Source organism: Lysinibacillus sp. IITD104, assembly GCF_036698265.2.
Lineage (GTDB): Bacteria > Bacillota > Bacilli > Bacillales_A > Planococcaceae > Lysinibacillus > Lysinibacillus boronitolerans.
Genome location: NZ_JBAHYH020000001.1, coordinates 348,981 through 406,651 on the forward strand (window position 1 = coordinate 348,981; position 57,671 = coordinate 406,651).

Here is a 57,671-nt window from a genome sequence, read left to right on the forward strand (position 1 = left end):
CTTCATATTGTAGGATTACGTCTTGTATCAAGGAGGTTTTTCCTGTTAGATCAGCAATTTTAAATAACGTAGATTGCCAATTCTCACCAGGGTGTGAGAGATGGCAGATGGGGGCTACCTCATTTAAATGCGGAAAGGATTCCCAACGCTCTACACCAGAATCTAGCATAATTAAAGTTGGCTTATAGTAAAGGAGTCGATCCATTTCTCTATTTTGTACATCGATATCTGGCACTTCCTGTAGACCTAAATAGTCTTGTTTTCCCCATTTTGAATGACTGAATTGAGCAATTGGCGTAATCCCAAGGGCAACAAAGAAATCTTCTAAGAATGGTGCAAATACACGTAGATGGCTGCTTTGACTTCTTCGATATTGTCCTGGCGAAATGCCGACATGTTCTTTAAAACGACGATTGAAATAATACTCATTATTAAATCCGACAGACTGGCTAATTTCATATACTCGATCATTTGTTGTTATTAATAATTGCTTAGCTGTTTCAATACGAATGTTATTTAAATAGTGAAGAGGAATTTGTCCCGTAATATCTTTAAAAATGCGCGTATAATTCCATCTTGGGACGTCAGCTAACTGTGCTAGCTGCTCAACCGTCCACTCTTTTTCAAAATGTTTTTGTAATTGGTTAATGGACTGCTCAACAGATTGGCGATCATTTTTTTGCATCTGCCTGGGTATAATTTGATGCAAGAGCAATAACATCAGCTCTTGAAAGTGCACATGCTGCTCAAAAATCGTGTGTTCATCCTCCGCTAACCGGTTTTGATAGATGACTTCTAGCAGTAGATGACATTGTGAAAAGGGGAGAAGATGTTGTACTCTGATACTTGTAAAATGACTATAGGAATTCTGACTATTGCTAAGATTGACAATGTTGAATTGTAATTGATAAAAATAAAGGTGCTCACTTTGAATGTGAATACTAACCGTGTTATTTGGCGGTATCAATATGCACTTTTCCTCACTAAAATGAATGGTTTCATGATCTATTTCTAGCTTTCCGCTACCATTCATTACGATGAAAAGTGTATAGAAACCACTACTAATCAACAACTTGTTTGATGATTGAATTGCATAAGAGATATTTTGTAACGTATAAACATGTGTTAAGTTACCCATTGATAGTTCACCCCTTTTTGTTGAGTTGGAAGAACAACACAAAGAAAGCCCTCATTAAGAGCTTTCTTTCATGTTGTTGAAAAAAGATCATGTGACTAGCAGAAAAAGCCCTTTTAGCAAGGCGAGGGGGTTGATTTCCGCTCCGCCAGCGTCCTTTCCAGGGGGCGTCTGATGAGCCGCTTCACTCACTTGCGTTCGCTCCAGGGTCTCACCTGTGACGCTAAATCCCCTAGGAGTGACGCTGGCTCCACTCCAATCAACCATGCTGCTAACGTGTCTTTTCTTCTTTCGTACTAGCTGTAGGAAACAAAAAAGTCTATTAAAGAGAGGATAGGCACTTATTTCAATGTGAAGAAGTGATGAGTGACAATATCATCCATTTTCCCCTTCACAAAAGTGCTATTAAATTATTTTGTATTTTAACATTAAGCCAAAGAAAGCCCTCATTAAGAGCTTTCTTTTGTAAATTATTTGACGAACCATTTCTCTAGATCATCATACTTTAGCAAGTTGGCTGTGATTGCGCCAGATTGCCAATATGTGCGATCAGCAATATAGACATGCCCATTTTTTACAGCAGGGAGTGTTTTCCATAGTGTACTATCTAACCATTTAATGGCTTCTTGGTTCTCTTTAGACTCCCATGTACCGTTTGAAGGGAAAAGGATGATATGATCCGCATCTAATTCCGTGATAGCCTCTTCCGATAAAACCTCGTGGAACTCTGTCATATCACGGGCTAATGGATGAGGTGTTAAGCCTGTCTCTGTGTAAATATAGCCAGAGTAGCGATTTTTAATGCCAAATAACGCTAATGTATTATCTGCTACATTTAGTCGTACAACAGCAACTGTTTCGTCTTCGATTGATTCATCTAGTTTTGCTTTTAAATCGGAAACACGTTGCTCATATTGATCAACCATTTCTTTTGCTTTATCGGAAATATTTAAAACATCAGCTATTGTTTTCGCAATTTCACGTGGATCTTGTAGAATATCTTCTTTCAAGCGGTAAGTAGGCGCTACCTTTGAGTATTCATCATACTTTGCCTTGTCCGCGGCACCATCTACAATGATTAAATCAGGCTTGGCTTGTAATAATGTTTCCATGCTACCAGTAATGTCGAACTCAGGAACATCTAATCCTAAATAGTCCTGTTTTCCCCAAGATGGGTGATACCATTGCACAACGGGTTTTACATCCAAAGCAGTTAAATAGTCTTCCAAATAGATAGCAGCTACACGCTGTGGATTTGTAGGAATTTCTACTTTTCCAAACTCGTCTTCTACAATTCTTGTATCTTTAGATGATTGTTCTTCTGTAGCTGTATCCTCTTTTACTTCATTTGAGCCACAGGCACCTAATACGAATATAAGTGCAAAGAAAACTACAAATGAAAAATATCGACCTCTACGCATTTTATTCACTCCTATAGATTTACTAAAACAGTAAGGGTATTCCCTTAAATTAGAATGATAATCATTCTCGTTTGGTTCAAGTAAATTATAGGATACTACATATCAACAAACAATACACATTCTCTACTACTTTTTTATACAAAATGAAATTCAGAGAGTTATTGTTTTTTGTTATCGAAAAGTAACCATAAAAGTGTAACAATTGCAGCTAGCATAACCATCAGGAATCCGTATATAGGCGTATGCGCCAACGATTGGTGGCGAATAATAAAGCCTCCGATATATGAGCCTAAAAATATGCCAATATTGAAAGCAGAAATATTCAATGCTGAGGCCATTGAAATTGCTGATGGTATATATTTTTCAGATAGTAGAACAGCATATAGCTGCAATCCTGGGACATTCATAAACATGAACAATCCCATTGTCAGCACCATTATTAATCCCATAATAGGTGATTCAAGAGTAAAGCCAATGCCAAGCAATGCCAATGCAAGTCCAACAAAAATAATAAAGATGGAACGTAGCGGATTATGATTAGCAAAATGACCTCCAAGAGTATTACCGATAGCTACACAAATACCATAGACAACTAGAATAATGACGACTGTATGTGGGGAATACCCCATATATTGCTCTAAAATAGGTGAAACATATGTGTAGACAACAAAAGCACCGCCGTATCCAATTGCGGTAATGAATAGTATTAAGATCATTCGAATATTGCCTAATACTTTGCCAATATCACGGATAGAGATGGGGTTGCCTTTCGATAATTGGCTAGGTACTAAAAATGCATTACTAATTAAACCGACAATTCCAATGACAACAATAAAAATGAATGACATACGCCAATCTGTTACTTGTCCAATAAATGTACCGAGTGGGATACCTGTTACAGTAGCTAATGTTAAGCCAGTAAACATAAAGGCGATAGCACTTGCTCGTTTATTTGGTTCCACTACATCTGCTGCTATAACAGAAGCGATGGACATAAACACACCATGTGCTAATGCTGAAATAATACGTCCGATTAATAGTAATGCGAAATTAGGAGCTAAAGCGACTGCTAGGTTACCCACTATAAAAATGGACATGACAAGCAATAATACGGTTTTTCGACTAAGGCGGGATGTTAAAGCTGTTAGTAAGGGAGCCCCAACAGTTACCCCTAGTGCATATATAGAAACGGTTAAGCCAGCTGTGCTAAGAGAAATACCAAAGTCATCTGTAATTAATGGTAAAAGTCCGACACTGATAAATTCAGTGGACCCTATACCAAATGCACTGATAGCAAGTGCTAGTAAGGTAAGTTTAGCATTTGGCTTTTTTGATTTTGACATTTTACTACTATCTCCTTTGATTTTTTTTATTATGTGTAGTAATATTCATACATACCAAAAAGATATGTAGAGTACTTTTAGTTACTTTTGGATATTACAGGAGGTTTACGATGCAAAAAGTTTATAATATTGGTGTTGAAGCTACACTAGAAGTTATTGGTGGTAAATGGAAACCAGTTATTCTTTGTCATTTAAACCACCATGGTAAAATTCGAACAAACGAATTTCGACGATTGATCCCAGGTATTTCACAAAAAATGCTCACAAACCAATTAAGGGAACTGGAGCAGGCTGGGTTAATCAATCGAAAGGTCTTCAATCAAGTACCACCAAAAGTTGAATATTCATTAACAGCCTATGGACAAGGAATGGAACCAATTCTGAACATGCTTTGTACGTGGGGTGAAAAACATGTTGAATTATTACAGGATAAAGGTGAAGATGTACTGTTAAAACAACGTGATGATGATATTGCCATGCAGCAAACATCATAATGAGGGGAGAAAGAGGCTGGGACATAACTCGATTATATTGAAAAACAATAAAAATGGATATTAACTTTTCCACTTCAAGCAGTTAAATATGCCTTTCTAAATCAAAAAAATGTTAGACCAATTACATCTTGGTCTAACATTTTTTCTTTTTGTCCCAGCCTCTTTCCTCTTTTTAATGTTTATAGAGCAAAGTCAAATTCATCTGGATTTGGTCCAACACGTTGTTCACGATTCATCTCATTGATTAATGCCATTTCTTCGTCTGTTAAAGTAAAGTCAAAGATATCAGCGTTTTGCATCATACGCTCTCTACGTACTGATTTTGGAATTGTAATCACTCCATTTTGTACATCCCAGCGTAAAATAACCTGAGCATTTGATTTTCCATATTTTGTTGCGATTTTTGAAATTGTTTCATCTTCAAGAAGTCCACCTTGCATTAAAGGTGCCCATGCTTCAAGTTGAATTTGGTGCTTGTCACAGAATGAACGAAGCTCCACTTGTTGTAAGCGTGGGTGGAATTCCACTTGGTTCACAACAGGTTTAATATGAGCAAATGATAATAAGTTATCCAAGTGTGCCACAGTAAAGTTACATACACCGATTGCTTTGATCTTGCCTTGTTCATATAAGTCTTCAAGTGCTTTCCACGATTCAGCATATTTATCTTTACCAGGCCAATGAATTAGATAAAGGTCTAAATAATCTAATCCTAATTTTTTTAGGCTCTCTTCATATGCTGCAATTGTTTCATCATAGCTTAAACCATCGTTCCATACTTTAGATGTGATAAATAAATCTTCACGACGTAAGCCAGTAGATGCTCGAGCTTGTTTAATACCTTCTCCTACACCTGCTTCATTGCCATAAATAGCAGCAGTATCGATGCTTCGATAGCCAACCTCGATAGCATTTTTAACCATTTCTGCAGTAGCGTCATTTTCTACTTGAAAAACCCCTAAACCCATACCAGGCATTTGTAGGCCATTATTTAAAGTGATTGTATCTTGTAAATGAGTAATCATTTTTAGTCCTCCATGTTTTGTGATTATTGGATTGCTTACTCATTATGCTGCTAATAAACTCTCAAAAAAAGTACGTACTTTTTTGTGTCATAGAAACGTAGAGGTAACTTTTGTGAGCTGGCAATGATTAGAGGAATAAAAATATTTATTGATGATGAACGATTAAATAAAAATGTCACACCTGATTGGTCTTAACTACTAGTAAAAAATATCGAGTAGTCTACAAAAGGCTTTGGAGACAATTAAACAAATATTTTTCTTGCGGTAATAAAAGGAAATATACGTTCGGTAGAGAATTAAAGTAGTAATACTTTAAAAAGGGGATTTTGAAGATGAATCGTTTAAATTTAATTACATTAGGTGTTAAAGATATGGTGGAATCTCTAAATTTTTATCGAGAGGGACTGGGTTTTGAAGTGGTGGTATACGGAGAGGAGACGAATCCCGATGTCATGTTCTTTAATAATGGAGGAACAAAAATATCGTTATTTCCAATTGAACGTTTAGTCAAAGATATTAATGAATCCAATCCACCAGAAATTAGCCAAGGCTTTGGTGGAATCACGCTTGCCTATAATGGTAAATCAAAAGAAGAAGTAGATCGAGTCTTTGCATTAGCAAAAAAGGCGGGTGCAGAAATTATTAAGGAGCCCGTAACTGTATTTTGGGGTGGCTATAGTGGATATTTTCAAGATCCAAATGGCTACTATTGGGAAGTTGCCTATGGCGACATGTGGCAGTTTGATGAGAATGATATGCTGATTATTCAATAACTGTTCAAAAAGAGAGCAAACTAACGTTTCTAATTTGTTCTCTTTTTTATTAATCGTTAACAATAATACTTCCTCATTAAATCCACAAAGTTTTGAGCGGCTTTAGATAAATAATGATTCTTCAGCCATACGAGTCCTACTGAGGTGGATAATTCTGCTGATGGAATTTTGTATGTATGAAGTGGTAAATCTCCATATTGCTTTAAAATAGTTTCAGGTACGATAGAGGAGCTAAAGCCAGCAGCAATCAAGTTCATTAACAGTGCCGTATCTGAGCATTCTCCAACAATGTGGGACTGCAACTGGAAGCGAGAAAATGCTTCTAATATCGAATAATGTACGCCTAAGCCTTCAGTGCTTGGTAAAAGGATTGGCCAATTTTGTATGTCAACTAAAGATACATCGTGTTCTAAGAAGTCGAATTTTTTGGATTGTATAAAGTAAAATGGTTCAGTGTACATATGAAGAACAGAGAAATCATCTAATTCTAAAGGTAAGCGAATGATGGCAAGTTCTACAATACGGTCTCTTACTAATTTACATAGATAAGAAGATTCGTTTTGTTGAATTTTATAAGTCACCTTTGGATAATATTGTTGAAATTGTTGTAGTAATTGAGGTAGCTCAATTACTGAAAATGTATTAATGCCCAATGTCAATCGACCATGAAGGCCTAATCCAATATCCTTAACCTCTGCTTCTGCCTCTTCCATTAATTGTGCAACCTGCAACGCATATTTGTATAATGTCTTTCCCGCTTCAGTTACTTCAAAATACTTGCCGCTCCTTTCTACCAACTTTGAACCGAGTTCTTCCTCCATCGTTTTTAAATGCTGACTTAACGGTGGTTGAGAAATATGTAACCTTTCAGCCGCAGCAGAAATCTTTTTTTCCTCCACAATTGCTATAAAATAGCGTAGTTGTCTTATATCCAAACATAAACACCCCTCTATTATAGGTAAAACCTAAGTAAATTATATTTCTCTAATATTTTTAATATAGTTAGGGCCATGTTAGCATATTTATCAAAGAAAAAAGAAGTAAAGTTTCTTTTTTCAAGCACCTAAATGTGAAGCGAGCAACGTCGATGAAAAAATAATTCAACTTAGGAGTATATGATTCTTGCATGCTTTGGGGCTTGCCTTGTAATACCGATTCCCTACACCTTTCTAAATGAATTTGAAGCAGTTGATAAAGTAGCAACGTATACTATTAAAAGAGCAACTTTTATTAGTTGCTTTTTTCAATAAATCAACGTTTTTGAATTTCCTAAGAAAATAAATAACAGTTCCCCTATAATAACCATGTATGGAAATTATAAATTTCTAATTTTAGTTAAATGTATCAAGGAGGATGAACATTGATTCGTATATTGTACATAGAAGATGAAAAAGAAATCGGACAATGGGTAAGCAAGGAATTAACTGAACGAGGTTATGACGTGACATGGCTGGAATCAGGGGAGGGGCTTGAGCAACATATTAACTCAAAAGATATTGCTATATTGGATGTGATGCTACCTGGATTGGACGGTTTCTCCATAGGTAAAAGAATTAAACGGGAAAATAAAGACCTACCAATTCTAATGTTATCAGCACGAACAGCTGTTGAAGATAAAATTGAAGGGCTGCATTTTGCTGATGATTACCTAACAAAGCCATTTCACCCTGATGAGCTCGTAGCAAGACTGGAAGTATTATTAAGAAGATATCAAAAAAGTGATGATGTACTGACAGTGCAGCACCTTAAAATTTATACGAAAGATATGCAAATAATCAATACGATTGATGAAGAAGAAATTCTTTTGACAGGAAAACAATTTTATTTATTACAGTATTTTATTCGTCATTTAAATCAAATTTTAACGAAGGAACAACTCTATGAGGGTGTTTGGGGTGAGAGCTATATAGAAGGTGATAAAACACTCATGGTGCATATTCGTTACTTAAGAGAAAAAATAGAAATCAATCCTGCAAAGCCTATGATTATTGAAACAATCAGAGGCATTGGCTATAGGGTGAAACAATGAAATTTTTTCGATCATTATTAGCGAAATATATGCTCATTATTATATTAGCCATATCTATTGTGCAAATCTCCTATCTGGGTGTTGCTATTTTCGTATTAGGCATTACAAAGACAGGGACAGGAGATTTTTCAAGTGGAGTACTTGTAGAAAGTGATATTGAAGAGCAATGGCATGCACAGGCTAAAAATATGACCAATGCAACAGATGATGCGATTACGCAGTTATTTCAAAAGTGGCAAGAGCAATTTCCTACGGCTTCTATGTTTTGGGTAAGTGAAGAGGGGAACTTACTGACTACTTGGAATGTGAAGGATCAGTTACCAGCAAAGTGGACACCAGCCTATACAACTCAATTTATAAAAGAACGTTATGGAGATGATCCATTTACTGTTATTGCCTTCTTAGGTGATGATATATCAAATGGCTTTATTGTATTAGAGATTCCAAGGGTAGCATTTAATCCTCCACTTATAAAGGTCTATGATAACTATGGTAACTTTTTATTTTTTGGTGTTATTGCAGTTATTTTATTTTTTATTGTAGTTTCGCTTCTATTTTTCAAGGGAATTCGAAAAAGACTATTACATCTGCAAGAGGCTATGGAAATACGTGATGTAGATGGTCTACCTATTGAAATTCAGGTGAAAAAACGAGATGAGATTGGGCAATTGGAGCATAGTTTTAACAGAATGGTTTGTGAACTGCGAGACAGTAAACAACGTCAACAGAAGGAAGAACAGCTAAGACGTGAACTGATTGCTAATTTATCACATGATTTACGGACACCTTTAACGAAGGTAAGAGCTCAATCCTATACAATTAGCAAAGAAGCGTTATCTGAGGAAGGGAAGCAGGCATTAAAGGCTATGGACACATCCATAGTGAATATTGATGCTTTAATTGAAAATTTGATGTCCTACACATTGCTTATGGCAAGTAAATATAAATTTGAACCGAAAGACATCAATGTTATCCGATTTGTAAGGGAACATCTAACGACATGGTATCCAGTTTTCGAGCGAGAAGGTTTTACAATCGATATTGAGCTACAGTCATTTGAACCTGTTGAATGGCGTGTTGATCCATTATGGTTAGGGAGAGTATTTGATAATATTTTCCAAAACGTACTGCGCCACGCGAATAGTGGTAAATATATAAGTGTGAAAACCGAATCGACGGCGTGTTATACAGCATTTATTGTTGAGGATCATGGTCAAGGGATGAAAAATGAGTCGAATGCAAAGGGAGCCGGAATCGGCTTGTCAATTGTTGATGTCATGATAAAGGGCATGCATCTTGAATGGGATATCCATTCCGATCACTCTGGTACTAAAATTATCATAAAAAAATCTGCGAAGCTTGAGAAATAAATGCTTCGCAGATTTTTTTTATGATAGAAATGATTTTTTAAACAAAATTTAAACTTAGCCCATACCTTTTTTTAAACTTCCCTTTTTAAGATAGTTAAAGAGGTGAGGACATTGGAATATATCGTACAAACACAAAACTTATCAAAAAGCTTTGGAAAAGAGCAAGCTGTATCAAATTTGAACTTGCAAATACGCAAAGGTGAAATATATGGATTTTTAGGTCCGAATGGGGCAGGTAAAACGACTACAATTCGAATGCTTCTAGGTTTAATGAAGCCATCTTCTGGAACAATTAAAGTCTTTGAAAAGAACATTACGAAGGAACGTATCCAAATTTTAGCTAAGATTGGTTCGTTGGTGGAAAACCCTTCTTATTATCCACATTTAACAGCATATGAGAATCTAGAGGCACTAAGAAAAATACTAGGTGTACCGAAAACTCGAATCGATGAAGTTTTGGAAATTGTCCGTTTGAAGGAAGCTGCCCATAAAAAGGTCAAAGGTTTCTCTTTAGGAATGAAGCAACGTCTTGGTATTGCTGCTTCTTTACTACATAGTCCTGAATTACTTATTTTAGATGAACCAACGAATGGCCTAGATCCTTCAGGCATTATAGAGATTCGTAATTTAATTAAAAGATTACCAGAGGAATATGGCATGACCATTATAATCTCCAGCCATTTATTATCAGAGATTGATCAAATGGCAACACAAGTTGGGATTGTTTCGAAAGGGAAATTAATTTTCCAAGATTCTATTGAGGCTATGCGTCGATTTGCCCAACCAAAGGTTACCTTTAAAGTAAACAATGGTGAAAAAGGAAGGCGCTTCTTATTAGCAAATGGTATTAAGGCAGATTATCAGGGTGGTGTGATTTTCTTAGAAGAGTGCTCGGATGAAAAGGTTGCTCATATTGTCCAAGTTCTTGTTCAGGAGGGTATATCGGTATTCCGAGTCGAGGAAGAGAAACGTTCATTGGAGGATATATTCCTCCAAATGACGATGGGAGAACAGGGGATATGATGGGAAAGCTATTAACTGCTGACTTCTTAAAAATCAAACGTAAAGGATTATGGCTTCTAACGCTTATTGGCCCTTTAGGGGTGGTTGCTCTGCAAATGGTCAATTATGGAGTAAGAAAGGATTATCTCTTACAGCAAAGTGAGGATGATTGGGGCTATTTCTTATTAAATGTGCATTCATTTACACCGCTTGCCATAGTCTTGGGTATTGCCATTCTTACGTCATTCATAGCAAGCATTGAAAATGAGACCAATGCTTGGAAGCAGCTCATTGCATTACCTGTTTCGAAATTAACCGTGTATTTGTCTAAATTTACGTTGTTAGCTATCTTACTATTCTTCGCCTCAACGTTATTAATGTTTTTTACGCTGAGCTACGGGCTGTTTTTAGAATTAGGTGACACGGTACCTTACATGGAGCTAGCCAAATATAGTTATTTCCCTGCTTTTGCAGCATTACCTATCTTGGCACTTCAATTGTGGATAGCGAGTGTAAGTCATAATCAAGGGATTCCTATAACTGTAGGCATTTTTGGGGTGATTTTTGCCTATTCTTCCTATGTTCTTCCAGATTGGATGATATGGAAATGGCCATCATTGATGAACCAATGGAATGAGCCGATGATCAATGTCTTATTAGGCGTAGGAATTGGTATCTTACTCTATATTATCGGCATGATTGATTTTGCAAGAAGGGACGTGAAATAATGATTGCTTTACTTCAAGCTGAGTGGTTTAAGTTACGTAAATCAAAAATGGTACCAATTATTTTAGCAGGACCCATGATTGGACTTTTTATAGGACTATCCGCTAATTTAGAGGACAACATGCAGGGGATTGAAATCAATGAGTGGTATATATCGTTATTTTCGATGAATTTAACATATGCTCTATTATTTTTACCTCTTATTTCTGGTGTTTTTACCAGTCTTATTTGTAGGTATGAACATCAGTCTGGTGGATGGAAGCAACTTTTAGCATTACCAGTAACAAGAGGGAAAGTATTTGTAGCTAAATACATATTGATTATGCTGCTTGTTTTAGCAATGCAGATATTGTATTTAGGCTCGGTCTTTGCTGTTGGGATGGTAAAAGGCTATACAGATTCTTTTCCTATGGAGATTGTTTGGAAAAGCATAGTAGGAGGCTGGGTAGCGACACTGCCATTAGTAGCCTTGCAATTGTGGATGTCCATTATGTTTAAAAGCTTTGCTGCTCCATTTGCTGTTAATGTCATATTTACTTTACCATCAATTTTAGCAGTGAATTCTGAAAGAATTGGTCCGTATTATCCTTGGGCACAACCCTTTTCGATGATGTATATAGGGGGCAATACAGACGATGTATTCTTTGTACCGTGGGAGCAATTGTTAACCGTAGTAGGTGGCGGATTCATCGTATTTTTCCTCGGAGGATATTACTATTTCCAGCGAAAATCTATTTAAGCTAAAAGGAGAATGAGAATGCTGAAACGTAGCTTACGTTTTTTAACTGCATCGATGCTATTAGTAGCTTTAGTAGGATGTGGACAGAGAGAGGCAGTAAAAGATGCCGCACAATATACGAATGAAATTAAAGATATCAACATTCCTGATGATGTAAAAATTATTGGTTTTGGGGAAGCAACACATGGCAATATCGAATTTCAAACATTAAAAAAAGATGTATTTGAAGCGATGATAAAAAATGAAAATGTCCATGTTTTCGTTTTAGAAGGAGATTTTGGTGGGGCCCAACAGATAAATCAATTTATCGAAAACGGTGTCGGAACGGCGGAGGAAGCTATAAAAGCGTTAGACTATGGCATCTACAAAACTGAACAAATGGTAGAGTTTGTGCAGTGGATGCATGACTATAATCAGACAGTTGATGATCAAGAGAAAATTTATTTTTATGGAAATGATATGCAACGCTATGATTACAGCAAAAAGGGGTTACTTGATTTTTACGCCAAGGTACATGCTGACAATGCACGAAAATTCACGACTAAGCTAGAGCATGTTTCCAACAAAACGATGAGAGATTTATCGGATAGTCAGCTACTTGAGCTTGATAAAACGATTGATACAATAATCAACGATTTACAATCAAACAAAGCGATGTATGAGAAAAAATCTTCAAAGGATGAATTCGCATTTGCTGTTCAATATGCGCAAATTATGAAGCAGCGTACGCAATTATTTTTAAATGATGGTAATTATATGAATTTACGGGACGAATATTTAGCTGAAAATTTACAATGGATTGTTGAATATGAAGCAACACAAGGTCATGATAAAGTATTAATGTCTGCTCATAATGGTCATATTGAGAAAACTTCTGCTACGATGGCAGGCTATCAATCGATGGGGCATTATTTAAGTGAGATATATAAAGATCAATATTTTGCGATTGGCACAGACTTTGTGAAAAATACATTCCAGGCACAAAATGGGTCTGGAGCACGAAAGGAATATACGATTAAGCATCACAATGCTTTAGTGGATGCCTTTAGTGACATTGATAATAACATCTTTTATGTGGATTTTGAAGCTGCCAAACAATCGAAGGAGCTGGCGAATATTCTTTCCAAAAAGCAAAGAATGGGCAATATCGGCGATGATTTTCGTCCGTGGTATAAGCTGACACAAATGCTGTACACCATTAAAATGACACCTAAGGAAGCTTATGATGGTCTCATCGTTGTGCAAGAAGCAACACCAACAAAAATAATTGATTAAGCTAAATTTAGCAACCTCCATCAAAAAATCTGTTTCCTTCTCCATTATGATAAAGATGAGGTGAGTAACATGGAGTATAGTCAAGCGACACAAAGAACTATTGCCTATATCGAGGAGCAATTGATGGAGGAAATTTCTTTTGAATGTCTTCCTAATACTGCTGGCTATTCGAAGTACCATCTAAGCCGAATTTTTAAGCAAGAAACGGGAATTACGATTGGTGAATATATTCGTATACGTCGGCTAGCTATGGCAGCGAGTTATTTGATGTACTCTAATGTATCGATATTAACGATTGCTGTTACACTTCAGTTTCAATCACAAGAGGCTTTTACAAGAGCCTTTAAAGAAGTTTATGCTTTACCACCAGGGAAGTATCGAAAAGTAATGCAATCATTAAATATGATGGAGGAGGAACATTACATGGAAACAGTTGAACAGGTTAAAGGTTGGGTGTTGAGTGGTGCTAATCCAGAATTGTATAAGTTTCATACAGATGACAAGGTATTTCATTCAGGGAAGCGTTCAGGAGTATTGTATTCCACAACTGCCTCAGCAAATCATGGTCAATTTGCTACAATGATGCAGGGTTTTCAGGCAGCTGACTATAAAGGGAAACGCTTGAAAATGTCATGCTACTTAAAGACGGCAGATGCAACAAAGTGTGGTGCATGGATGCGTATTGACAATGGTACAGGAGATACGATTCAATTTGATAATATGGATCAACGCCCTGTGACAGGTTCTACTGAATGGAATCATTATTCTATTGTCTTAGACGTACCTGAAGAAGGTAATTCCATTTATTTTGGTGTGTTACTAATTGGTTCGGGTAAAGTCTGGGCAGATGGCTTCCGTTTTGAAGAAGTTGACAACAAGGTACCCCCAACAAATATGCTTACGCAGGAACATTTATCAAATCATCCTACTAATCTAGACTTCAGTATGGAGTGAATCAGACAGCACTGACAAAAGTGCGAGATGACTTTTTTGAATAACGTATTGATTACCTCTAATTTGTTAAAGATAACAAGGAGGAGGTGTGAGACGATGGCACAAGAAATTCTTTGTGAAGTCAATAACTGCACATTTTGGGATTCTGGTAACAAATGCACAGCTGAAAAAATTTATGTTGTCAGCCAAAAGGGACAACATGCTTCCAACAGTGAGGAAACAGACTGTAAAACATTCGAACCTGAAACGCATTAATGCCAAAAGGGTAGCCATGTATATGGTTACCCTTTTTCCCTGTCTTTATTAATAAATATCTACCTTTTCTTTGTTAAATAAAAGAGCATGGGCATTTTTTACTTTTTCTTCTACATAATCCAGTGAGTATTTACCAACAGAATCTGTTAAATCCCCAATTGCCCGCGACAAGTTATCAATAATCGGAATTAATTTGTGCATCTCTGTGCGATGCTTTTCTTTGTGCATCTCATCCATAATTTCATATGCAAGACGTTGAATCTTCCTTAGTCGCAATTTCTCAGATTGCATTGAATCCTCCTTATTGAACCAATTTATGATGTCTAATTATATGAGCTACAATAAGGTTTCATGAATAATGTGCTTTAGAAATAATTGCTCATGTTATGAAGGGCTAGCGCAATTTCCCTTATGCCAACATCAATCTTGGATTCGTCTATATTCGATACATTTAGTTTGATAATACGTTCCCGATAAAATGCATCTAAATAATTGCGTTTAATAGGATCTAACAAAATATTTTGTTGTGCCAAATGATCAATAATCTTAGAAGTATTCACCTGTCTCGGTAGAATGATATGGCTATGCATACAGATTTCCTTAGAGGATTGATAGTCTGCCAGATGAGTTGCTATAGATTGTTGAAGTTGATTTGCTCGGCTTGCATAAGCTTCACTGACTTTCTTCTGATAACGTTCAAACATACCACTTTTCAAGTAGAGCTCTAATGCAGCTTGGGAGATCATGGAGCTATCAATATCAGTGGTATTTTTATACTGTTGAAAGGTATTAATCAAAACATTTGGTAATACGGCAAGTCCGATACGTAAGCCAGGAAACATAATTTTAGAAAAGCTTTTTAAATAAATAACCCGATCCTGTGTATCCTCCGTAAATAGGGGATCTATTTTTGTATTTTGCTCAAAATCCGCTAAATAATCATCTTCAACTATATACACATTATATTTATAGGCAAGTTTTCGTATTGAATCCTTTTCTTTTTTACTATAGGAAGTTCCTAGAGGGTTGTGCAGACGTGGCATCGTATAAAAAAACTTTATGTCGTGTTTACTAAAAATGTTTTCTAGTTCATCTAAATCAATGCCATCCGTTGTTCTTTTGATGCCCATTGCCGGAAGTTCATAGGTTTTTAAATAATCCATATACAAATGATAGCTAGGTTGTTCCACTAAGATCGTTGAGCGACCATTTGGAAAGGGCATTATACTTAGCAAGGATAGAGATTGTTGGACACCTGAAGTAATGAAAATATTTTCTTCCTTTGTAAACAGTTGATAGCTTGTTAATAGTTTTTTTGCTTCCGCTATTAATGACGGTAGGCCTTTTGGTGTCCCATATCTAAATAAATCTGCTTGGTATGTGTCGATGGCCTTATTAATACAATGCTGAAAATCTTGATAAGGGAATGCATGCCAATTGGGCGAAGATGTAGCAAAATCTATGTAATTTTTCATTTTTGGTTGGATGGGCAGTTGATGATCAACAACATAGTAGCCACTTTTAAGCATTGAATAGATAAGATGCTGATCCTCCAGTTTTTTTAAAGATGCTAAAATCGTACTCTTACTACAGGAAAATTGCTGTGATAACTGGCGAATCGAGGGGAGTTTTGCCCCTGCTTGAAGTGAGCCTGTTTGGATCTGAGTCAGGAGCTGAGAATAAATCCATTCGTATTTAAGCATACATAACCTCCAGCACATCTGTATCGGTACAGATGTGTTTTTTTTATATCGTCAATAAGTTCTCTATTTTATACGATAACTATACCGGCCGGAATGTTTAAAGAAGGAGTACGATCCTATGTCAGAAAATAGAAATGCCTATATAGCAGCAATAATTTATGCATTTGTCATTGGGCTCTCATTTATGTTTGTGAAAGTTACGTTGACTGTAGCAAGTCCTATTGATATACTTGCACATCGTTTTACTTTTGCATTCATCGGTATTGTTATAATCATGGTAATGACAAAAAATAAGCTAATAATGAACATGCAGGACCTACTAAAAATATTACCGTTAGCCATCTTGTATCCAATTGCTTTTTTTACGTTTCAAGTGCTTGGACTTGCTAAAATTTCCTCATCAGAGGCGGGAATTATTCAAGCGACAATTCCTATTTTTACATTAGCATTGGCAGGTTTATTGTTAAAGGAAAAAGCTACTCGGGGTCAACTTGTATCTGTAAGTTTGTCCGTACTTGGTGTCATCTATCTGTTAATGATGAATGGAGCAAATACTACTACAGGAAATGTCATAGGAAGTGGATTTATTTTACTATCAGCGATTGCGACATCACTTTATAATATTTTTGCTAGAGGGCTTACCAAGAAATATTCTTTACTAGCATTAACATATGTCATGACATTGTGTGGATTTGTTATTTTTAATGGAATGGCTCTTGGAAGTCATATGATGAATGGAACACTCAATGAATTTTTTAAGCCATTAACACATGCTCATTTTGTCTTCGCTATTTTATATTTAGGTATACTATCTTCACTTGGTACATCCTATTTATCTAATTATGCTTTATCTAAATTGGAAGCATCTAAAATGAGTGTCTTTAGCAATTTTGCAACACTTATTACTATTTTGACAGGGGTCTTATTTTTACAGGAAGATTTCCATCTATATCATCTTATTGGTGGCATCATGATTATTATTGGTGTGATAGGGACGAATTATTTTGGGCGGAAAAATGTAGAACAAGTGAGATAATGAATAGGAACATTTAAATCGGAGCTATTTAGTAAACGGGGTATAATAATCGTTTATAAATGACTTTCTATATTAGGAGGTTTTTATGGGGAAGATATATGTTATTAGACATTGTCTAGCACAAGGACAATCACTAGATGCACCCTTAACTCAGAAGGGAATTGAGCAAGCAGAAAGTTTAGCTGATTTTTTCAAGGGCATAAAAATTAATCGAATTCTATCTAGCCCTTTTTTACGGGCAATACAATCAATTGAACCTTTAAGTATTAGAGAAAGTATGACGATTGAAATTGATGAACGTCTTTCGGAGCGCCGTTTAAGTACTAGAGATCTTCCAGATTGGTATGAAAAATTACAGGCGACATTTGTTGATATGGATTTAAAATATGAAGGTGGAGAATCCAGTAATGAGGCAATGAATCGAATTGTAGACGTTGTAAAAGACGCATTTGCTAGGGATGTTGATAATACATTAATCGTGAGTCATGGCAATATCATCTCATTACTGTTGAAGTATTATGATATGACTTTTGATTTTCACTGTTGGAAGAATTTAAGCAACCCAGATGTTTATCTATTAAGTCCTAAGCATAACGAAGTAATGATAGAAAGAATATGGAGTTCTCAGCATAAGTGAATAATAAGGTGGTATGGAGGGAGTGGCTGCTTACCATACCTTTTCTAATAAGGAGAGTACAATGGAGACTATTTTAAAAGACATCTTAAATTGGGTGATGAAGGCGGATAAAAGGATTGTGATTGGCATTTCTGGTCATGGAGCTGCTGGAAAAACAACGTTTGCTAAGCACACTTATTTCTTCAAAAAAGAAAATTACAATAGTAGAAGGGATGTGCGTAGCATTTATCAATCCTAATCTATTTGATTTGAAACTTTATTTTTATACAGATGGTAAAACAGAATTTATAAGAAGATCGGGTCGAGATGTGATTGAGAGAGGAATAGATATCAATTATTTGAAGCAGTCACATGATGAGCGACGTATTCAATATGAATTATTTATGCATCCACATTGCCAGCATTTTGATATGGTTATTAAAACACAGGATGATGAAATCCTTATTGAAAAAAATACACTTGTAAAATAAACGAGGGCCTTCTGCATTTTGACTAGCAGAAGGCTCTTAACTTTAGTATTGAAATTTTACACGAACAGTAGCATCAATAGCAATTTGTCCCTGTTCTATAGGCGTAATTCCCGAGGATACAGTCATAGAGCGATAAAGGATCGGTGTGTTAGCCTGTTCTTCCACAATCTCTACAGGGAGTGGCTGCAAAGGCAGGTGCATAGTTTCTGCAATGGTTTTCGCCTTCAATTGAGCATTCTGTAGTGCTAAACTTAATGCTTGCTGATAGTAAGCATCGGTATGGTCCATTTTTAACTGAATATTGGTTATTCGATTTGCCCCATTTTCTACAGCGGTATCAATGATTAAGCCCAAATCATTGGTATCCGAAACGTTGACGGAAATGGCGTTGACTACTTCATAGCCATTAAAAATTTGTTTACCATCTTCGAAATTATATTGTGGTGTGATTGTATAATTAGCAGTTTGAATTTGTTCTCTTGGAATACCAAGTGCAATAAGTGATTGCATAACTTCATTCATGATTGCCGCATTTTCCTGTTGAGGACCTTGTACATGGTGCCCTGTGTTTGGACTTCAATTTGTAATTGTACAGAGCTAGGTGTAGCCATTATCTGTCCATTGCCGATTACAATCATAGTACGTGACGGATGATGTGTTAGTTGATTGACCTGTGCATAGTACATCTAATACCACCTTTCATAGGTTATATAATCATGCTATGCAAAAATATTTATGATTTGTTTATTCTTTTTAAAAATTTGTCATGGAGCTTTGTGAATAGAAGTAAAGTTAAAATAGCTCCCAGTAAGGCTAAAAACATGTCCCATTGTGCATCCCATCGATCTCCCTGCATGCCTAAGAAATCCTTTGCTCCTTTACTACCCTTCGAGATTCTTGTACTTAACCATTCAATGATTTCATAAAAAGCAGCGATTGCGAGCAAAATACTGATTGTAATACCTGTAAGCCAAGCTCCTTTTGCAAGTGGTGTTTTCCTGATTAGTATTTCCCTTATTACGATGGCTAATAAACCTTTTAAAAAATGACCAAAGCGATCATAGTGATTACGTTGTAAATGAAATTCTTCTTTTATCCAATTAAAAAGAGGGACTTCCGAATAGGTATAATGTCCACCTATAAATGTCAGAATCGACAATAGAGCGATGATAAAATAAGAAAATGTGGTGAAGCGGAATTTATGATAAATGCAAACAACGACTGTTATTGCCACAATTCCAGGACTAACCTCAGCTAGCCAATCTAAATAGGAGGAAGGCTTTATAACGGACCAGATGAAAACAATTAAAACAATAATAAGTAAGGTGGCGTGTATTTTAACATGTTGCCTACTATTCATATTAACAACTCCCTTTGTCCCACAGTATGGGAAATGGGGAAATTGCTTATTCAAATTAGGTTAGCAAACAAAAAAGAAAAGCGTCTAGTTGACGCTTTTTTTAGCCAATTAGATCATTTTTAAAAGCGCCTCTACACCCGTCATTCCTTCAGTAATACCAAGCTGTTCTGCTTCATATGTTACGGATTCTAATGGAGCTGTTAATAGCTCATCAATCGTTTTCACGCCTACTGCACGACCAGCAATAATTTTTCGATCAACTAAGCGACTATTTAATAGACCAACATCTAAAGCACCACACATAATGTAGCCTGTATCATTAGAAATGGTCAGTAATGTTGTTTTAGGTAATTGAACAACTACTGAGGTGAAGAAATGCCCTTTAATCATAATAGGCTCAATTGTCACCATTGAAATCACTCCTTTTCTCTATATACATATGGTGATGACTAGCAAGGTGTTCGACATTCATGAAAAAATTCATAAACAATTTAACTAAACCTGTTGCTAGATGTATAAAGTGAATAGGAGGATTAGTAAAAGCATGGGAAGCACTTTATTTAACCAAAAAGGAATCTACTCTGATGAATAGATTCCTTTTATTCTTTATCTTGTATAAGAAAGCAAAGCTGTTTGCTTAAATTTGTTTAATGCAATTGTTGCCTCATTTTTAGAACTATACTCAAACATGCGATAAGTGTTTTCTTCAAATACTGTAATAACCCACATATATGTGATCCCCTTTGTTGTGTTACATAACATTTAAATATTATTTAAACTGTTATATATCAATGATGATTTTATTTTACATCAATAATGAAAAAAATAAAGTGCAATTCAATTTTTTTCACATATTGTTCAAAATTATAAATAACGTTTAAAATTTTTTTGAAATAATGAAAAGGAGAAAACAGTCAATCCTTCTCAAGTATATTTCATGGCAATTCGTAAATAGTAAGTTGACGGAGTTCTGTGATTTCGGACTTGGGAGGTGATGCTATGACACGTAATTACGTATTCATTTTTATGGTTTTCTTTTTAATCATCTCGGGATTTTTAGTGCAGGAAGGCTACGCAGATAGAGGTCGTCCTTATTATGAGGAGACAGGTGAAGTTGTTTGGGATATCAAAACAGAGGATAAAATTGTTGCACTCACCTTTGATGATGGTCCACATCCTAAATACACAGCTGATGTGCTAGATTTATTAGCAAAATATGATGCAAAAGCCACCTTTTTTATTATTGGAAAAAATGCAGAAAAATATCCAGAGCTTGTTTTACGTTCTTATACAGAAGGCCATGAATTAGCAAATCATACGTATACACATCCATTTAAAGTTTCCATCAAAAAATTGCAAGAGGAGCTTCAACAGACAAATGACACGATTTATAGTATTACTGGTTTTTCCCCAGTTTTATTCCGTCCCGTTGGTGGAAATTACACGGATGCTATGATTAATGCTGCTGTTAAGGACGGCTATAAGGTAGTAATGTGGTCCTGGCATCAGGATACGCAAGACTGGAAAGAGCCTGGTGTAAGGAAAATTGTGCAAAAGGTAATGAAGGGAACAAAGCCTGGAGATGTTATTTTATTTCATGATGGTGGCGGGAACCGTACACAAACAATTCAAGCACTAGAAGAAATACTACCTGCATTAAAAAAGCAAGGCTACACATTTGTTACAATATCCGAGCTGATTGAAAGCAAACAGCAACATGAGCAAGTTCAATAATGAAAAGAAGTCATCTCAACAAAGTTTGAAATGGCTTCTTTTTCATTTAAATAAAAGGATTGAATTAGAAGAAAATAATTGGAGCTAGCGCAATACCTAAAATTGTTCCTAAAGCAATTCCATAGCCAAAACCTTCTCTTCTATAGCCTCCAAATCCCCAAAATCCTAAACCATAACCACTATATCTTCTATCAGGTAGAATCCATACCTGTCTTCTATCTACCCTTGTGATTTCTCCTACATGTACTTTACCAGATGAATCCGAGATTCGAACACGTTTACCATGATATTTACAGCAAAGACTATAAGCATCAGCTGGATTCACACATTTCCCTCCTTTCAATGTCATTACAAGCTAATATATGCGATTTGATGCATTTATCACTAGCCGATTGTCTATTCAAGACATATGCTGTGAAGAGGTGATAATATGGCTGTTGTGTCAACAGATAAGTGGTTAAATGAATTTGTAAATGCTAGAAAGTTCACTAGAAAGGATGAGCTAACAAGCTTACAATGCTCGATTCTTTGCAATCGATTAGTCAAACTATTTCGAGATGGGCTTCCAGAAGAAATTCACTATACATTACAGCAACAAGGTCTTTTTTTACCACATGAGGAAGTCGATGTTGAAAAATTAAAGAAGCAAAAAGTATGGGATTGTGTACAGCAGGAGTTCCTATACTTACAGCGGAAATGGAATGGACCCTCAATACCAATATATATTTTCCCGATTACTCAGCAGCAAACGATAACCAATAAAAATGGTGTCGCTTATCCTCATTCGCTTTTTTTATTTGTGGGCGATTTACAAAAGCAGGAGCTCCAAGCGTTATTTGCTCATGAATATAACCATGTTTGTCGTATACACATCTTAAAAAAAACTTTAGATGAGATGACTTTATTGGATTCTCTCATTTTAGAAGGCTTAGCAGAAGATGCAGTGAAAGATTTATACGGGGAAAAATGGATTGCTCCTTGGTTACAATCCTACTCAGATAAAGAGCTTTTAGCTTTATGGGGGCATCATTTTTTACCACAGTTACAACTTCAAGGAATCGAACAGCATCATCCATTTCTATATGGGGGGGACCTTCCGCAATGGATAGGCTATTGTATAGGCTACAAAATTGTACAGTCGTATAAAATGAACAATTCATGCCAACATCCCTTGTTCATTTCAAGCCAAGATTTACTTGCTGGTTCGAATTTTCCGCTACAATAGAGAAAAGGAGTGATTGTTGTGTCCAATGAATTAAAAAATATATTATTACCAATTGTAGACTCAGCAACAAAGGTGCTCATTGTTGGATCAATGCCAGGAAGACAATCGTTAGAGAAGCAGCAATACTATGGCAATCCACGCAATCACTTTTGGCCCATTATTGGTGAGTTGTTAGAGATAGCGATTCCAAATGAATATACAGAGAGAATAGCCTTATTAAAAAACAATGCAATCGGTCTTTGGGACACGATTGCAACTTGTGAACGCGAAGGAAGTTTAGATGCAGCGATACGCAATGAAAAGCCCAATGATTTTCAAACCCTTTTTGAACAATACCCTAATATCCAATTAGTGCTTTTTAATGGAGCGAAAGCATTTGAGGTTTTTAAAAAGCATATTGGCTTAGAGCTTCTTGATGGACGAGCCTATAAAAAAATGCCATCAACAAGTCCAATACCAGGGAAAAATATCAAAACGTTCACTGAAAAGCTAAAGGACTGGCGGATTATCCAATCCTATTTATCCTAATCAACAGAGCGAGATTAGCGTGATGAAGTAGCTGTCTTGGAGTGAATAGTATTCCTTGTACTTTTAAACCATTGATAAAAGAGAATATACACAAGAAGGATTTCAATAGCATCACCACCGTAGTACATGATCTTAGCACCTAGTTCGGCCTCTGTGGCTGGTACATGATGAGGCGGATTTGCATAAATAAATTTTGCTAATATTGCATGAGCTGCTAATGCTGCTACTAATGTAAGAGATCGAAAGACATAAGAATATGAGTGTGGAGTAGGATCAAAATAAATAAAGGCAATAGTAAATAGATAACCCGCTAGAAAAATGTGAAGATGAATGAATACATACAGTAGTATATGTTCATGCATCAAATTGAAAAGTGAGGTTGTATAGAGTAACCATAGGCCGCCTACATTTAGAATAGAAGCAATAATTGGATGACGAATAAAACGAACATATGGATTTTTCAATAGCCGAGAAAGAACACGAGCTTTGTTTACTGGTAAGGTTCTTAACAGTAGTGTCATGGGAGCTGCTAATGCCATAAGTAATGGGGCAAGCATGCCAAGTAATAAATGCCCTATCATATGTGCGTCAAAATGGATATGACTAAGAGTAGCCAATGGGCCGATTAATGTGATGAGAGCACAGGCACTCCCAATTATCCAACAGATAGTACGAAAATGAGGCCATTGTTTTTTATGTTGATTCGAAATAATAACAGCGAGGATATACAATATAAGAGCTATAAAAAATGGCAAAGCCAGAAGTAGCTGAACCATGATGGGAAGGTTTTGAGCATGAGCTTCATGAGAATGCAAGATGCGCCACCTCCTATCGTCCTTTTTGATTTGTTTGGAGCAGTAAGACCATACCGATAATAATTAATAGCGCCGCAAATATGTTCCAAACGATATCATAGGGGAGTATTTCAACGTTGTAACGAATTTGGTGAAGTTTCATGAATTTATGCTGTATGATTCCATCGTAAAGCTGGAATGTGCCTGCTCCCAGAAAAATACCGCCTAGCCATCTTTTTAGCCAAAACCCATGTTTTCTATGTAGGTCAGCCAATAAAAAAGCAGATCCAATCGTAGCAAAAAAGCTGAATGCATGAAATAATCCATCTGAAACTAGTCCAACAGCAGCTGTAGACTTATCATAGAAATGATGCCAGTGTAATAATTGGTGAAAAATTACCTCATCTATAAATGCCACAACCCCAAGCCCAAATAAGATCCCAGTCCACATGTTCTGCTTCTTATATTGAAAGCGGTTTTCGTGCTTAGGTTTTTGCTTTTCATACGTATTTGTCATATCCAATCCTATCACCTCAAGCTGATTTTCCTTTAGTCTACCCCTGAGAAGAGCTCTTAAACAAACATCCTCCAAAACAGTCGTTTGTTAGGGGGAGGTAAGGATTATTGCCAGCTATTATAGTAAGAGCCAGCAGGGCTATAAAAGAATTTGAAATGATACTTCTCCGCTAAAGCACGGCTTTTTAATTCTTCTTCAAAACCAATTGCCATCACCTGTGTACCAAATTTATTGCGTATGTGGACAAGCTTTTGCATCATATCGAGTGACCATTCATCTTTTCCTACCACAGGATAAGAAAAATCCTCCCACATAATAAAGTCAACATATGGCGCTGTATAATCAGCAAGTGTTTGAAATCCCCAATTTTGAGCAACAGATAAATCGGGATGACGTTTTTTAATTTGTTGGATAAAAGATAACATGGCTTCATTTTGCCTTTTTTGTTCATCTTCAGGTAAATAAGAATTGATATTACCGACCGTATCTAAAAACACGCCATCTAAGCCTTTCTGAACTATTTGCTTCTCTATTTCTGCTAGCAAAATGTCTTGATAGTGCGTAGAAGTCAAATTCATTAAAAAAGAATCCCATTCGGCAAAATACATTCTTTCACCCTGTTTATCTCGATAAAAATCTTCTTGTTTCAATTGATGATAGAGTGCTGTATTCCATTTGTCTGCCTCCATCGCATTAATATAGCCGTACACTAAAGTACCGCTTTTTTGAGCATTGACGATATACTTTTGCTGCATTTCAATAGGTTCTACAATCACTAAATCTAATTTCGTCATGCTCTTACCAATGGCATCATTGCCTTTATCTAAGTAGTATGTGTAATCTTTCACATCAGCAAGCTTTGTTTGGATATTTATGGAAGAATAGACTGAATTTTTATCAAGCAGCATCCACATACTACCTGCGATAAGCAGGGCTAATAAGAGTATCAATAATTTTTTCATAAGTACTCCTTTTTGAACGATTTTCCTTCCATTATACAATAATAGGAACTAGGTTACCTTTGGTAAATGGGCAATGGCTCAACGGTGAATCGCCCTTTTACATATATTGAATAATGTAAAAGGAGGGTTTGTGTGTCTAATAATCCATTTAGAGAAGATAATTTTAGAAGACCTGGTTGGGGAGATTATAATGATTTTGAAACAACGCCATTTGGGCCAACTCCTTTCGGATCCACTCCAGCAGGACAAATGCCAATGAGCACACCACCAGGTTTTTCGCCACCGATTACCGCTTGGCGAGTAGGATCAAGTGGTATACGTTCCTGTTTGTTTAGAAATACGTATATTTGGCTGAATAGTGGTAGAAGTTTTTGGTTTTTCCCTACAGCTATAGGAAGGGAAATCATTGCTGGTTTCCGATGGAGCCGAAGATATGGCTGGTATTTCCGTACCATTTCAAGAAATCAAATTCGCTCTTACGAATGTTTTAGATAGACGCTCAAGGTAGGGAGTTTTATTTTCAAAAAAATGATGCTACAATGGCGATAACGATAAATGAAGGGAAGATGGGTGGCTAATGAATAACTAATCTTAATTTTTGTAAAAGAAATTTTATATTTCACGAACAACAAAAATAGGATTAGTCTGCCCATTTTTCATAATAAATGCTTTATATTCGCAAACAGCTGCTGATATTTAGCTACTCCAAAGATTGTTTTCATAATAATCTTGGAGCTTATTTGTGTATGATATTGTAGCGACTAATCCTTCCAAATGAATTGGAGGGATTTTTTTGTCCCTCCAACTGGAGAGGATGGATAGGATGAAGGAACTTTTAAAATTACAGGATGTACGTTATGAAATAAAGGACACATTGCTATTTGAGCATGTGACAGGCACAGTAAAACAAGGCGAAGTCATCGGCATCATAGGGAGGAATGGGGCTGGGAAATCGACATTATTACAATTGATTCAAGGTACATTATCACCAACTATGGGAGCAATTCAGGGAGCACAGGCTTTAAAAATTACATTTGTTGAACAGGAGCTAGCTCATTTTGACAAACAAGAGGTATCCGCAAGAGAAGCTGATCTGCTGGCTAAGTGGCAGGTACCAAATGTGTCATTTGCAGCGTTAAGTGGGGGCGAAAAGCTGAAAATGCGTCTTGCAGAAGGTTTTTCCCAGAATGCTCAAATTTTATTACTTGATGAACCAACGAATCATTTAGATGAACAAAGTACCGCATTTCTTATCAGACAAGTACACAACTATGAGGGAACGATCATCGTGGTGTCGCATGATCGCTATTTTTTAGATAAGGTGGCCACAAAAATCTGGTCTATTGAGGATAAGAGTCTTATTGAACATGATGGCAATTATACAAGCTATATGGCTGATAGGGAGCACCGAAGATTAACACAACAACGAGCCTATGAGAAGCAACAAAAAAATATTGAACGGATTGAGGCTCAAATGTCGGAACTGACGTCTTGGTCACAAAAAGGCCACGCTCAATCAACAAAACTGGAAGGCTTTAAGGAGTACCATCGTGTGAAAGCAAAGCGCTTAGACTCGCAGGTAAAATCTAAGAAAAAGCGATTAGAAGCTGAACTTTCGAAGGCAAGCGTGGAAGCGGTGAAGCCAGAAGCAGAGATTCGTTTTTCTTTAGGCACGAATCAACGAGTTGGCAAGCGCTTACTTGAAATCAAGCATTTATCTTTAAAATTTGATAAACGCACATTATTTAACGATGTTAATATTACAGCTCAATTTGGAGATAAGATAGCTATTACAGGGAAGAATGGTAGTGGGAAAACAAGCTTTTTGAAAATACTTTTAGGCAAGCTAGAAGCTGAGGGTGAAGTATGGCTATCACCTGCTGCAAACATTGGTTATTTGACACAGGAAGTATTTGATTTACCACTTGATCAAACACCAGAGCAATACTTTTATCAGGAGACATTTGAAGAACGTGGTAAAGTTCGCAACTTGATGAAGAATTTAGGGTTTACACTGACACATTGGACATCTCCCATAGGCAAAATGAGTATGGGAGAACGCGTAAAGTGTAAGCTGATGGCTTATATTTTAGAGGATAAAAATGTACTAATTTTAGATGAGCCGACAAATCATCTTGACTTACCCTCTCGTGAGCAGTTAGAGCACACTCTTTCCCAATATAATGGAACATTGCTTGTCGTCTCACATGATCGATATTTTCTAGAAAAAGTCACGAATAGTGTTTGGGAGCTTCACGATCAGCACATCAAAAAAAAGTGGACAGAAGTCGCACCGAATAAAGTGGATGATACAGCGGCTATCCGTTTAAAGCTTGAAACGGAAAGGCAAGAGATCTTAGGCAAATTGAGCTTTCTAACAGCAAAAGATAAGGACTACGCAATGCTTGACCAGAAGTTTAATGAACTGACGAAGCGCATCAATGAGCTTCGATAGCGGAAACGTTTAAGTTAACCTTTTCAAGGGGAAAATATGGAGAGAGGGCATTTCTTACATGGGGGTTTACATGATGAAAAAGGTAGTATATCTCTTTTTATTGTTAAGCATTTGTAGCATAAGTGCTTGTGCTGAACGGGATAAGAATGTACCAGAGCATGACAATAAAATTAATACATCTGTAACACAATCAAATAATGATAAAAGTGATACAGTTCAAGCACAAACTGAAGCTCTTCAACAAATAAAGGAGCAGATTCATTTTGATGTTCCATTAAAAATGCCATCAACGTTACCTATTGGAGAGGGTTCATTTTTAACAGCTACAACAAGGACACAGGGCGACCAGGTTGAAGTTATCTTTTATGAGAGCAAAGAGAACATGTCAATTAATGATATTCGTTTAAAAAAATCAGGGACTGTTATTGGAAGATTGCTGGTCAAGAAATATAAAAGTGCGGAAGGTGCAAGCACACAGATAGCGTTTGATAATTTTAATCAAAATGGTGGGCAAGAGGTTGATCTTGGTTACAATATAAAAGGTTATCAAGATGCAGGTGCCGGATCATTATGGACTGGTTGGAATGAAGGGCGATGGGCAATTGCCACTCATACACGAACTGATAATCCTGATGCAGGTGTTAAACTGGCTAAGCAGGCAGTAACGTATTTAGAAAACCACATGCTGCCTATCCCAAGGCAATATGGCATGGCTCAGCTAGATGTCTATCAATCAGGTAATTTAATTGTGTGGCAGGATGAAAAGCTTGTTTACACACTCGATTCAATCAAAGATCCTTTAAAAGCACTAGCAATAGCCACAGCTTTTTATTAATTTTAGAAATCCTAGAGTAATAATGCTCTAGGATTTTTTGTCTTATTTTATTTCACAGTACTTAGCATTTTTTTGTATTCACTGAATCGTTGCTGCCATTCATCCATGGGGAAATGTTGATGTTCTACGCCATTTAGTAAATCTGTTAACATATCAAGGCAAATATGCCATCCTGCTAAATCCTTCGGTGTATGCTCTGTCAGCTCTTGAAGTGTCTCCACTAATACCAATAAAGAACCCTTGTTAGTAGAAGATAGTTCAAATCTCACCGTATCCGTTCCCCAATCAAATGCCAGTACTTCTTTCTCGGCATAATCTGTAATGGTTATTTCCTCAAAATTACCTGTTCCATCATTCATATTAAAATGTATTTTCCCGTTCTTACGTAGCTCAATGATTTCTAAATTACTCATCCATTTTTGTAGGTTTTCATTGTTAGTCATGGCGGCCCAAACGGCATTTTTTAAATGTGGTAATGGTCGTTTGAATGTAGCAATATGGTGATTGGATTGTTTTTCAATAGTAGCTAGCATAGACATCCTCCGTCTTTATAGTTTTGACTTCATTATAGATGTTCTTCAGTAGCTGTCCAAGCAGAAGGTCATGCAACAATTATCATTTCTAAGAAGTCAATTTTAGGATAAAATTGTTAAAAAAGGAGGGGTAAAGATGACACATCAACAAGCATTGGTACATTATATTCAAGCAACAAATACCCATGATTTTAATCAAGTAAAGGGTATTTTGCATCCACAAGCAATTTATTGGTTCTCTGATAAAACATGCACAACGACAGAGGAGATTGAGGCTTATTTCAAGCATGCATGGAATGTTATTAAAGAAGAGGTTTATTCAGCCACTGATGTAAAATGGTTAACCGTTGATGAAAAGACGGCTACCTGTCTCTATACATATCATTATGAAGGCTATCATAACGGAAAGTTTGTATCAGGTAGCGGTAGAGCGACTAATATTTTTACACTAATTAATGGTGAATGGAAGATAATTCATGAGCACTTGAGTAGTGGTCTTTAAATTATTTTCCATATAATTTGAACAAGCAACAATGTAATAATCAATGTTAGCAGTATTTTGGCTAACCTTAATGGAATGTACGGAAGCACTATGAGACCTAATTGGGAGCCTATAATAGAGCCAAGTGCCAAAGCAATCGCATAGTGCCATTGAATAAAGCCAGAATGATTAAACACAACAAATGCCCCTGTACAGCTACCAAAGAGGAGTACTCGAGTGAGCTGTACAGACTTTATGTAAGGGTGATGAGAACGTAGATAATGTAAGATGCTAAATGTCGAAGAGCCAGGGCCGAAACCACCATCATACATGGCGATGAAAAACGGTTGCCAAAAATGAGGTGCTTGATGTTCTAGCGAATCAGGAACTTCCGTCCACGCCTTATTTTTTAAAGTTACTACTAAAGCCAAAAGAAGTAGTACACAGGCCATATAGTTCATAGTTTGCTCAGACAGCGAAACCGCTAAAAGTGAGCCGCAAATCCCCCCAACAATAGCAAGAGCTATATATTTGATGATAGATGTGAGATGTAGCTCCTTCTGATAGAGTAGATAAAAAATACTGGATAAAGACGAAATGCCTGTCGAAAATTTGTTTGTGGCAATACTTGTTTGAATAGGGATACCGACAAGCATCATGGCAGGAAGTGTAATTAGTCCACCACCTCCCGCAAGTGTACCAATAAAAGCAGCTACCATTCCGATACATATGAGTGTTAAAGAAATGTTTGTATAGAAAAGTCCAACTAAGCTAAGTAGTACAAATAATAACAGCATGATCATTTTATTCATAAACTTCTCCCTTTCTTTTATTAGCTTTAGGGTAAATGGTGTTAATGTATAAATCTAATATATAATTTTTAGTGATTTATAAATTTAATTTATATTAATGGAGGCTGACAGAATGAGGTTGCTTCAATCGGAGGAAGAGCTGAAGAACTTAATTGCATCTGATGACTGGATGATGCACATTTTATCCACAGTAGAAACCTTGCAACTACAAGACTGCTGGGTATGTGCAGGAGTTATTCGCTCAAAGGTATGGGATTACCTTCATAATAAGGAGGAAAGAACACCAATTGCTGATATTGATGTGATATATTTTGATAAAGAAAATTTAGCAGAAGAAGTAGAGAAGCAGTATGAGCGAGAACTGAGAAAGTTATCTCCAAACGAGCCTTGGTCCGTGAAAAATCAAGCACGAATGCATGTCCTAAATGGTAGTAAACCATATCAGTCTGCTGTTGATGGAATCTCTCATTTCCCAGAAATCCCAACGGCAATTGGAGTAAAATTATCAGATGGGGTACTAGAGATTGCAGCACCGTACGGTATTCATCTTTTAGGAGCAGGCATAGTAGAGCCAACATCGTTTTACCTAGAAAATAAGTATGCCTATGCGATTTATCGTCAAAGAATTCAGCAAAAACAATGGCATTTATGTTGGCCAGAATTGAAAATTCATATTCAATAAAAAAAGAAAGAGGGGGAACAATTGCAACAAGATATAACCTATGTCATTAAACACTATATAAAATCTTTAGATTGGATAGATAATTTACGAGGGTTATCTGAGGCACAATGGCGTATGCCCATTGAACCTGGGAAATGGTCGGTTGCAGAGGTAATTGGGCATCTTCCTCCATGGGACAAGTTTGTGCAAAATTACCGAATTCCTTTTCTCTTTACAGATGAGCGTCTGCCGAAAGGGCCAGATGTAGCACATTTGAATACGATGGCAGCTAAGAAAAGCCGTGAACAAACAATGGAGGAAACATTGAATGATTTTATTTCCACAAGGCGTCAATTATTACAGACCATTCAGCAGTGGACTAATGAGCAATGGCAACACTCATTTAAAATTGGGCAGTCAGAGATGACTATAATCGATTATTTTGTAGGATTAATCAATCATGATTTACATCATTTTTCTCAGATTCAGAATGTAATACATGTATAGGAGTTTGCATATGGATATCAAATATTTAATTGATTACTTTGCACATGCTTCTGTAAAATTTACAGATGTTTTTACTAAAAAAATGGAGCCAAGTGAAGTAGATGCTGGTAGAACAACAGCTCCAGAAAAGTGTGGTTTAGTAGTGCCACTTGCAGGGAGTGCGATCTTTAGCTTTAATGGAACCCCCTATATGATGGAGCCGGGAATGATTGCCCATGCTGGCCCCCAGATGCCGATAGAAGTGAGAGCGACTGGCCATAAAGGTTGGGAGTATGCAGTTGTTCATTACAGCCTACCTACAGAAGAAATAAATCTATATCCACTAGCCGAGCAACATTTTCTAATCAATACAGGCTTTAACACACAAATTATTAGCCATGTTCAGCAATTAGTAGAAAGCTATTCCTTTCCTGGTAATATGGCTGTATTCAAGTCTAAGACATTATTTATGAATTTGTTGGAAGATATCCTTGTAGCGGCAAAAATGCAGGTTTTAGATAGTGCCAGCGAATTAATGGAACAGGCATTACAGTATATACATGAAAATTATGCACAGCAAATCTCAGTATCAAATATCTCGATGGAATTGGGCATTGAGCGTCGTCGTTTTGCTTATTTATTTGAGCAGCATACAGGTATGAATCCAAGTACATATATAACAGAATACCGTATACGACGTGCGAAAGACTTACTAGAATATGGTGGAATACCTGTAGCTGAAATTGCAGAATGTGTTGGATATGTAGATTGTTTTTATTTTAGCAGAGTATTTAAAAAGTGTACGGGTTTATCTCCCTCAGCCTATCGCAAGTTAAAAATAGAGGAAGCCAGATATGTATAATTGACTGTTTCTTATAAAAAAGAAGCAGTTTTTTTATTGCTTAAATCGGCAAAAATCCATGTCATTTTCGAAATCGTCCATTCACAATCTTTTTTCACTTTGTTAGGATAGTATCCGTAAATGATAATGAGTATCAATTATATATTGACTTATATATGAAAACGATTATCATTATCAATATGAGCTCGTTAGGGGAGAATATCTATGAATAAATATTTTAAAATGTGTGCACCAGCACTATTAGCATTATCACTGGCCGCATGTGGAACAGACAAAGCAGAGGAATCAACATCAACAGCTAATACAGCAGAGACAAGTGCAACAGAATCACAGACAGAGCAAGCTAAATCAACGCAGACCATCACGTACTTAGGCGAGCAATATGAGCTACCAGCCGAAGTAAAGAACATTGTCGCTGCCAGTCTTGAATCAATGGAAGATGCGGCAATGCTTGGTATTAAGCCAGTAGGTGTTCTAGAAGTAGGTGGAAAAGTTCCTGCCTATCTAGCAACAGATTTTGAAGGAGCTACACTTGTAGGAAATAAAATGGAGCCAAATGCAGAAGCCATTCTTAATCTGGATCCTGATGTAATTGTGGGTACTTCGAAATTCCCTGAAGAAACGGCTGAAAAGCTCAACAAAATTCAAACAATGATTCCATACTCACATATTTCAACAAATTGGAAAGAAAATTTAACATTGCTTGCACAATTAGCTGGGAAGGAAGATGATGCAAAGAAAATCATCTCTGACTATGAAGCCAAAGTTGCTGATGCCCAAGTAAAATCCAAGGAGCAATTAGCAGATAAGCAAGTATTAATCATCCGTGTTCGTGGTGGAGTGATGTACATCTATCCAGCAGGCGTTTATTTAAACCCTGTTCTATATGAAGATTTAGGAGCACCTGTACCAGAAGTTGTTACAACAGCTAAGGCGCAAGCGGAACTATCACTTGAAACATTAGCACAAGTAAATCCAGATGTGATTTTCCTGCAATTCGAGGATTCAGAGAATAAGGATACGCCAAAAGCTTTAGAGGAGCTACAAAAGAATCCAATTTTCACTAGCTTAAAGGCAACACAAAATAATCAAGTTTTTGTCAACACAATTGAGCCATTAGCACAAGGTGGTACTGCTTGGTCTAAGGTGAAATTCTTAGATGCTGCGGCTGAAAAATTATTTAAATAGTATAAACAGGCTGGTAGTAGATTTGGTGATATCACCGGGCTATTACCAGCCTTTTGTAAGATGTGGCATTTTTCATTGCAGGCAGTTGTTAAGGGTATACACTTAAGTGGTTGATATTGTTTACCGCAAAATGGATAAAGAAAAAGGTGTGAAAGTTGAAAAAAACAAACATAGTGTCGTTTTCAATATTAGCGATAGCTCCTTTCCTTATTGCCCTTGTGGCACTTATTTCTGTTATGTATGGGACAAAAGATATTAGTGCTATTACAGTATGGCAGTCGATGACAGCATTTGATCCATCGGATGTCGATCATCAAATTATAAGAACAGGCCGTATTCCAAGAGTTGCCGCGGTATTACTAGTTGGAGCATTTTTAGCAGTTGCCGGTGCAGTCATGCAAGGGATTACACGAAACTATTTAGCCTCGCCTTCATTAATGGGTGTCAATGATGGCTCTGCATTTGTCATTACATTAGCCATTGTTTTTTTTCCAGGGCTACCAAACTATCAAATGATTTTATTATCGATGCTTGGTTCTGCATTGGGAGCTGGTATTGTCTTTGGTTTTGGCTCGTTAATCCGCAATGGCTTATCTCCAGTAAGGCTAGCCATAATTGGAACGGTCATTGGCACATTTTTAAGTAGTATTGCTACTGCTATTGCGATGTATTTCCAAGTATCACAAACAGTAAGTGCTTGGTATAACACAAAGGTACATATGGTAAATATGGATATGCTGATCCTTTCTATTCCATTTGGTTTAACTGGGTTGATCTTGGCTTTATTATCGGCAAAAGCGATTACCATTACTTCATTAGGTGAAGATATTGCCATGGGGCTAGGACAGAAAACAAAAGCAGTACGTATTATTAGCATGCTAGCTGTCGTATGTTTGACAGGGACAGCGGTTGCCCTTGTAGGGAAAATCGCCTTTGTAGGGTTAGTCATACCACATATTACACGCTTCCTTGTTGGTGTTGATTATCGCTATATAATTCCTTGTGCAGCTGTCATTGGAGCCTTTTTCTTAGCGCTTTGTGATGTCCTGAGCCGCGTTGTCAATTATCCATTTGAAACGCCAATTGGTGTCTTAACCGCATTGGTCGGTGTACCATTCTTCTTATATTTAGTTCGTAAGCACGGAGGTGAAAAACGTGCGTAAAAAAACCTCAAGTGTATTCTTTTTAACCATGCTGATGCTTGTTTTAATGATTTTAGTTGCGAGCTATTTACATATTACAAATGGTGTTTTTGATATGTCTGTAATGGATGTTATCAAAACATTGCTACGGATCGAGTCAAATTCAAAGTTTGATCTTGTTATATTTGAGTTCCGTTTACCTCGGATTGTCATTGCTGGACTTGTCGGTATTGGCTTAGGTATGGCAGGAGTTGTATTACAGGGGATTACACGCAATGGACTAGCAGATCCAGGAATATTAGGGATTAATGCTGGAGCTGGTGCAGCAGTCGTACTATTCATGTACTTCTTTCAAGTAAAGCTAGTGAGTGCAGATATGAACAGCTGGATGTCAATTTTAATGATGCCACTATTCGGTTTTATCGGTGGAACAATTGCAGCTATCCTGATTTTTTCATTTGCTTTAAAAAATGGTCATCTGGATATGCAGCGATTAATCTTAACTGGAATAGCTATCAATAGTGGATTTGGAGCTTTGTCCTTGTTCCTATCCTTAAAAATGAGTGCACAAGATTTTGAATCAGCGGCTATTTGGATGGCAGGTTCAATTTATAATGCGAATTGGATCTTTGCGCTTACGATGCTACCTTGGCTTTTGATTTTAGGAATATATGTGCATAGAAAATCATATTTACTCGATTATTTTCAGCTTGAAGAGGATAGCATCACAAGTTTAGGAATAGCTGTTGAAAAGGAGAAAATGAAGCTGTTACTAGCCAGTGTAGGTCTTGTCAGTGCTTGTGTGTCTGTATCAGGGAGTATTGGCTTCATAGGTTTAATGGCCCCACACATTGCCAAGCAGCTTGTTGGTATTCAGCACCGTTACGTTATGCCAGTGAGTGCTTTAATTGGTGCAGGTCTGTTAATCCTCGCTGATTTTATTGGTAAAACCGTTTTTGCACCATCGGAACTGGCTGTAGGTATTGTTGTTTCAATTATTGGGATTCCGTATTTCTTGTATTTACTGGTGAAATCTAAGGCATAGGAGGAAATGGCGTGCAAACTGCATTTAGAATGGAAAATTTGGCTTCAGGTTATGGGCAGGTACGTGTCTTTGAAGGGTTAAATTTAACGATAGAAGAGGGCAAAGTGACTACAATCATCGGTCCAAATGGTTGTGGTAAATCTACACTCCTTAAAACGATAGGACGTATTTTAAAAAAACAACAAGGTACGGTATATTTGCAGGAGCAAAATATGCAAAATTTATCGACCAAAGATATTGCCAAGAAACTAGCAATATTATCTCAAACACCGATAGCTCCTGGTCAATTGAAAGTGGAGGAGTTAATTGCGTATGGTCGCTATCCACATCGCAACAATGTCAATCGTTTAACGAATAAGGATGAGGAAATGATTGAATGGGCTTTAACAGTTACTAATACGATGGAATATCGAAATAGGGAGCTTGCCCAGCTTTCAGGAGGTCAGCGTCAGCGTGTTTGGCTAGCTATGGCCTAAGCACAAGAAACAAATATCTTGCTATTGGATGAACCTACTACTTATTTAGATATGGCGCATCAGCTAGAGGTATTGGACATTGTTAAAAGTTTAAATGAGCACCACAGCTGTACAGTAGTGATGGTTCTACATGATATTAACCACGCGGCCAGATATTCAGATCATCTTATTGCAATGCGTAAGGGTACTATTATGCAAACTGGCACGCCACAGGAAATTTTAAGTGCTGAGGTAATGCGTAAAGTATTTAATATTGATGCACGCATTATGGAAGATCCTGTAACCAATACACCTGTATGTTATGGCTATGAAATTTTGAAGGAGGATATCTAATGAATACAACTAAAGTAGACTACATTACACAACATATGACTTCAAAATTGACAAATTATTTGTACACGATTAATATCTATGTGCCAGAGGAGGAAGCGCCACAAAATGGCTTTCCAGTTTTGTATGTACTTGATGGCTCATCCTATTTTAACCTCGTAAAGGAAGCGGTGCGTCTACAAAGTCGTAATGCACCAAAAACAGGTATCCTTCCAGCTATTGTTATTGGAATTGGTCATGGCGACGATATGCGTGAAAGAAGATTTTATGATTTTACAGCACCTGCGGAGTCTTATATTTATCCAGCAAGATTTAAAGGAAAAGGTCATGAGAAGCTTGGAGGAGCAGTGGATTTTAGTCGCTTTATTGAAGAAGAGTTAAAGCCAACGATTGAGTCACAATATCCAGTAAATAAAGTACAGCAAGCTCTATTTGGTCATTCCCTAGGAGGATACTTTGCGCTTTGGCAACTATTTCACCAGCAATCCAGCTTCCAACGCTATCTAGCTATTAGCCCATCTATTTGGTGGAATGAGCATGAGCTAGTACAATGTGCTTCAGTATTTCTGAACGAGCATCAGGACATGGACGAAACTTTGTTTATGAGCGCAGGTGAACTTGAAACCTTTATGGTGGATGATGCGCGACAAATGGCAGCAGTTTTAAAAAAAATAATGGCGGTAGATTTTTACGAGGCTTTAGATGAAAATCATGCTTCGATTGTACCAACTGTTATGAGTAGAGCCCTGCGTTTTATGCATAAAACACATTAATAGGTAGACCGCATAGTCTTTTGATAATGCGGTTTCTTTTTTTATTTATTAATAAAATAACTGAATTGTACGCATAATAAAGGAAATTTGGTCATCTGTCTGGGATAAATGGAGGCGCTGTATGCAAAATAAAATTTTAAAAAACCCAGTATTTCTTATTTCTAGTGGAGCAATTTTTCTCTTAGTCATTATCGGAGCAACGATACCGGAAAAATTTAAGAACGTAGCAAACAGCGTATTTCATATGACAACGGATTATTTCGGCTGGTTTTATTTAATGTCCGTCTTTATTATCGTTTTATTTTTATTCGGTCTGGCAATTAGTAAATACGGAACAATTCGCTTAGGATCAGAAGATGGTCGTCCTGAGTTTAGTTTTCTAACATGGATTTCTATGCTCTTTTCAGCTGGACTTGGTGTCGGCCTGGTGTTTTGGGGTGTAGCTGAGCCGATGAGTCATTATTTTTCACCTCCTTTCAGTGATACAAAGCCTCTATCAACGGATGCAGCCCGACTGGCGATGGGATATTCATTCTTTCATTGGGGATTAAGCCAGTGGTCTGTTTATGCCATATTGGGTCTTGTTATGGCCTATGTACAATTCAATAAAAAAAGAAATATGCTTATCTCCACTGCTTTAGAGCCTGTCACTGGAACAAATCGAGTCGTTAAAGGAGCGATCGATATTCTCGCAGTAATTGCTACAGTTATGGGGGTAGCAACGTCTATAGGGCTAGGCGTATTACAAACAAATGGCGGTTTAACTTTCGTCTTTGGTTTGCCAGATACATTTATCTTGCAAGTAGCCATTATTTTTATCATGTTTATTGGCTATATGCTATCAGCCACAACAGGTCTACAAAAAGGGATGAAGATCCTGAGTAATGTCAATATGACTTTAGCAATTGTCTTACTTTTATTTGTTTTTATTACAGGCCCAACAATCTTTATACTTGAAACCTTTACATTAGCTATTGGGGATTATATTTCAAACTTTATTCAATATAGTTTAAGGATGCAACCATACGTTGGTGGGACTTGGGTGAAGGATTGGACGATCTTTTACTGGGCATGGGCGATCGCTTGGTCACCATTTGTAGGCTCCTTTATAGCTCGTGTATCTAAAGGCAGGACTATTCGAGAATTTATTATAGGGGTTTTAATTATCCCGCCCCTCATTGCCTGCTTTTGGATTGCGACCTTTGGTGGAACCGCAATGTGGTTTGATTTACATCAAGATGCACAAATCGCTCAATCTGTTCATAATGATGTAACGGTTGCGCTTTTCCAGCTGTTAGAACACTTACCGCTTTCAACAATTGCATCTACCATTGGAATACTTTTAATCATAATATTTTTAATTACCTCTGCTGATTCGGCCACCTTTATTATGGCGAGTATGACGACAAAAGGTTCTTTAAATCCCACGATTTTATCAAAGCTAGTATGGGGTGTTTTAATGGCAGCTATTTCAGGCGTTTTATTGTATACAGGCGGGCTTGAAGCATTGCAAACGGCCTCATTAATCGCTGCATTACCCTTTACAGTGGTGTTACTTTTATTAATGATTTCTTATATTAAAATGATGAAGGAAGAGATTATTCCTCTTAAGAAAAAGGATATCCAACGTTTGAAAATAGCAAGAAAGCATATTGAAAAGGAAGCAAAAGTGAAAGACAAACATACTAAGTAGTAGGCCGTATTCGAAATAATACGGTTTCTTTTTGTTTTAATTTGCACTATTATGAACAAAAAACGATAGGAGGTGCTTAAGGTTGGAAATTGTTTTAGCAGAGAGCAAGGATGCCCCAGTTTTACATCAGGTGATGCTACAGGCGTTTCAAGAATATGAAAAAGCTACTCCACCATCCAGTGCACTAAGTGAAACGGTGGATTCAATAGAACAGGCAATGCAGCAAAATGAACAAGCATTTATTGGGTATATCAATAAACAACCAGTTGCCATTGCAAGGTTTACGCTCAGTTCAAAGGGGATTTATTTTTATAGACTTTCAGTGATCCCAGAAAGACAAGGTCAAGGTTTAGCAAAAGTACTGATCTGTCAGCTCGAACAATATGCACTATCGAAAGGGGTAACAATTAGTCGGTGCAAAGTACGTATGAGTGTTCCGCGTAATATTGAGTTATATCGCTCATTAGGTTATGTTGTAACGACAGAGGAAATGGTGAAAAATCGTAATGGTAACTCTCTAGCAATAGTAACAATGGAAAAGAGACTTTCCAATTAGGAGGAGTTTAATTGAGAAAAAAGCTCGGCTGCTTGCATGCTCATTATTCCAATATAGAATACATAGAGCAAGCTTTTCAAAGCGATGAAGATATAGAGATAATCCATTTTGTAGACCCTGGCGTTATAAAGCATATGTCTAAAGGGAGTAATGATTTAGCACATAAAGTTAAGGAGCAAATTGAATGGATAATTAGCTGTGATGTGGATGCAATCTTAATAACGTGTACAAATTATATAGCTTTATTAAAGGATGAAACTTTGTCCAATCTCCCGATCCCTATCATAAAGATTGATGAGCCCTATTTTGAAAGTATATGTAGTAAGCATCAGCCTCAAACGATACTTTTCACAAATCCAGCAACTGTAGAAGGAACGATGGCAAGACTTCACCAATATGCTAAGCATCAAGGAATATCAGTAGATGTGGTAGCGAAAGTTATTGAACATACATTTGATCTTATTATGCAGGGGAAAAAAGAAGCCTATGACGAGGTTATTTTAAGAACTTTGCATACTTTATCTGCTGAGCAAAAATCCATATCGGTTGCCCAGCTATCGATGGTGGATGCAGCACAACAATTTGAAGATCGCACCAGGATTAAAATTCTTCATCCATTAAAGCCATTAGTGAATATTGTAAAGAGTACGATGAAGTAATAGTTTCGTAATTTACAGAATTATCTGTAACAATATCGTTGAAACAAACGTTTCATAGGAAAGGGGGATGTTATGAAACGAATTGTATTTTTATGTATAGTGCTATTATTCTTAGTGGGTTGTAAAGATGAAGCAAAGGTAACAATACCTGAGGATCTACCTGAATTTGTGCAAGAAGATGATTTTGCATCCGTTGATTGGGATAAAAAGGCAGTGGAATTTGGTGATAGAGGTATTATTGGTAATGCCGATAAATCAGGTGTCATCGGTGCGAATATGCCAAGTTTAAGCACACAAAAATGGATGTGGCATCTATGGGGAATAGATGAAGTACGGGATACGGAGTTAACGATTATTGGATACCATAGAGACTCTAAAGTCGTACAACCGATTTTAGTGGATGGCTGGAGCATAGGGCTTGGCGGACCTGTTAATGGAGCAGATGCACATACACCTTCTCATGTGAAAATTCCTCAGTCTGGTGAATGGGCTATTTTACTGTATACAAATGGAAAATATTTTGATACGTTGATATACGATATCCAGGAATAATAAAGAACCCTTATTTTGTAAGTACCTATACTTAAAAATAAGGGTTTTATACATTTGTAGTTTCTAAATTGTATAAGTATGTAAAAGAAAGGTGTGTGAGTGCAAACGAAGCTTCCAATCATGCTACTAAACTACAAGAGATGAACGAATTATCTACCGAACGAAGAAAATTATAGTGCATGGTTGTAGCAAGTAAAATATTAAATTGGTAATATAAAAAGTAAAACGGAGGAGAGCAATATGACTGATTTACGATATCCAATTGGACAATTCCAATTCCCAAAAGAAGTGAATTCACAGCAAGTACTAGCATGGATTGATGAAATTCGTTTATTACCAAAACAACTTGCAGAGGCGTTAAATGGTGCAAGCGAGCAAGACCTTGCAAAATCTTATCGTGAAAATGGCTGGACCGTGACACAGCTAGTCCATCATATTGCCGATAGCCATATGAATAGCTATATCCGTTTTAAACTAGCGTTAACAGAGGATACGCCAACCATTAAGCCATACAATGAGGCGGAATGGGCACAGCTACCAGATTCAGAAATGCCAGTAGCAACTTCTTATAATTTAATTGAAGGCTTACATGAGCGGTGGGTTTATTTACTGACAAGCTTATCACATGAACAATTACAAAGAGCCTTTAATCATCCTGATTCAGGGCGGACGACTCTTGAGCATGCAATCGGTCTGTATGCATGGCAAGCATCATTTGGCACATATTCAGAATGCATTGGTTAAATAAATATTTTGTGAAAAAACAAGTGATTTCTGCTAATGAGGAAATCACTTGTTTTCATTTTTTATTTAAGTTTATTTTATACGATAGTAATACCAGCACTTGCGTTACCAGCAAGTGTAGCAGCAACTCCTGTAGTAGTCATAGAGAATACCATTAGTAAACGATCACCAGTACTTACAGGTACTGACACGTTGGCATTACCACTTGCAATCGTACCTACTGCTAATGCTATTAGTGGTAAAGGTGGTAATAAATCAACAAATGCTGCAGTAGGGCTGAATAAATTGCTTCCTTGAACTGCGCGGTAAATCTGTGCTCTGACAGTCGCTGTTCCAGTTAGAGTTAAAGCAGCAGTTGCTGAGATTGTAGCAGAAATAGATGTAATAGTACCTGGACGTGGAACCGTAAATGCTTCTGTAGCAGCAGAAGATGTTAAATCAATATTAACGCCAGCTAGAGCAACCCCTGGAACAGATGTACCAAATCCAACAAGACTCACAGTACCAACTAATCCAGTAGCAAGAGACACTAAAGCAACAGGAGTTATTCCTGATGAGAATGGGATAATAGAACCAGTAGCTACTGGTGGAGTAATACATGCAGCATCAACGCCGATAAAAGGCCCCAGCGTAGTACACTCCCCGTTACCATGACCGTTACCAGAACAGCCACACATTGAGTTATTCAAACACATTTTTACACCCCCTTTCTTCATTATTCTATTCATTTCAGATTAGGGGTTAAGGGCAATTATCTACTTCACCTATAAATTCAATGATTTCTTAATGACAGCTTTTATTTGCACATAAAGACATCCACTATGTATGTTTTGACATAGTGGATGTTTAAGAAAATGTTAACTCCATCTTTTAAAGAAATCGAAAAATGAGTTTTTTCCTTTTTTAGGTTCTTCCTCAATCGGCTTGTTTACAGGTTCAAGCTGCATGATCTCTTCATCAAAGGACGGATGAACCTCATAGGTTGCATCAGCATGATACACTTCAACATATTCTTCTTCTGTTTCCAATGAAGGAGAATGATCTATATCTGCAGGTTCTGCTACTGTCTCTGCAATGATTTGGTTGAGAGGCTCACTAGCTATTGCTTCAATGTCCTGACTAACAGGCTCGCTAGGTTGCTCTAAGATAACTTGTTCTATCGAGTCATTAATTACAATGGGCTTCTCCAGATTGTTATGCTCATTCTCAGTTTTTACAACCTCCGCAGGATTATTGAATGTTTCAGTTTTAGTGCTATCTGATTCATTAACAATAGAAGATTGTAAAGTATCATTCTCGATGTTTTCCTCGCTTGAAGCTGGCTGTACGGCAGATGGATCATAAACACTTACTGGAACTTCCTTTGCATCCATGGCATTTTTAAAATGGAAGGTGGATTCAACTGTCGTGTTTCTGTATAAACCATTGTATATTTGGCTGGGGTGTGTATTGATTGATTGGAAATATTGCTGATTAAAATGCCGTTCTTCAGGTTTAGTTTCCGGTAGACCATTCTGAGGAGAGGGACCCCCGATGTTTACATTAGGTTGGTGGTTTTTGGCTTTTCCTGCCACACTTTGTAATAGTCTATAAGAAGGTTGTGCTGATGTAATTGTAGTTTGATCTGCGGTTTGGGTCATTCTAGGTTGTCTAGGTAAAAGATTAGGATAAGTTTGAGCAGGCATGTCAATGGAGGGAGGTACGGTTTTTGTATCATTTCCTTTAACTGGCAATAGTTTGTTTAAAATTGATAAAATCTCTTGGTTCATTCCTTCAATGGTTTGATTCAAAGACTCAAGCTGTGTTGAAAGAACCCTAATTTGATCGTCGTAACCTTTTATATATGAATTTTGTTTAGTATCCAATGTCTCTGTGATCCCTTCTAAATGGGCCATCTGTGTTTTTAGTCCATCAAACTCCTGCTTCATATAAAGGAAATCTTCAATTGAATTCCCCGTTTTTAACGAGGTTAACGATTCTCTATAAGATTCAATTTTTTGCTTTAAATTTTCAATTTCTTGAGTGGTATACAATTTTGACTCTTCCATTGTAGTTCACCCCTTTCAGTCCATTATTAGTTTATTAAAAATATTGACTTTCTGTTACAAATATAACGGTTCTTTCAACATTTTGATTCGTATCGTTAATGAGAGAAGTGTATGAAAACAAATCTTGATTGATTTTAATAAATATCCAATGTAACTATTTGTTAGCCCATGCACTTATAGCTGAAAAACATATGCTACAAACGAAAGATAAAAATTTTATGGAGGTGTCAAAAGGATGCAAGAGCATATGCCATCCCAGGCGCAGGAACTAATCTGTATAAATGTTGATAAGGTATACGACTGGATTGTAAAAGAAATGTCGTTTGATATTTCACCTACTGGACCAATTACATTCCCAGGTGTTACAGCAACTACTGACTTAACAGGTGCTATTGTTACTTGTCGAGTAATTCCAGCAACTACAAATCCAATTGTGATTCTGAACCGTGAGAATCGCCAATTCTCTATTGATGGATCAACTGTTTGTCTGCAACACCTAAATGTTCAAAAGAACTTCATTCTAACAATTGTCGTTACTTTACCTAATGGTACTGTTTTCACAAGCAATAATATTCCAGTTTCTCGCTGTGAGCAAGTGACATTATGTGCACCTAAGGGAACAGACGTTGAAATTTTATACACAGATTTAGATTGCTTCGTTTGTACAACAGGAACACTTAGTGTTGGAACAGGTGCTGCAGCAGGTACAATCACGTTCTCTGCGTTAACAATTACTGTTGCTGTTTGTCAAAGTATTCAATCTACATTCCCAGTTACAGTGGAATTTTTAGCAACTTTCTGCGAACCAAGAGCAGACTTACCATTCTCATGTCCAACTGCGGTTCGTCCACAACAATGCCCAGTTATTTTCCCAACTGTTGGTTAATTGTGATAACAAAAAGAAGAAAGTCATACTATGAAGAGAGGGTAATCCTCTCTTTTTTTAATGGAAATAACAAGGAGGTTTAAAGTGGCAGATCGTATTGAAGACAAGATACAGGCACTAAAAGAACAAACAAATGCCTATGTTCATGATATTAAAAGATTGGTTGAGGAATTAGCAATTCCGAATAGGATTAACCTCATTAGTTATTTTACAACTGCACTTAATATTTCTTATGATCCTGAGCAAGAGAGTTTATGTTTAGGCTCCTATCATATTCGTAATATGGGTAGTGCAGCCGTCACGAACCCATCTTTGTGTATAACAATACCCAAGGAGTCACCGTTTTACTTTTCAGGGAGATATGTTCATGAAAATTTCACTCCAAATTTTAAAACACAGGGGCAGAGTCAGTGGGAGCGTTTTAATGACAAATCAAGCAAAGAGGAGTATTGGCTGAGACCAGTTGGTAAGTCAACAATCGAACCGAATGAAACCATTTCATTTACCAATTTTCAAATAAAATGGTCCCACAATTTATCATATTCAGGAACGATTATGGGTTTTACATATTGCGATCAGCTCACAGAAGGTGTTGTTGTTTTAAATCCAATTAATCTAAATGGAATGGGCCAAACACAGGAGGAAGACAATGGGTGACAACGAAAAACAAGAGTTCGGTAGTGTAATTCAACAATTAGTAAAGGAACAGCTAAGTCGTCGTAATGAACAAGATAATAGCTTTGCCTTTCTTGAAAAAAGTACATTACAGCTATTAATGGCTTATCTTGTTTCAGGCGAAAAGAGTCATGTTGAACAAATAGAGAATTCAAAGTTAGAAGAAAAATGGATGAAGCAGCTGGATGATTTACTAGAGGAAAGTAGAGAGCAGCTTGAAGAGGTGGTCGATTTACTAAAAAGATATTCAGGCTAGGGGGTGTGATGATGGACAATGATATTGTGAAAAACAATGATCCAATACAGCTCCAACAAATGATTATTTTTTTAAGGGCCGAGTTAGCCAAGTACAAAAATGAAGTAAAAAGACTTAGAGATAGTGATTATTATGCTTTGGTTCTTCGACTTGAACGAGAAAATGTTCAATTAACAAGGCATAAAAAAGAACTTTCGATGGAGCTCCTAAAGTTGAAAAGAGACTTTGATAAAGAATTGCAAGCTTACGATGAAGAAATTCAGAAAAGAGAAGCACAAAGAAAAAAGCAAATTGCATCCATTGAGGCATTATTAAAGGAATTGGCAGAATTGCGGGCTGAAAAAAAGTCATTGATGGACAAATTTCAAGCATCAAAGGAGGCTTCGATCGATTCAAATGAAAGGTCTATTGTGGAAAGCATAGATAAAAAGTTAAGTGACTATACAACCATAGCAAGTAAACAAATGGAGAATATTTTAGAGACACTAGAAAAATACCATAGAGAGAAAGTAGAATCGGACAGCCTTCATCGACATTTACTAAGTGAGTTAGAGACGAAAAATCTAGATATTGAGAGATTATCCAATGAAATAGTTGCATTAAAGAAACAATCTAAGGATGGTAGCACATCAATGAAACAAGGAGTTAATATTGATGAACAAATAGATTTTAGATTACGCATGCTCAATGAATTAGATGAGAAATTGAATGAACTAGCGTTAGAAATCAATAGTGAGCAGCTTTAGCTATAAAATTTCATCATGACTGTTTCAAAAGTATGCCTTTGAAACAGTCATTTTTTTGATTTGCATAAAAAGCTTTTAAGAAGGTTCAACCGCTCACAAAGAAGAGGAAGGCGCTCCAAAGCAGGTTAACCTCGCTCACAAAGTAGAAGACACCGCTCTAAAACAGGTCAGAACCGCTCATGAGGATCTCATCATGACCCCCCATTCCAATATTATTTTGTTTCTCTATGCAAGGTTACACGTTTCAGGCGAGGAGAGTACTTTTTAAGCTCCAATCTTTCGGGATTATTACGTTTATTTTTAGTAGTAATATAGTTTTTATCACCTGTTTCAGTACAGGCTAGTGTTACTTGTACACGCATTGAAGGGCCTCCTTTTAAATAGTAATTATTACGATTTAAACAATATATTTCTCGCTGGATATTGTCAAGTTTAATTTCACTAGTAATAAAAAGCTTTGCATTTTCCAAAGTAATATGATTTAATTACAAATTGTAAATAGTAATGATTACGATTTAAGGAGTTGTAATAATGACAAAGAAAATTCCTGTTACAGTATTGAGTGGATATTTAGGTTCTGGTAAGACAACAATGATGAATCATGTATTGCAAAACAAAAAGGATTTACGTGTCGCTGTTATTGTGAATGATATGAGTGAAATTAATATTGATGCGGAGCTTATCGCAAATGGTAGCGGTATATCACGTACAGAAGAGAAATTTGTGGAGCTATCGAATGGTTGTATTTGCTGTACATTACGAGAGGATCTATTGCAGGAGGTGGAACGTCTTTCGAAGCTAGGCAATATTGATTATATTTTGATTGAATCGACAGGGATTAGTGAGCCGATTCCAGTTGCACAAACGTTTAGTTATTTAGACGAGGAGCTTGGCATTGATTTAACGAAGTTTTGTCGATTAGATACAATGGTTACGGTCGTAGATGCCCATCGTTTTTGGCATGATTTTCAGTCTGGGGAAAGTTTATTGGAGCGCAAGGAAGCTGTTGGTGAATTAGATGAGCGTGATGTTGCAGACCTTCTCATTGATCAAATTGAATTTTGTGATGTCCTTATTTTAAATAAGTGCGATTTAGTATCCGCAGAGGAGCTTGAGCGATTAGAGCGTATTTTACGTGCATTACAGCCTGAGGCAAAACTTATACGTACAACAAATGGTGTTATCGATCCAGTTGAAATTTTAAATACAGGGCGTTTTGACTTTGAACGTGTCTCTGAATCGGCTGGTTGGTTAAAGGAGTTGGAGCTTGGTCACGAAAACCATACACCAGAGACTGAGGAATACGGTATCTCTTCCTTTACCTATAAACGCAAAAGATCGTTTCATCCGATGCGCTTTGTTGAGTGGTGTGATCACATGCCAGACTCAATAGTACGAGCGAAGGGTATTATTTGGAGTGCAAGACATCAGGAAGTTGCGCTATTATTATCGCAAGCGGGGTCATCTGCAAAAATTGAACCAGTCTCTTATTGGGTAGCAGCTCTTTCTCAAGCCCATCAGCAGGATGTATTCCAGCAAAGCCCTGAAGTATTGGAAGATTGGGATGAAGAGTACGGAGATCGAATGACACAACTTGTGATTATTGGCATTGATCTAGATCGAGAAGACATCACTAAACAGTTGGACAACTGTTTGTTAACAAATGAAGAGTTTCAGAACCCTTGGGAACGTCTACAAGATCCATTTAACTGGGAATGGCAATAAAGAAGAAAAGAAGATTTCGGCTAAGACTCCGAAATCTTCTTTTGAAATACACGATTATAATTAGTAGCATCTCGTAATGCTTTTTCTTCTATAGGTATGCGTACAGAAAGCATTGTAATATTGAGTAATGTAAAACAAAATGCTGTAAAGTAAGCTTGGAACATGAGTGGTAGCAAAAGGATTTCTAAACAAACTACCGCATAATTGGGATGGCGCATATATTCATATGGCCCTTTACGAACAACATGTGCGTCAGGTAAAATGAGGATTTTTGTATTCCAAAAAGTGCCTAAAGAGCGAATACACCAGATCCGCAAAGCCTGCACTGCTAAAAATAATATAAAAAATAACGGAAATAAGGGCGAGATACCATTGTTGTTTGTGACGATTTCCACTATTAAAAACAGAAAAAAGCTAATATGCATGGCTACCATATAGGGGTAATGTGAAGCACCTACTTCATAGGCTCCTTGTGAAAGCATCCATTTCTCATTGCGCTTGGCAATGACAACCTCTGTCAATCTTTGTAGAACGACAAGGATAAAAGTAAAATAGAAGATCATGTTACTCCCTCCAGTTTAATAATACAGCTTCTGCACAAAAACCAGGGCCAAGAGCTACGAGCAAACCTGTATCCTCCACTTGTCCTTCATTTAACATAAACTGCTCTAATACGTATAACACTGTCGGTGATGACATATTACCATGTCGTCTCAATATTTCCCGAGAAATGTCGGTTTTTTGGGGAGATAGATAAAGTGTATCTTCATAAGCTTTTAATACCTTTTTTCCTCCAGGATGCGCAATAAAATGAGTCAATTGTTCGCTATACAGTTCTTGATCCATTAAAAATTGCTCGATGAAAGGTCCGAGCCAATTGGTAATAATAGAAGGAATGCTTTTTTGGAAAATGACATGAAGCCCGTTGTTTTTCACATCCCAACCCATTACATTTTCCGAATCTGGCATCCATTTAGAACCTGTAGCTAGAATATTAGGGGTTGGCCTTTTTGTTGCGATAGCTACTTCATCCCCACAAACAAGTATACATGCTGCACCATCGGCAAAAAGGGAAGCACCAATTAAATTACTTTTAGAAAAATCATTTGGCTGAAAAGTGAGGCTACATAACTCGACACAAACGACAAGCACCTTTGCATGTGGATGGGCTTTACAAAAATCATAGGCTCTGCTTACACCAGCGGCTCCTCCTGCACAACCAAGACCCCATAGAGGAATGCGCTTAAGTCGATCTGAAAAGGGAAGCTTGTTCATAACACGTGCGTCAATGCTAGGTGTTGAAATTCCTGTACTGCTAACAAAAATGATGGCATCGATGTCCTCAGTTGGAATAGATGAGGATAAAAAAGCTGTATTAGCTAAACATGCTTGAATGACACTTACACTGTATTGTGTAGCCAACTCAATATATAAATTATTACGTTCTTCAAAGGAGTGATTCGTACGATGCCATTCAGCTGGCACACAAAAATGGCGTGTGTTGATGCCACCATTTTCAAAAACCTTTAAGTAGCGCTCTAGTTTTGGAATTTTTGCATAAAAAAGCTCTTTCGTTAGTTCCTCTGCGTTATCTTGCTGTAATGTGTAAGGTGGTTGATATGTGCTAATTGAAATGATTTTAGGCAATCCAACATCTCCTCGCATTTAATGGTTTTGTTCATTGTATGCGTGGATGATTGGAATAAATGCTAACGTAATTTTGATATTAAGTATATAGTATCCACTAAGTGTTAAAATGTCTGAATTTTAAGTAAATGGTGTAGGAATTGTGGAAACCTCAAACTAAAGTATGTGGTTTTTGTGCGGAGTAGCTTCGGTGCCGAATTAGAGTAAGGATGTTATATTTTGTTATATAGTCATTAAAGGGAATTGTCTATACATATGATTTCCTTGCAGTTAAATAAATTAAAATTTAGTAGATTTCAGTAAGTATAAGAGGAAGAAGGAGAGGGTTGTTAATTGAAGATTAATCCAAACTTTAGTATTGAATCTTGTGAAGCAAATAAAATTTTTTTAAGTGATCGAGAAGCGTGTAAAGGTTACTATATTCATTTAAATAATAATACCGTAGAAAGTTTAACAGAAAATCGTATAGAATCTCTAGCAGCACTTGGCTTATACGACAATGAAGCTATTTATAAGAAGCCTCATTTTATTAATAGAATAATTAAGTTTTCAAATCCTATAAGTGAAAAAACACTATTTACTATTAGTATATTGTTAATGTTGTTTGGAATACTCGGTGCTACTTTATCGATTTGGAATTCTTGGCCAATGATAGAGATAAACGGAATAGCAAACTTTAATGTAGATGGCTTTGTTTTTATAAAATCAATGCTTATATTTTTAATGGGTATTATTTCAGTTCATGAAATGGCCCATGTATTAAGCGCTAGGTTACAAAATATTGAGGTTTTTACAATCTCATTTAAGCTTAAGTATTATTTTATCCCTATATTTTATGTCAAAATAGTTCCTACAGGGAATAATTTAAAAAGAGCAAATATTGCTTTTGCTGGGAATGTCGCTGATTCTTTTTTAATAATTATTTATAGCAGTATGTTTATTGTAACAGGCGATCTCATATGGAGTATAGTTCTTACACTCCAAATCATTATGGGAGTATTTAATTACAATATCCTATTTCCGACAGATTTTTATATTGGATTTTTCTCATTGATTAAAAAACCCGATTTTCGTGTCCAGTCAATTAATTTTACTAATCATTTTTTTACAAGACGCTCAGCTTTCCATAAAAAGATTCATCTCTATTATTTAATTTATGGAATTTTGTTTTATGGAATGTTTATTCTATTTTTAGTGACAACAGGATTAAATATTACATATTGGATTATACGAGGTGTTAATGGATGAAGGATACAATTTGTATGAAAAGAAAGACTTTGTTTAAAACAGAACGCTTAGATGATTTAAAAGATGAACCATTGAAGATGTATTCGAATTGGAATAATTATAAAGAAAATCTTGAAAAGATTAAAAAACAATTGTTAAAGATGTTGAATGAAAAAACAGAAATACTTTACATAAATAAGAATTTGAAAGAGATGAAATTGTATTTAAATATAAAAAAAACTCTAAAAAAAGAACGCATTATTCATGAAGCAATTTTAGATGAAATAGATGATAAACAAATTAAAGAGCATTCAAAAATCTATAATGAAACATTTGAGTTGATTAAGTCGATTGAAAAGCAAGTCGAAGATGCCTTTTTAAGAAAAGTAAATCGTTACAAATCATTTTTATCTCATTCTGAATTTCAACAAGCCCTGTCAATTACAGCTTCTGAAGCATATCAACAACTTTTTAATCCAGAAGTTACAAAAGACTCAGTAAACAGAGCTCGATATCGTTTTATTCAGCGTGCCACTGTAAAAACTAGCCCACTTAGCTATTTAGGAAAAACTATATATTTAAGTGATGAAACTAAAATTACTGAACAAATTAAATTAAATAATGTGGTAAAATCTTTAATTTTAATGGCTTCTCTTCATAATAAAGATTTAGATCATTTATTACAAATTAAAGTATGCCCTAAACTCAAAAAGTGTAATGGAATGGATGCTGTCTATTTTGAAAAAAACTATTTATTAAAAGGTGTAGATTGGATACTTAAACAAGATGATATATTACACCAAAAAGAGGTCGTGGATTTTTTATCCAAAATACAGCATTGTGAAACCCCAGCAGAAGTTAAGAGGGAATTTAGTAACTGTGAAGAAATAACGTATGAAATGTTAATAAACAATGGCCTGGTTATACCTAATTTTAATTTTTATTATAGTTGTAACGAAAATTTTGATGATCTTTTAAGAAGAATTTTTCTTGATAAAGAACATCATTTATTCTACCCAAAGTCAATTAGTGACATAAAGAATGATTCCGTTAAAAAACTATTAACTGGTTACTTAGAGAAATTTAATAATCTATATTTAGGTGAAACCTATCAAGAAAAATTAAATAACGTCCCCTTATTTTACCATGATTATGTAGCTTTTGATCATTTTAATACACCTGAAATTCAAAGCGAATTTATTCGAGATATATTTAAGAAGTGTATCGTTGTTAATCATTATACTTACAGGCTGCATCAAACAATAATTATGAACAAAAACATATATGAAGGGCAAACGGTTTTATCTGTACTTGTTGATGTTCATGAAAAATTGAAATTTCAGAAAAATGAAACACCCTTACCTAAAATTAGATTCAAACCCTCTATAAAAAAAAGTGCATTCCTTTACTTACAAAGTGAGAAAGATGGATCCCTGGTTTTAAATAACGTTAATATTGGAAGTGGTACAGTATATCATCGTTATGGTGATTTATTTAATGAAAATATTAAAAATAAATTAAAAACATACTATGAGAATCTATTTACGTATCCATATCCTATTTATGAATTAGTAATTGATGAAGAAATCTCTAATCATATTGATGTAGGTAAATCAATTTTCCCAAAATTAGTATGGCCAAAAGACTTTTTAAAAGTAAAGATGCATATCTCAAACGATGATATTGCATTTTCGCTAGGTGGTAAACCTATTCAATTAATATATGTTGGGACAGTTCCATTCCATTTATTCTCAGGTATAAAAGGGGACTTTTTGAATTTAATTCATCCTTGGACGGTGGATATTAATAGCATAAAGAACTTGGATACAAGAAAAGTCTCTCAACTGAATTGGCAAACTATTAGTGATTCAGATGATTTATCTGATACTCAATTTTACTACTTGATCACCGACTATTTTAAAACTAATAATTTACCATTCGAATTTTTTGTAAAGAAAAAAATGATTAATTTTACTTCTAGAAAACCCATATGGATTTCATTATATTCAGTCGAGTCTATAAAAGTTCTAAAGCATTTACTGTTGAATGAACGCTCTATTGAAATAGAAGAAGTAAAGCCTAGGATCAATGGAGATTATGTAGAGGAATTTTGTATATTAACAACGGAGGGGGAATGTTAATGTGGAGAAGTTACCATATTTACACGAGTAACCGTAAAATGTTCTTACAAATTTTAGAAAACCTACAAAATGAATATTATAATAGTAAGTTTTTCTTTGTCCAATATGTAGACCCAATAGGTTTTCATTTTCGATTACGTGTCCAAAGTGTTGAGCAACAAAATATAGAGCTAAAAATCAACGAATATTTTGGGAATATTCGTATTCTAAAAAAGGTTTATGATCCTGAATACACGTTATTTATGGATTCACTACCAATCTATGAGGAATACTCAGTTGAGTTAACTAAATTTTTAGTTAGTTATCGGGATATTCCGCCACATTCCTATATAGAAGATATTATAAAAATGCTCTTAGAACATTTCAGATGTAATAACATTAATTTTATTCAATTTTATATGTCTTATTGGCAAGGATATACTCGTTTTCAAAATAAAACTCAGCAAGAAAATTTACGACAACAGTTAAGTAGAAGTCTTGAGAGCCCCCCATTTACTAATGTAATTTCAATTTTATACCCATTAGAGGAACAGCATTTAAACAAAGAAATTTGTTTTAAATTTTTACATATGACTTTGAATAAATTTGGATTCAGTATTATGGATGAGCTTGTCATTCTATCTAATTATTTAGAGCAACACACAATTAGTCCACAGAAATAGGAGAGGAGTATTATTATGAATCACAACTTTGATAAGTTCATTATTTCTAAACGTAATGTAGTGCCCCCTCGTGGTGTACAAAAAACGAATATTGGCATTGCATATATTGCTGATATAAACCATTATCGAACTGTAAATGCAGGAAAGAAAGTGCATGACTCGGTAGCAAATCTTTCTGGTGCAGGGACAGGAGATACTCCTGAACAAGCTATGTTTTTAGCAACAATGGAAGCATATGAACGTTTAGCAAATAGTATTCCTACAAAGCGAACAATAGTAGCAACTGAAGGAGATTTAAAAAACTTAGCTGTACCACTTACTGATTTTCCTCAGATAAGTGAAAGAGAAACAAACAGCCATTTAAAACCATCAAATAGTAATCAAAAACTTAGATGGTGTGAATCGCTTAATATTACAGAAGATAAGATTTGTTACATTCCTCAAATATATATTAATTTATTTACACAGTTTGATTATGAAGGGGAAAATATTTCGCATTCAATATCTACTGGTTGTGCTATTCACCAAAATTATATTGATGCCGTAATTAATGGGATTTATGAAGTAATAGAAAGGGATGGGATAGCACTTACTTGGCTATTAAAGCGTCCATTAAAAGAAGTAAGTGAAGAAAGTTACCTAGAGGATCTAAATATATTTACTCATCCTTTTTTAGGAAAAACAACACTATATGAAGCATCAACCGTTGATGGTATACATACGTTTTGTCTTCGAGCTGAAACAAATCACTCTCAAGAGTTAAAAAATGTACTTATGTTTTCGACAAATGCATGCCCGAAAAAAGCCATACACAAAATAAAAAAAGAACTTATTTCTGTAATGTTTAGCCTTGTAAGTAGAATTCCAAAGCAAAAAGAACTTCTAAGTCGTCCATATGATTTATTTTACTCTGTAGATGAGGGAGCATTATTTATGGCGCATGAAACGATGGCCAATAAGTTCTCGTTTTTAGAAGGAAATGGGACAGTCCTATTCCCAACTGAAAAACCAATTTTTAATTCTAATCTAGAGGAACTTCATTATTTAATTGATTGTTTAAAAGAACAGGGACATAAGGTTTATGTGACAGATTTAACATCACGTGAATGTAGAGAACAGGGTTTATGTGCAGTGAAAGTGACAATACCATCATTACAACCTATTTCATTTGTTCATTCAGCACGATATTTAAAAAGTCAACGTTTAGAGTCATTTGCCACTCAAATGTTTGGATATTATGATGAAGAACTTATTAATGAGGAACCTTTACCATTTTCATAAGGAGAAACGGAGGAAATTCTATGAACTATATTGTTACAGGTATAGGGAAAAGTCAGGATGCTATTTTTAAAGAGCTATTAAATAGAAAGTTTGCAGTAAAGAAAATTGACTACTCAGAAGTTACGGATAATAGTGAAGACCTTTTTTTTGTCATCTATGATGGTCCAAAACTTAATATATGTAAGGAGTTTTTAAATAGTCACGCTATAAATGCCATTCCGATTTTTGTAGATATTGATAGGATTATGATACCTGGTTTATTTAAGAATGGGGAAGAGTCTAAAAGAATATGCATAGATTGTGCATTATCTAGAATGCAAGAGTATTATTTTCCAGCAAAAATGCATGAGCTAATAATATCTCTAGAAGACGAATTCTCAGACTTGTATTTTTTACCAGAGGAAATATCGATATTCTGTAACTATCTTATTACTTATATTAACTCCAATTTAAATAATCAAATTGCAAACTTCTCATTTGATTACTATAAAATGATATTCAAAGAAATATCAGGTTATACAAATTGCCCTAACTGTGATAATTATGATGTCAATATTGAAGAGATGAGAACATCTTTAGAGGGAGGAAAAAGATATGTCTCAACTAATAAGTGATCCCATGGTTCATTTCCCTACGGAACCACAATTATTACCGAATATTAATATTATTATAGAGGAAGCTGTAACCGTTATTGGAAGTGTGGATGGTCCATTTCGATTAAATGGAACGAGAGCAAAGGAAATTGTCAGTGATTTACTTCCTTTATTAAAGGAAGGAATATCTTTAGAAGCATTGTATATAAAAGCTCGTTTTTCAAAAGAAGAAGTTGATCAGTTGCTGGAAATTTTATTTATAAAGGGTTGCTTAATGCAGAAGGAAGACCATCAATTATTAGATAGAACAGATAAATTCTATTTAAGATATATATCAAAATTCAAAAATTTTAGTAGTCTGAAAGCTTTTAAGACCCACCTAGATAATTGCTGTATTTATATTCTTGGAAAGGATGCCTTATTAGTAGAAGCTTTGAAAGAAAATTTTGAATCATTTAATATTACGACTCTTACTGCTAATGACTTTAACCCTGTGTCACTTTCAAATAAGCGATCTTTATGTATTTATACTGATGATTTTAATGAAACTTCTATTAAAAACATTTTAGGATATATGGATGTATTATATGTAAATTATAAAGGACAACAATTTGGTCCGTTATTTTCTCAAAAAGGGATTATGCCAGATGAATATATCGGAATTTTAGAATCTTTAAAGATTAATCCAAGTGTTGAAGAAATGGATAAGAAAGAATTTTTAAATCGTGTAACATTAAATACTGTACGCGAAATAGGAAAAATTAATAATACATCACTAGTTGAAGGGTTTTATAAAAAAGAGTTTATTAACTTCAAATATTATGCACTAAGAAATAAATTGTATGAACACGAAGTTCCTAGTATCGTATCATTTGAAAAATTTATACAGTTTCCTGCGAGTAAATTTGTTAATGCTTCTTCACATTTAACTCATTATAAATCTAAAAATTTGAAACTAACTGTATATAATCAAGCGTCTTTTTTGTGGAAAAAATTAGATGATGTAGAGGTCCCTTCTCAAATCGATTTACTGATGCGAAAAACAGTTGGTTACAAAGATTTAGAAATCAAATATAAACGTTATACTCCAACAGGAGGTAATATTAATTCGAATTTGTTATTTTATGTAAATATCAACAACAAGGCATTCATGGGTAAGGGTATTTACTTCTATAACAATACCGATAATACCTATTATCAAATAATGAATGATGAACTTTTAGATGTTACAAACTTCGTAAAACTTTTGGATAGAAATTGTACTACCAATCAGAATGTTCAAGGATATTTGCTCTTAGGGAATGATACAGACATTATTGCGGAAAAGTATAACGATTTTAGCTTTAAGATTGCAAATTTAAATAATGGTATTTTATTGTCTAACCTAATGTCCTTATCAAAAATTGCCGACGTTCAATTAAAAGTTCACACTCGTTTTGATGAAAAAGCAATACTCCATCTTTTAGGAATTGAACGTTCAAATGAAATAATTAATTTTGTTGTGGAGGTGGTTTAAATGTACGGTCAATATGTAGCTCAAAGTAAAAATAATTTTAGTAAATCCATTTTATCGCCAACAATTAGTAATGATGAGTGGCCATTTCCCTTTGAGAAAGAAAATTTTCTCGAGACGCTTTCAAAAAGAAAATCTTATCGCTTTTTTAATGTTAATGATCGTCAGTTAACAAAAATTCAGTTAAATATGTTGGCCAATCACGTAAAGGACTGTTTGAATCATTTTCAGTTACAGGATTTAGTTCATGTTTGTTTTATCGATCAATCGAAATTATTCGCATTAGATCGAGGTGTCTATTTTAAAAATTTAGAAGATTGGGAACAAAAATGTTTGTTAACAGCTTCATCAGTAGAAGAATCGTTGTTTTTACAGAAAGAAATGCATCGAGCAAGTGGAATTTTTTACTTTGAATGGAATGTAGAGTATATTAACACTTTTAATCGTTTAATAGATTATCGTTATATGTTATCAATTAGTG

General features: G+C 35.8%; 66 protein-coding genes and 2 pseudogenes (2 of these 68 cut by a window edge). 45 read left to right on the top strand and 23 right to left on the bottom strand.

Annotation, left to right across the window (positions count from 1 at the left end; all coding sequences use genetic code 11):
* From V1L66_RS01785 to V1L66_RS01795, 3 genes are all read right to left on the bottom strand, one after another.
* Positions 1–1,138: the 5' portion of a helix-turn-helix domain-containing protein gene (locus V1L66_RS01785; protein WP_333004642.1), read on the bottom strand. 434 nt of this gene lie to the left of the window's left edge; only the first 1,138 of its 1,572 coding nucleotides appear in the window; its start codon is at positions 1,136–1,138; its stop codon lies off the left edge, out of view.
* A gap of 467 nt (positions 1,139–1,605) precedes the next feature.
* Complete coding sequence (locus V1L66_RS01790) at positions 1,606–2,556, bottom strand: ABC transporter substrate-binding protein (protein WP_066037947.1); 951 nt, start codon at positions 2,554–2,556, stop codon at positions 1,606–1,608.
* Between the two features lie 158 nt (positions 2,557–2,714).
* Positions 2,715–3,899: an MFS transporter gene (locus V1L66_RS01795; RefSeq protein WP_333004645.1), complete on the bottom strand. Its 1,185-nt coding sequence runs from the start codon at positions 3,897–3,899 to the stop codon at positions 2,715–2,717.
* A 110-nt stretch (positions 3,900–4,009) separates the two neighbouring features.
* On the opposite strand from V1L66_RS01795, the gene V1L66_RS01800 reads away from it, so the two are divergent.
* Positions 4,010–4,393: a helix-turn-helix domain-containing protein gene (locus V1L66_RS01800; RefSeq protein WP_016992625.1), complete on the top strand. Its 384-nt coding sequence runs from the start codon at positions 4,010–4,012 to the stop codon at positions 4,391–4,393.
* Positions 4,394–4,572: 179 nt separating this feature from the next.
* Here the strand turns inward: V1L66_RS01800 and V1L66_RS01805 are convergent, their stop codons facing one another.
* A complete protein-coding gene (locus V1L66_RS01805) occupies positions 4,573–5,418 on the bottom strand; it encodes an aldo/keto reductase (protein WP_333004646.1) in 846 nt (281 codons plus the stop codon).
* A 332-nt stretch (positions 5,419–5,750) separates the two neighbouring features.
* On the opposite strand from V1L66_RS01805, the gene V1L66_RS01810 reads away from it, so the two are divergent.
* Positions 5,751–6,191 (top strand): VOC family protein, encoded by a 441-nt coding sequence (locus V1L66_RS01810; protein WP_048394038.1) that lies wholly within the window; start codon positions 5,751–5,753, stop codon positions 6,189–6,191.
* Between the two features lie 56 nt (positions 6,192–6,247).
* Here V1L66_RS01810 and V1L66_RS01815 read toward each other — a convergent pair whose 3' ends face one another.
* A complete protein-coding gene (locus tag V1L66_RS01815; protein WP_054549680.1) occupies positions 6,248–7,126 on the bottom strand; it encodes a LysR family transcriptional regulator in 879 nt (292 codons plus the stop codon).
* A gap of 425 nt (positions 7,127–7,551) precedes the next feature.
* Here V1L66_RS01815 and V1L66_RS01820 point away from each other — a divergent pair, with 425 nt between their 5' ends.
* From V1L66_RS01820 to V1L66_RS01855, 8 genes are all read left to right on the top strand, one after another.
* On the top strand, positions 7,552–8,220 hold the full coding sequence (locus V1L66_RS01820) for a response regulator transcription factor (protein WP_333004650.1): 669 nt from the start codon (positions 7,552–7,554) through the stop codon (positions 8,218–8,220).
* Entirely contained in the window at positions 8,217–9,590 is a 1,374-nt protein-coding gene (locus V1L66_RS01825) for a sensor histidine kinase KdpD (protein WP_054549679.1), read from the top strand. The genes V1L66_RS01820 and V1L66_RS01825 overlap by 4 nt, the downstream gene beginning before the upstream one ends.
* Positions 9,591–9,701: 111 nt before the next feature.
* Positions 9,702–10,613 carry an ABC transporter ATP-binding protein gene (locus V1L66_RS01830; RefSeq protein WP_333004651.1) on the top strand — a complete coding sequence of 304 codons (912 nt, stop codon included), beginning with the start codon at positions 9,702–9,704 and terminating at the stop codon, positions 10,611–10,613.
* A complete protein-coding gene (locus V1L66_RS01835) occupies positions 10,610–11,320 on the top strand; it encodes an ABC transporter permease (protein ID WP_333004652.1) in 711 nt (236 codons plus the stop codon). The genes V1L66_RS01830 and V1L66_RS01835 overlap by 4 nt, the downstream gene beginning before the upstream one ends.
* On the top strand, positions 11,320–12,057 hold the full coding sequence (locus V1L66_RS01840) for an ABC transporter permease (RefSeq protein WP_048394044.1): 738 nt from the start codon (positions 11,320–11,322) through the stop codon (positions 12,055–12,057). Before V1L66_RS01835 ends, V1L66_RS01840 begins: the two co-directional genes overlap by 1 nt.
* Before the next feature lie 18 nt (positions 12,058–12,075).
* Positions 12,076–13,332, top strand: a complete 1,257-nt coding sequence (locus V1L66_RS01845; protein ID WP_409072209.1) for an erythromycin esterase family protein — start codon at positions 12,076–12,078, stop codon at positions 13,330–13,332.
* Positions 13,333–13,401: 69 nt separating this feature from the next.
* On the top strand, positions 13,402–14,286 hold the full coding sequence (locus V1L66_RS01850) for an AraC family transcriptional regulator (RefSeq protein ID WP_333004656.1): 885 nt from the start codon (positions 13,402–13,404) through the stop codon (positions 14,284–14,286).
* 96 nt (positions 14,287–14,382) lie between these two features.
* Positions 14,383–14,541, top strand: coding sequence for a DUF1540 domain-containing protein (locus V1L66_RS01855; protein ID WP_004231699.1), 159 nt, complete (start codon positions 14,383–14,385; stop codon positions 14,539–14,541).
* Between the two features lie 48 nt (positions 14,542–14,589).
* Here the strand turns inward: V1L66_RS01855 and V1L66_RS01860 are convergent, their stop codons facing one another.
* Entirely contained in the window at positions 14,590–14,832 is a 243-nt protein-coding gene (locus V1L66_RS01860) for a hypothetical protein (RefSeq protein WP_004231701.1), read from the bottom strand.
* A gap of 74 nt (positions 14,833–14,906) precedes the next feature.
* Positions 14,907–16,244, bottom strand: a complete 1,338-nt coding sequence (locus tag V1L66_RS01865; RefSeq protein WP_103118948.1) for a PLP-dependent aminotransferase family protein — start codon at positions 16,242–16,244, stop codon at positions 14,907–14,909.
* 118 nt (positions 16,245–16,362) lie between these two features.
* Between V1L66_RS01865 and V1L66_RS01870 the strand changes: the two genes are divergently transcribed.
* The 3 genes and pseudogenes from V1L66_RS01870 (at position 16,363) to V1L66_RS01880 (ending at position 18,387) form a co-directional block, all read left to right on the top strand.
* Positions 16,363–17,280: a DMT family transporter gene (locus V1L66_RS01870; RefSeq protein WP_258858878.1), complete on the top strand. Its 918-nt coding sequence runs from the start codon at positions 16,363–16,365 to the stop codon at positions 17,278–17,280.
* An 85-nt stretch (positions 17,281–17,365) separates the two neighbouring features.
* Positions 17,366–17,917: a histidine phosphatase family protein gene (locus tag V1L66_RS01875; RefSeq protein ID WP_333004668.1), complete on the top strand. Its 552-nt coding sequence runs from the start codon at positions 17,366–17,368 to the stop codon at positions 17,915–17,917.
* Positions 17,918–17,978: 61 nt separating this feature from the next.
* Positions 17,979–18,387, top strand: a pseudogene (locus tag V1L66_RS01880) (uridine kinase).
* Between the two features lie 42 nt (positions 18,388–18,429).
* On the opposite strand, the gene V1L66_RS01885 reads toward V1L66_RS01880, so the two are convergent.
* The 5 genes from V1L66_RS01885 to V1L66_RS01905 form a co-directional block, all read right to left on the bottom strand.
* Positions 18,430–18,909 carry an SIMPL domain-containing protein gene (locus tag V1L66_RS01885; RefSeq protein ID WP_333004669.1) on the bottom strand — a complete coding sequence of 160 codons (480 nt, stop codon included), beginning with the start codon at positions 18,907–18,909 and terminating at the stop codon, positions 18,430–18,432.
* Positions 18,906–19,073: a hypothetical protein gene (locus V1L66_RS01890; protein WP_333004670.1), complete on the bottom strand. Its 168-nt coding sequence runs from the start codon at positions 19,071–19,073 to the stop codon at positions 18,906–18,908. Before V1L66_RS01890 ends, V1L66_RS01885 begins: the two co-directional genes overlap by 4 nt.
* Before the next feature lie 47 nt (positions 19,074–19,120).
* Positions 19,121–19,747 carry a DUF2238 domain-containing protein gene (locus V1L66_RS01895; RefSeq protein WP_333004671.1) on the bottom strand — a complete coding sequence of 209 codons (627 nt, stop codon included), beginning with the start codon at positions 19,745–19,747 and terminating at the stop codon, positions 19,121–19,123.
* Between the two features lie 108 nt (positions 19,748–19,855).
* On the bottom strand, positions 19,856–20,158 hold the full coding sequence (locus tag V1L66_RS01900; protein WP_333004672.1) for a DUF1805 domain-containing protein: 303 nt from the start codon (positions 20,156–20,158) through the stop codon (positions 19,856–19,858).
* Positions 20,159–20,353: 195 nt separating this feature from the next.
* On the bottom strand, positions 20,354–20,476 hold the full coding sequence (locus V1L66_RS01905; RefSeq protein ID WP_016993110.1) for a hypothetical protein: 123 nt from the start codon (positions 20,474–20,476) through the stop codon (positions 20,354–20,356).
* 270 nt (positions 20,477–20,746) lie between these two features.
* Between V1L66_RS01905 and V1L66_RS01910 the strand changes: the two genes are divergently transcribed.
* Positions 20,747–21,481, top strand: coding sequence for a polysaccharide deacetylase family protein (locus V1L66_RS01910; protein WP_333004673.1), 735 nt, complete (start codon positions 20,747–20,749; stop codon positions 21,479–21,481).
* Between the two features lie 64 nt (positions 21,482–21,545).
* Here V1L66_RS01910 and V1L66_RS01915 read toward each other — a convergent pair whose 3' ends face one another.
* Positions 21,546–21,806, bottom strand: coding sequence for a hypothetical protein (locus tag V1L66_RS01915; protein ID WP_036079579.1), 261 nt, complete (start codon positions 21,804–21,806; stop codon positions 21,546–21,548).
* Between the two features lie 105 nt (positions 21,807–21,911).
* Between V1L66_RS01915 and V1L66_RS01920 the strand changes: the two genes are divergently transcribed.
* Positions 21,912–22,706, top strand: coding sequence for a DUF2268 domain-containing putative Zn-dependent protease (locus V1L66_RS01920; RefSeq protein WP_333004675.1), 795 nt, complete (start codon positions 21,912–21,914; stop codon positions 22,704–22,706).
* A gap of 18 nt (positions 22,707–22,724) precedes the next feature.
* Positions 22,725–23,234 carry a DNA-deoxyinosine glycosylase gene (locus V1L66_RS01925; RefSeq protein ID WP_333004676.1) on the top strand — a complete coding sequence of 170 codons (510 nt, stop codon included), beginning with the start codon at positions 22,725–22,727 and terminating at the stop codon, positions 23,232–23,234.
* A 14-nt stretch (positions 23,235–23,248) separates the two neighbouring features.
* Here V1L66_RS01925 and V1L66_RS01930 read toward each other — a convergent pair whose 3' ends face one another.
* The 3 genes from V1L66_RS01930 to V1L66_RS01940 all read right to left on the bottom strand — a co-directional run bounded on the left by V1L66_RS01930 (position 23,249) and on the right by V1L66_RS01940 (position 25,507).
* The gene (locus V1L66_RS01930) at positions 23,249–24,049 is read right to left on the bottom strand and encodes a cytochrome c oxidase assembly protein (protein ID WP_333004677.1); all 801 of its coding nucleotides are present in this window, start codon (positions 24,047–24,049) and stop codon (positions 23,249–23,251) included.
* Positions 24,050–24,062: 13 nt separating this feature from the next.
* Complete coding sequence (locus V1L66_RS01935; RefSeq protein ID WP_333004678.1) at positions 24,063–24,545, bottom strand: DUF2243 domain-containing protein; 483 nt, start codon at positions 24,543–24,545, stop codon at positions 24,063–24,065.
* Positions 24,546–24,649: 104 nt separating this feature from the next.
* Positions 24,650–25,507 (bottom strand): endo alpha-1,4 polygalactosaminidase, encoded by an 858-nt coding sequence (locus V1L66_RS01940; RefSeq protein WP_333004679.1) that lies wholly within the window; start codon positions 25,505–25,507, stop codon positions 24,650–24,652.
* Between the two features lie 132 nt (positions 25,508–25,639).
* On the opposite strand from V1L66_RS01940, the gene V1L66_RS01945 reads away from it, so the two are divergent.
* From V1L66_RS01945 to V1L66_RS01955, 3 genes are all read left to right on the top strand, one after another.
* Positions 25,640–26,002, top strand: a complete 363-nt coding sequence (locus tag V1L66_RS01945; RefSeq protein ID WP_081977513.1) for a hypothetical protein — start codon at positions 25,640–25,642, stop codon at positions 26,000–26,002.
* Between the two features lie 328 nt (positions 26,003–26,330).
* Positions 26,331–27,962 carry a ribosomal protection-like ABC-F family protein gene (gene abc-f, locus V1L66_RS01950; RefSeq protein ID WP_333004680.1) on the top strand — a complete coding sequence of 544 codons (1,632 nt, stop codon included), beginning with the start codon at positions 26,331–26,333 and terminating at the stop codon, positions 27,960–27,962.
* Positions 27,963–28,035: 73 nt separating this feature from the next.
* A complete protein-coding gene (locus tag V1L66_RS01955) occupies positions 28,036–28,797 on the top strand; it encodes a hypothetical protein (protein WP_312123903.1) in 762 nt (253 codons plus the stop codon).
* Positions 28,798–28,844: 47 nt separating this feature from the next.
* Here V1L66_RS01955 and V1L66_RS01960 read toward each other — a convergent pair whose 3' ends face one another.
* Complete coding sequence (locus tag V1L66_RS01960) at positions 28,845–29,330, bottom strand: SRPBCC family protein (protein ID WP_036079563.1); 486 nt, start codon at positions 29,328–29,330, stop codon at positions 28,845–28,847.
* A gap of 136 nt (positions 29,331–29,466) precedes the next feature.
* Between V1L66_RS01960 and V1L66_RS01965 the strand changes: the two genes are divergently transcribed.
* Positions 29,467–29,832, top strand: coding sequence for a nuclear transport factor 2 family protein (locus V1L66_RS01965; RefSeq protein ID WP_333004682.1), 366 nt, complete (start codon positions 29,467–29,469; stop codon positions 29,830–29,832).
* On the opposite strand, the gene V1L66_RS01970 is transcribed toward V1L66_RS01965, so the two are convergent.
* Positions 29,829–30,623: a sulfite exporter TauE/SafE family protein gene (locus V1L66_RS01970; protein WP_333004683.1), complete on the bottom strand. Its 795-nt coding sequence runs from the start codon at positions 30,621–30,623 to the stop codon at positions 29,829–29,831. The two genes, V1L66_RS01965 and V1L66_RS01970, sit on opposite strands and share 4 nt — an antisense overlap.
* Positions 30,624–30,735: 112 nt before the next feature.
* On the opposite strand from V1L66_RS01970, the gene V1L66_RS01975 reads away from it, so the two are divergent.
* The 13 genes and pseudogenes from V1L66_RS01975 to V1L66_RS02035 all read left to right on the top strand — a co-directional run bounded on the left by V1L66_RS01975 (position 30,736) and on the right by V1L66_RS02035 (position 41,790).
* Positions 30,736–31,305 carry a nucleotidyltransferase family protein gene (locus tag V1L66_RS01975; RefSeq protein ID WP_333004685.1) on the top strand — a complete coding sequence of 190 codons (570 nt, stop codon included), beginning with the start codon at positions 30,736–30,738 and terminating at the stop codon, positions 31,303–31,305.
* A gap of 21 nt (positions 31,306–31,326) precedes the next feature.
* Positions 31,327–31,791 (top strand): DinB family protein, encoded by a 465-nt coding sequence (locus V1L66_RS01980; RefSeq protein WP_333004686.1) that lies wholly within the window; start codon positions 31,327–31,329, stop codon positions 31,789–31,791.
* Between the two features lie 10 nt (positions 31,792–31,801).
* Positions 31,802–32,632 carry an AraC family transcriptional regulator gene (locus V1L66_RS01985; RefSeq protein WP_066037971.1) on the top strand — a complete coding sequence of 277 codons (831 nt, stop codon included), beginning with the start codon at positions 31,802–31,804 and terminating at the stop codon, positions 32,630–32,632.
* A 204-nt stretch (positions 32,633–32,836) separates the two neighbouring features.
* Positions 32,837–33,820, top strand: a complete 984-nt coding sequence (locus V1L66_RS01990; RefSeq protein WP_112116805.1) for an ABC transporter substrate-binding protein — start codon at positions 32,837–32,839, stop codon at positions 33,818–33,820.
* A gap of 155 nt (positions 33,821–33,975) precedes the next feature.
* Positions 33,976–34,983: an iron ABC transporter permease gene (locus tag V1L66_RS01995; protein WP_333004687.1), complete on the top strand. Its 1,008-nt coding sequence runs from the start codon at positions 33,976–33,978 to the stop codon at positions 34,981–34,983.
* 28 nt (positions 34,984–35,011) lie between these two features.
* Positions 35,012–36,007 carry an iron ABC transporter permease gene (locus tag V1L66_RS02000; RefSeq protein ID WP_016993066.1) on the top strand — a complete coding sequence of 332 codons (996 nt, stop codon included), beginning with the start codon at positions 35,012–35,014 and terminating at the stop codon, positions 36,005–36,007.
* A gap of 29 nt (positions 36,008–36,036) precedes the next feature.
* Positions 36,037–36,816, top strand: a pseudogene (locus V1L66_RS02005) (ABC transporter ATP-binding protein).
* A complete protein-coding gene (locus V1L66_RS02010) occupies positions 36,816–37,586 on the top strand; it encodes an alpha/beta hydrolase-fold protein (protein ID WP_333004688.1) in 771 nt (256 codons plus the stop codon). Before V1L66_RS02005 ends, V1L66_RS02010 begins: the two are co-directional and overlap by 1 nt.
* Before the next feature lie 121 nt (positions 37,587–37,707).
* A complete protein-coding gene (locus V1L66_RS02015; protein ID WP_036079545.1) occupies positions 37,708–39,279 on the top strand; it encodes a BCCT family transporter in 1,572 nt (523 codons plus the stop codon).
* Between the two features lie 82 nt (positions 39,280–39,361).
* Positions 39,362–39,835, top strand: a complete 474-nt coding sequence (locus V1L66_RS02020; protein ID WP_016993061.1) for a GNAT family N-acetyltransferase — start codon at positions 39,362–39,364, stop codon at positions 39,833–39,835.
* Positions 39,836–39,846: 11 nt separating this feature from the next.
* Entirely contained in the window at positions 39,847–40,494 is a 648-nt protein-coding gene (locus V1L66_RS02025) for a hypothetical protein (protein WP_333004689.1), read from the top strand.
* Positions 40,495–40,566: 72 nt separating this feature from the next.
* The gene (locus tag V1L66_RS02030; RefSeq protein ID WP_333004690.1) at positions 40,567–41,046 is read left to right on the top strand and encodes a hypothetical protein; all 480 of its coding nucleotides are present in this window, start codon (positions 40,567–40,569) and stop codon (positions 41,044–41,046) included.
* Positions 41,047–41,286: 240 nt separating this feature from the next.
* Positions 41,287–41,790, top strand: coding sequence for a YfiT family bacillithiol transferase (locus tag V1L66_RS02035; RefSeq protein WP_409072210.1), 504 nt, complete (start codon positions 41,287–41,289; stop codon positions 41,788–41,790).
* 77 nt (positions 41,791–41,867) lie between these two features.
* Here V1L66_RS02035 and V1L66_RS02040 read toward each other — a convergent pair whose 3' ends face one another.
* Both V1L66_RS02040 and V1L66_RS02045 read right to left on the bottom strand, forming a co-directional pair.
* A complete protein-coding gene (locus tag V1L66_RS02040) occupies positions 41,868–42,485 on the bottom strand; it encodes an exosporium glycoprotein BclB-related protein (RefSeq protein ID WP_333004691.1) in 618 nt (205 codons plus the stop codon).
* A gap of 162 nt (positions 42,486–42,647) precedes the next feature.
* Positions 42,648–43,838, bottom strand: a complete 1,191-nt coding sequence (locus V1L66_RS02045; protein ID WP_036079534.1) for a hypothetical protein — start codon at positions 43,836–43,838, stop codon at positions 42,648–42,650.
* Positions 43,839–44,073: 235 nt separating this feature from the next.
* Between V1L66_RS02045 and V1L66_RS02050 the strand changes: the two genes are divergently transcribed.
* The 4 genes from V1L66_RS02050 to V1L66_RS02065 all read left to right on the top strand — a co-directional run bounded on the left by V1L66_RS02050 (position 44,074) and on the right by V1L66_RS02065 (position 46,401).
* Entirely contained in the window at positions 44,074–44,724 is a 651-nt protein-coding gene (locus V1L66_RS02050) for a hypothetical protein (protein ID WP_004231775.1), read from the top strand.
* Between the two features lie 84 nt (positions 44,725–44,808).
* Complete coding sequence (locus tag V1L66_RS02055; protein WP_259419943.1) at positions 44,809–45,381, top strand: hypothetical protein; 573 nt, start codon at positions 44,809–44,811, stop codon at positions 45,379–45,381.
* Positions 45,374–45,655, top strand: coding sequence for a hypothetical protein (locus V1L66_RS02060; protein WP_112116799.1), 282 nt, complete (start codon positions 45,374–45,376; stop codon positions 45,653–45,655). Before V1L66_RS02055 ends, V1L66_RS02060 begins: the two co-directional genes overlap by 8 nt.
* Before the next feature lie 11 nt (positions 45,656–45,666).
* Positions 45,667–46,401 carry a hypothetical protein gene (locus V1L66_RS02065; RefSeq protein ID WP_333004693.1) on the top strand — a complete coding sequence of 245 codons (735 nt, stop codon included), beginning with the start codon at positions 45,667–45,669 and terminating at the stop codon, positions 46,399–46,401.
* Between the two features lie 212 nt (positions 46,402–46,613).
* On the opposite strand, the gene rpmG is transcribed toward V1L66_RS02065, so the two are convergent.
* Positions 46,614–46,763: a 50S ribosomal protein L33 gene (rpmG, locus tag V1L66_RS02070; RefSeq protein ID WP_004231780.1), complete on the bottom strand. Its 150-nt coding sequence runs from the start codon at positions 46,761–46,763 to the stop codon at positions 46,614–46,616.
* A 169-nt stretch (positions 46,764–46,932) separates the two neighbouring features.
* On the opposite strand from rpmG, the gene V1L66_RS02075 reads away from it, so the two are divergent.
* On the top strand, positions 46,933–48,126 hold the full coding sequence (locus V1L66_RS02075; protein ID WP_333004695.1) for a GTP-binding protein: 1,194 nt from the start codon (positions 46,933–46,935) through the stop codon (positions 48,124–48,126).
* Between the two features lie 20 nt (positions 48,127–48,146).
* Here V1L66_RS02075 and V1L66_RS02080 read toward each other — a convergent pair whose 3' ends face one another.
* Complete coding sequence (locus tag V1L66_RS02080; protein ID WP_333004697.1) at positions 48,147–48,689, bottom strand: isoprenylcysteine carboxyl methyltransferase family protein; 543 nt, start codon at positions 48,687–48,689, stop codon at positions 48,147–48,149.
* A 1-nt stretch (position 48,690) separates the two neighbouring features.
* The gene (locus tag V1L66_RS02085; RefSeq protein ID WP_016993035.1) at positions 48,691–49,773 is read right to left on the bottom strand and encodes a type III polyketide synthase; all 1,083 of its coding nucleotides are present in this window, start codon (positions 49,771–49,773) and stop codon (positions 48,691–48,693) included.
* Between the two features lie 333 nt (positions 49,774–50,106).
* Between V1L66_RS02085 and V1L66_RS02090 the strand changes: the two genes are divergently transcribed.
* The 7 genes in view from V1L66_RS02090 to V1L66_RS02120 are tightly spaced (at most 20 nt apart) and all read left to right on the top strand, a layout consistent with a single transcriptional unit that may run on beyond the window.
* Entirely contained in the window at positions 50,107–51,021 is a 915-nt protein-coding gene (locus V1L66_RS02090) for a hypothetical protein (protein ID WP_312123913.1), read from the top strand.
* Positions 51,018–53,141, top strand: a complete 2,124-nt coding sequence (locus V1L66_RS02095) for a hypothetical protein (RefSeq protein ID WP_312123914.1) — start codon at positions 51,018–51,020, stop codon at positions 53,139–53,141. Before V1L66_RS02090 ends, V1L66_RS02095 begins: the two co-directional genes overlap by 4 nt.
* On the top strand, positions 53,141–53,803 hold the full coding sequence (locus V1L66_RS02100; protein ID WP_016992646.1) for a lantibiotic dehydratase C-terminal domain-containing protein: 663 nt from the start codon (positions 53,141–53,143) through the stop codon (positions 53,801–53,803). The genes V1L66_RS02095 and V1L66_RS02100 overlap by 1 nt, the downstream gene beginning before the upstream one ends.
* A gap of 15 nt (positions 53,804–53,818) precedes the next feature.
* On the top strand, positions 53,819–55,084 hold the full coding sequence (locus V1L66_RS02105) for a YcaO-like family protein (RefSeq protein WP_312123915.1): 1,266 nt from the start codon (positions 53,819–53,821) through the stop codon (positions 55,082–55,084).
* A 20-nt stretch (positions 55,085–55,104) separates the two neighbouring features.
* On the top strand, positions 55,105–55,698 hold the full coding sequence (locus V1L66_RS02110) for a hypothetical protein (RefSeq protein WP_016992645.1): 594 nt from the start codon (positions 55,105–55,107) through the stop codon (positions 55,696–55,698).
* A complete protein-coding gene (locus tag V1L66_RS02115) occupies positions 55,679–57,193 on the top strand; it encodes a hypothetical protein (protein ID WP_016992644.1) in 1,515 nt (504 codons plus the stop codon). Before V1L66_RS02110 ends, V1L66_RS02115 begins: the two co-directional genes overlap by 20 nt.
* Positions 57,194–57,671: the 5' portion of a hypothetical protein gene (locus tag V1L66_RS02120; protein WP_016992643.1), read on the top strand. It continues 152 nt past the right edge of the window; 478 of the gene's 630 nt are visible here — the first part of the coding sequence; it begins with the start codon at positions 57,194–57,196; the stop codon falls past the right edge of the window.

Bases quoted from the DNA above. Each gene is read 5' to 3' on its own strand.
- V1L66_RS01790 (WP_066037947.1), bottom strand. From the start codon at position 2,556: ATGCGTAGAGGTCGATATTTTTCATTTGTAGTTTTCTTTGCACTTATA.
- V1L66_RS01795 (WP_333004645.1), bottom strand. From the start codon at position 3,899: ATGTCAAAATCAAAAAAGCCAAATGCTAAACTTACCTTACTAGCACTT.
- V1L66_RS01800 (WP_016992625.1), top strand. From the start codon at position 4,010: ATGCAAAAAGTTTATAATATTGGTGTTGAAGCTACACTAGAAGTTATT.
- V1L66_RS01805 (WP_333004646.1), bottom strand. From the start codon at position 5,418: ATGATTACTCATTTACAAGATACAATCACTTTAAATAATGGCCTACAA.
- V1L66_RS01810 (WP_048394038.1), top strand. From the start codon at position 5,751: ATGAATCGTTTAAATTTAATTACATTAGGTGTTAAAGATATGGTGGAA.
- V1L66_RS01825 (WP_054549679.1), top strand. From the start codon at position 8,217: ATGAAATTTTTTCGATCATTATTAGCGAAATATATGCTCATTATTATA.
- V1L66_RS01835 (WP_333004652.1), top strand. From the start codon at position 10,610: ATGATGGGAAAGCTATTAACTGCTGACTTCTTAAAAATCAAACGTAAA.
- V1L66_RS01840 (WP_048394044.1), top strand. From the start codon at position 11,320: ATGATTGCTTTACTTCAAGCTGAGTGGTTTAAGTTACGTAAATCAAAA.
- V1L66_RS01845 (WP_409072209.1), top strand. From the start codon at position 12,076: ATGCTGAAACGTAGCTTACGTTTTTTAACTGCATCGATGCTATTAGTA.
- V1L66_RS01850 (WP_333004656.1), top strand. From the start codon at position 13,402: ATGGAGTATAGTCAAGCGACACAAAGAACTATTGCCTATATCGAGGAG.
- V1L66_RS01855 (WP_004231699.1), top strand. From the start codon at position 14,383: ATGGCACAAGAAATTCTTTGTGAAGTCAATAACTGCACATTTTGGGAT.
- V1L66_RS01860 (WP_004231701.1), bottom strand. From the start codon at position 14,832: ATGCAATCTGAGAAATTGCGACTAAGGAAGATTCAACGTCTTGCATAT.
- V1L66_RS01865 (WP_103118948.1), bottom strand. From the start codon at position 16,244: ATGCTTAAATACGAATGGATTTATTCTCAGCTCCTGACTCAGATCCAA.
- V1L66_RS01870 (WP_258858878.1), top strand. From the start codon at position 16,363: ATGTCAGAAAATAGAAATGCCTATATAGCAGCAATAATTTATGCATTT.
- V1L66_RS01875 (WP_333004668.1), top strand. From the start codon at position 17,366: ATGGGGAAGATATATGTTATTAGACATTGTCTAGCACAAGGACAATCA.
- V1L66_RS01885 (WP_333004669.1), bottom strand. From the start codon at position 18,909: ATGAATGAAGTTATGCAATCACTTATTGCACTTGGTATTCCAAGAGAA.
- V1L66_RS01890 (WP_333004670.1), bottom strand. From the start codon at position 19,073: ATGTACTATGCACAGGTCAATCAACTAACACATCATCCGTCACGTACT.
- V1L66_RS01895 (WP_333004671.1), bottom strand. From the start codon at position 19,747: ATGAATAGTAGGCAACATGTTAAAATACACGCCACCTTACTTATTATT.
- V1L66_RS01900 (WP_333004672.1), bottom strand. From the start codon at position 20,158: ATGGTGACAATTGAGCCTATTATGATTAAAGGGCATTTCTTCACCTCA.
- V1L66_RS01905 (WP_016993110.1), bottom strand. From the start codon at position 20,476: ATGTGGGTTATTACAGTATTTGAAGAAAACACTTATCGCATGTTTGAG.
- V1L66_RS01910 (WP_333004673.1), top strand. From the start codon at position 20,747: ATGACACGTAATTACGTATTCATTTTTATGGTTTTCTTTTTAATCATC.
- V1L66_RS01920 (WP_333004675.1), top strand. From the start codon at position 21,912: ATGGCTGTTGTGTCAACAGATAAGTGGTTAAATGAATTTGTAAATGCT.
- V1L66_RS01935 (WP_333004678.1), bottom strand. From the start codon at position 24,545: ATGACAAATACGTATGAAAAGCAAAAACCTAAGCACGAAAACCGCTTT.
- V1L66_RS01940 (WP_333004679.1), bottom strand. From the start codon at position 25,507: ATGAAAAAATTATTGATACTCTTATTAGCCCTGCTTATCGCAGGTAGT.
- abc-f (WP_333004680.1), top strand. From the start codon at position 26,331: ATGAAGGAACTTTTAAAATTACAGGATGTACGTTATGAAATAAAGGAC.
- V1L66_RS01955 (WP_312123903.1), top strand. From the start codon at position 28,036: ATGAAAAAGGTAGTATATCTCTTTTTATTGTTAAGCATTTGTAGCATA.
- V1L66_RS01960 (WP_036079563.1), bottom strand. From the start codon at position 29,330: ATGCTAGCTACTATTGAAAAACAATCCAATCACCATATTGCTACATTC.
- V1L66_RS01965 (WP_333004682.1), top strand. From the start codon at position 29,467: ATGACACATCAACAAGCATTGGTACATTATATTCAAGCAACAAATACC.
- V1L66_RS01970 (WP_333004683.1), bottom strand. From the start codon at position 30,623: ATGAATAAAATGATCATGCTGTTATTATTTGTACTACTTAGCTTAGTT.
- V1L66_RS01975 (WP_333004685.1), top strand. From the start codon at position 30,736: ATGAGGTTGCTTCAATCGGAGGAAGAGCTGAAGAACTTAATTGCATCT.
- V1L66_RS01985 (WP_066037971.1), top strand. From the start codon at position 31,802: ATGGATATCAAATATTTAATTGATTACTTTGCACATGCTTCTGTAAAA.
- V1L66_RS01990 (WP_112116805.1), top strand. From the start codon at position 32,837: ATGAATAAATATTTTAAAATGTGTGCACCAGCACTATTAGCATTATCA.
- V1L66_RS02000 (WP_016993066.1), top strand. From the start codon at position 35,012: ATGCTGATGCTTGTTTTAATGATTTTAGTTGCGAGCTATTTACATATT.
- V1L66_RS02010 (WP_333004688.1), top strand. From the start codon at position 36,816: ATGAATACAACTAAAGTAGACTACATTACACAACATATGACTTCAAAA.
- V1L66_RS02015 (WP_036079545.1), top strand. From the start codon at position 37,708: ATGCAAAATAAAATTTTAAAAAACCCAGTATTTCTTATTTCTAGTGGA.
- V1L66_RS02030 (WP_333004690.1), top strand. From the start codon at position 40,567: ATGAAACGAATTGTATTTTTATGTATAGTGCTATTATTCTTAGTGGGT.
- V1L66_RS02035 (WP_409072210.1), top strand. From the start codon at position 41,287: ATGACTGATTTACGATATCCAATTGGACAATTCCAATTCCCAAAAGAA.
- V1L66_RS02040 (WP_333004691.1), bottom strand. From the start codon at position 42,485: ATGTGTTTGAATAACTCAATGTGTGGCTGTTCTGGTAACGGTCATGGT.
- V1L66_RS02045 (WP_036079534.1), bottom strand. From the start codon at position 43,838: ATGGAAGAGTCAAAATTGTATACCACTCAAGAAATTGAAAATTTAAAG.
- V1L66_RS02050 (WP_004231775.1), top strand. From the start codon at position 44,074: ATGCAAGAGCATATGCCATCCCAGGCGCAGGAACTAATCTGTATAAAT.
- V1L66_RS02060 (WP_112116799.1), top strand. From the start codon at position 45,374: ATGGGTGACAACGAAAAACAAGAGTTCGGTAGTGTAATTCAACAATTA.
- V1L66_RS02065 (WP_333004693.1), top strand. From the start codon at position 45,667: ATGGACAATGATATTGTGAAAAACAATGATCCAATACAGCTCCAACAA.
- rpmG (WP_004231780.1), bottom strand. From the start codon at position 46,763: ATGCGTGTACAAGTAACACTAGCCTGTACTGAAACAGGTGATAAAAAC.
- V1L66_RS02075 (WP_333004695.1), top strand. From the start codon at position 46,933: ATGACAAAGAAAATTCCTGTTACAGTATTGAGTGGATATTTAGGTTCT.
- V1L66_RS02080 (WP_333004697.1), bottom strand. From the start codon at position 48,689: ATGATCTTCTATTTTACTTTTATCCTTGTCGTTCTACAAAGATTGACA.
- V1L66_RS02095 (WP_312123914.1), top strand. From the start codon at position 51,018: ATGAAGGATACAATTTGTATGAAAAGAAAGACTTTGTTTAAAACAGAA.
- V1L66_RS02100 (WP_016992646.1), top strand. From the start codon at position 53,141: ATGTGGAGAAGTTACCATATTTACACGAGTAACCGTAAAATGTTCTTA.
- V1L66_RS02105 (WP_312123915.1), top strand. From the start codon at position 53,819: ATGAATCACAACTTTGATAAGTTCATTATTTCTAAACGTAATGTAGTG.
- V1L66_RS02110 (WP_016992645.1), top strand. From the start codon at position 55,105: ATGAACTATATTGTTACAGGTATAGGGAAAAGTCAGGATGCTATTTTT.
- V1L66_RS02115 (WP_016992644.1), top strand. From the start codon at position 55,679: ATGTCTCAACTAATAAGTGATCCCATGGTTCATTTCCCTACGGAACCA.